The following is a 56,484-nucleotide window of genomic DNA, read 5'->3' on the forward strand; positions in this document are numbered from 1 at the left end:
ATGGCGGCGTCGAGGGCGTCGACGTTCTCGAGCCGCGCACGGTTGGTGCGGAAGCGCGGATCGTCGGCGAGATCGGAGCGCCCGACGGCGCCGAGGAGGCGCTGGACGATGTCGTTCGTTCCCGCCGTGATCGCGACCCAGTGGCCGTCGGCGGCGCGGTAGGTGTTGCGCGGCGCCATCGTGGGAAAGCGATTGCCGCGACGTCCGGGGTCGCCGCCGCTTCGCGCCATCTGGGCGAGGCGCTGGCCGAGTAGACCCAGAAGCGGCGCCGTCATCGCGACGTCGAACCTGGTCGGCCCGCCGCGCTCGCGGGTCGCCAAGCCGACGAGCGCCGCGATGATGCCCTGGAGCACGCCGAGGTAGTCGCCCAGTCCGACGGGAGCGAGGGTCGGGGGCGCATCGGCAGGACCCGTCAAGTGCGCGAGGCCGGTCACCGCCTCGGCGAGCGTTCCCGAGCCGGGGCGGTCGGCCCATGGTCCGCTCGCGCCGTAGGTCGTGAGGTTGACGGCAACCAGTCGCGGGTGGCGCGCGCGCAGCGCATCGGCACCGAGGCTCCAGGCGGCGAGCCGCTCGGCGGAGAGGGCGGAGACGAGCACGTCGGCCCGCGCGAGGAGACGATCCAGCAGCTCGCGTCCCTGCGCGCGGGCGGCGTCGAGCGTGACGCACGACTTGTTGCGGTTCACGAGCTTCCACTGGATCGCGACGCCGCGCGCGTCGGTGAGCTGGCGAAGTGGATCGCCGCGCGGGGGCTCCACCTTCACGACGCGCGCGCCGAGATCGCCGAAGAAGGTCGCGATCTGGGGCGCGGCCCCGAGGGCCGCGACGTCGACGACGACGAGATCGGCGAACGGCGCGGTCATGCGAGCGCGCCGGCGATGGTCGCGACGGCCCGCTCGGCCTCGTCGTCCGTCAGCACGAGCGGCGGCGCCAGGCGCACGACGGTGTCGCGGTGGAGGGTCCAGTTGAGGATGAGGCGCGCCTCGAACGCGCGCCGCGCGAACGCGGCGCAGTGCTCCGGCGTGTCGAACTCGAGCCCGAGGAGCATGCCGAGGCCACGTACCTCGGCGAGGCCGCCGCGACCGGTGAGCGCCCCCATCCGCTGGACGAGCGATGCGCCGAGGCGCGCGGCGCGTCCGGGGAGGTCGTCGCGCAGGAGCACGTCCAGCGCCGCAAGGCCGGCCGCGCACGAGAGCGGGTGGCCGCCGAAGGTCGTCACGTGCGCGAGCGGCGGATCGTGGCTGAGCGTGGCCATGACGTCGGGTGCGCCGACGAACGCTCCGAGCGGAAGGCCGCCGCCCAGCGCCTTCGCGAGCACGAGGATGTCCGGGACGACGCTCCAGTGCTGGTGGGCGAAGAGCCGTCCCGTGCGGCCGAACGCCGTCACCACCTCGTCGAGCACGAGGAGCGCACCCGTCTCGTCGCAGCGCCGGCGAAGCGCGGCGAGATATCCGGGACGCGGGATCCGCACACCGCCCTCGGCCTGCACCGGCTCGACCACGACCGCGGCGACGCGCTCGTCGACGAGGTCGAGCGCCGCCTCGTCGTCGAACGGCAGGAAGGCGACGTCGGGGAGCAGCGGCTCGAAGGGACGGCGGTAGACGGGATTGCCGCCGACCGAGAGCGCGCCCCAGGTGTCGCCGTGGAAGCCGCCCTCGAACGCGACGAAGCGCGTGCGCCCGGTGTGCTTGCGCGCCGTCTTGAGCGCGCCGTCGATCGCCTCCGCGCCGCTCGACGTGAAGTAGGCGACCGAGAGCGGCGCCGGCAGCAGCTCGGCAAGCCGGGCCGCGAGGCGCACCTGCGCCCCCTGCACGAGCTCGCCGTACACCATGACGTGGAGGTGCCGCTCGGCTTGCTCCCGGATCGCGGCCAGCACATCGGGGTGCGCGTGGCCGACGTTCGCCACCCCCATGCCCGCGAGCAGATCCAGGTACGCCCGCCCGTCGGCGTCCCACACCGTCGAGCCCGCCGCGCGCGCCACGACGATCCCCATCGGCGCGTCCGAGGTCTGGCAGACGTGCCGCAGGAACAGCGTTGAGAGATCGGCGCTCACGCTTCCACCTGGATACGGGGTTCGCTCGGGAGGCGAAAGAGCGAGCCCAGGGCCGGGCGCTGGCCGCGCGGCCAGTCGATGCGCGGTCGCTGCATGGCGCCGATCGGACAGAGTCGCGCGACACCCCGGCGCCGCAGCATGTCGGCGTCGAGCACCACGCCGGCGACGCCGACGCACTCGACCGTGGCGGGCGCGATGCGTGTCCCGACCTCGCCGGCCGTCTCGAGCGCGTGGACGAACACCGTGCGCCGTCCCACCTCGGTAGCGGTGCCGCCGACGATGACGGTTCCGCCCGTACTCTCGAGGACCGTCGCGCCCCCGAAGCGTGCCTCCTCGACCGCCAGGCGATGGGCGGCGCGCTCCGCGGTCGTGGCCGGCGGCCGAGGGAGGGAGCGCGCGACATCGTCGAGCGCGGCACGGAGGCGCTCGGCAAGTCCGGCCGCGTCTCCCACCACGAAGACCCTGTGGGGTGAGAGACAGCCGCGCTGCTCGTAGAGGGCGACGTCGGTTGCGAGCCCCGCGACGACGGCGTCGTCGACGTCGCCCAACGCGACGGCGACGCTCGTGCGCCCGCCCTGTGCGACGACCCGCGTGCCAAGACGCCGAGCGAGGGTTCCGACGCTCGCATCGGCACCGCTGGCGACGACCAGGTCGGCCCGGCCGAGGATCGCGTCCTCCACGTCGGTCGCTCCGCCGGGCCAGTACGCCGTCACCACCGTGGCGGCGAGATCGGGATCGACGGCGGCGAGCGCGCGGTGAAAGGCAGGCGCCGAGAGCCGATCCGCGCGCCCCGACTTCACGACGGTCGCGGCACCCGCCAGGCACGAGAGCGCGATGGCCGGGACGGCGAGCCCGGGGACGTTGGACGCCAGGACGTGTGCGACGAGCGCGGGCGGCGTGCCGCTCGCCTCTCGCGCATGCACCTCGCACAGCAGTGCAGCGTCGAGCTGGCTCGCGACGATCGGGAGAACGGCGCGGACCATCCCCGCGCCGAGGTGCGCGGCCTCCGGCAGCTTCGACGACAGCGCCGGATCGCTGCGCCAGCGGGCGCCGGCGGCGGCGAGCGCCGCCGCCGTCTCGCGAACCGAGCGGCCGCACAGGCGCGCCCTCGCCGCGAGCGCGGCATCGATCTCGCGCTGCAGCCCGGCGATCACGACGGCACGAGGTCGGCGAGGAGCAGGCCGCATCCACGCGGCACCGCCCCCGGAACGCGCCCCACGATCTCGATTCCGTCGCCGCCGACCGCTCGGCCGAGGTCCTCGGTGAGCACGACCGACACCGAGCCGGCGTTGGCGAGATCGTGGTGGCAGAGGAGTCCCGTTGCGCCCTCCGGGACGGTCGCGAGCGTGTCCGGATCGAGGACGCGCGTGCGCAGCCACGGCGGCGCGACGAGGCGCCGCGGATCGAGGCTTCGCCCGTCGAAGCGATCGCGGAGCACGCTGTCGTAGCGCTGCGAGCAGAGCTCGGTCATCCCGTATTCGTTCACGCAGTAGTAGGTGGGAATGCCGAGATGCGTCCAGCAGGCGCGCAGAAAGCCGGCGCGCGAGACGGGGCGCGTGAGCCCCTTCTGCCCGCCGGTGTCCACGAGCCGGCTGCCGGGGCCGAGACGGATCGCGCGTCCCGCGTCGAACAGCCGCACGAATCCCGCCGTCGGGCCGGCGAGCAGGACGGCGGCGCCCGTCCGCTCCAGCGTCGCGAGGCGCTCGACCAGACGTTCGACGTCGAGGCCCGCGGCTCCCGCGAACCACTCGACGCCGGCGCCGAACGCCTCCGCCACCCACGCGCACATGTGGACGAGCGAGGAGTCGGGTCGCACGGACGGCGGGGGCAGGAGGAAGAGGCACGGCAGCCGCGCGCCGTCGGGCAGGACGAAACGCTCGAACGCGGGCAGGGCGGACGCACGATAGAGGTCCAGGTGCGGGATCGAGTGGCGACCGCGCATCTCGGGTCCACCCGTCGTGCCGCTCGTGCGGAATACGATCTCCGCCGGCCCGCATGCGAGGTCCGCGCTCCGAAACGCCCGCGCGGGTACCGCGGGCACGTCCGTCCACGCGCCCACCGTCGCCGGCGTGACCCCGCGGCGCTCGCAGTAGGCACGATACGGCAGGTTGCGGTCGAACTGGTGGCGGAAGATGCGCACCGCCCACGCCTCGAAGTCGAGCACCGATTCGTTCGCGGCGCAGGCGCGCAGCGCGGCCGCGAGATCGACCTCGAGAGACACCACGGCGAGCCTAGAAACGCCCCCGCGGGGTGTCAACGTCGCGCATGCGCGATCGGCTTGCCGCCCGGCAGCCGAATGGGTACGCATGCCGTCATGGCCGACAAGTGGGAGCTCTTCGATCAGGGCGTCGATCTGGTCGCAGAGGGCAAGCTCGAGGAGGCGACCAAGCGCTACGAGGAAGCCGTCGCGCTCGATCCCGACTTCGCCGACGGGTGGCAGGGCCTCGCGCTCGTCCTGAACGACCTCGGCCAGCACGCGCGCGCGATCGAAGCCGGCAAGCGACTCTGCGAGCTCACGCCGGACGACGTGCTCGCCCACACGACGCTGTCGCGCCTGTACCAGGCGGCCGGGATGATCGCCGAGGCCGAAGCGGAAGGTGGAAAGGCCCGCATCCTCGACTGGAAGCAGCAGCTGAAAGAGGGGAAGTGAGCGATGGCCGAACGCACCGACGACGAGATGCTCGCGAAGCTGATCGAGCGGAGCCGCCTCCTGATCGCGCTCGACGACGAGATCCCGGTCGAGACGAAGCTCCAGACGCAGCCGCTCCTGAAGCAGCTGGAGCAGCTCCTCGCGGAGGTGGCCGGCGAGCGCGACCTCGGGCGGATCGAATCGACGCACGCCCTCCTGCGCCGCGAGCTCGCGGAGTTCCCGAACATCGACGCCCTCCTCGGCGCCATGGAGAACTTCCTGCCGCGATGAGCGCGCTCGCCCACGTGCGCGTTCTCGATCTGACCCGGTTTCTCGCCGGTCCGTTCTGTACGTCCATCCTCGCCGACATGGGCGCGCAGGTCGTGAAGATCGAGGCGCCGAAGGGCGGCGACGAGGGCCGCTACGGGTATCCGCCGGTCGACGGCGTGCCGGTCTTCTTCCTCGCCCTCAACCGCGGCAAGAAGGGCATCACGCTCGATCTCCGCACGGACGAGGGCCGCGCGATCCTGCGCCGGCTGCTGCCGCACTTCGACGTGCTGGTCGAGAACTTCGCGGGCGGTACGCTCGCGCGCTGGGGGCTCGCGCCCGAGGACCTCTGTCGCGAGCATCCGCGCCTGGTCGTCGCGAGCCTCTCGGGCTTCGGCCAGACAGGCCCATGGCGCGACCGGCCCTCGTACGACATCATCACGCAGGCCTCGAGCGGGTTCATGTCGCTCACCGGGTTCGCGGACAACGGACCTACGCGCGGCGGCGGCTCGCTCGGCGACTACGTACAGGGGCTCTTCGGCGCGATTGCCGTGCTCGGGGCGCTGGTGGCGCGCGACCGCACCGGGCATGGCCAGGCGATCGACGTGTCGAGCCAGGACGCGATGTTCTCGCTGCTCGACTACTGGCCGTCCATCTTCGCCGCCTCGGGCCGTCTGCCGAAGCAGGTGGGAAACCGGCATCTCGCCGCGGTCCCGTACGACTGCTACCGCGCGAAGGACGGCTGGCTCGTGATCGCGATCGCGAGCAACAAGCTCTTCCGGCAGCTCGCGGCGGCGATCGGGCGGCCGGAGCTGGGCGACGATCCGCGATTCCGCGGCGTGACGGCGCGGCTCGAGCACGGCGACGAGATCAACGCGATCGTCGCCGCATGGGTCGGCGAGCGGACCGTGGACGAGGTCGTCGCGACGCTCGGACCGTCGGGCGCGGGGGTCCCGTGCTCACCCGTCTACTCGGTCGACCAGCTCCTCTCGCACCCGCAGCTCCTCGCGCGCGAGATGGTCCAGCGCCTGCCGCACGCGAAGCTCGGCGAGGTCGCGGTGCCCGGCGTGGTCGTCAAGATGTCCGACACGCCGGGCACGATACGCGCGCTCGGCCCCGAGCTCGGCCAACACACCGCCGAGGTGCTGACCGAGCTCCTCGGGCTCACGCCGGACGAGCTCGCGCGGCTCCGCGCCGCGCAGGTCATTTGATCCGAGCCAAGACTCCGTCTTGGCTCGGGTGCGAGCGTGTGGCGTCGGTAGTACGCGCGACCGGCATGTCGCGGCCAGCAAAGCTGGCGCGACAGGCTTGTTACGCCTGCTACGCAGGTCGTCGTGGGCGCGTCCAATCGGCGAGCGGCTCGCAGCGGTCGGAGTCGCACCCAGCACGAGCCCACACGCGAGCTCTACCCGCGCTGCACCTTCGGGCGCGTACCTCGTGTGTCGCGCCAGCTTTGCTGGCCGCGACATGCCGGTCGTGCGTACCGGGGACGCTTCACTCTCGCGTTCGCCCCGGCTCAAGAGGGAGTCTTGAGCCGGTATCCTAGTTCGCCGCCGGGGCGGTCGCGCCGCGCATGGCCTTCTGGATCTCGTCGAGACGACCCTGAACGACGATGAGCTTGCCCTCGCAGTCGATCACCTTTTTGCGCTGCTCGTCGTACTTGCCCTGCAGCTCGGGCATGTTCTTGCGTAGTTGCACGGCGCCGTCGTCGCCGGCTCCCCACAACACCCACCCGGTGAAGGCGCCGAAGATGAAGACGACCAGCAGGACGATGATGCGGCCCATCCACGTCCACACCGCCTCCTGGACGCGCTTCTTCGCTTCGTCATCCGAAATCTCGTTCGGCTCCACGGGGCCCCCTTTCGTTGCGGGCCCCCCATTAGCGCACCTGCCAATAGGGCGTAAAGGGGCGGCGCTCAGCAGATCGGCTGCGCGCGCGTCGTCATCAGGTACTCGCGAACGAGCGCCGGGGAGCGGCGAAGGCCCTCGTCGAAGTTCCGGAAGATGACTTCCCGGACCCACTCGCCGCGCACCCAGGCGTCGAACGACGACTCGTCGCCGAGCCGCACCTCGACGAGCCGCTCGCCGATCGGAGCCCCCGTGATGATGGCGCGCAGGGAGTCACCGGAGTCGACCAGGATCCCGCGTCCGTCCCGCGGGACGGGGAGGGCTGCCTTCACCTTGTCGACCCGCTGTGGTGGGACGCGCTGTCGCTCGAGCAGGTGGAGGACCGCCCAGCCGCCGGGCTCCGGCTGTGCCTCGTCGAACCACTTGAGGTTGAGATCGGTGAGGCGCCGCTGCGCACGATCCTGGTTGAAGCCGGCGGCGGTGTGGAAGAACCGGTTGCCGAACTGCGCCGGCGGCCGGTCGAGTGGCTTGCCGTCCTTGCCCTGGTCGACCCACCAGCGGTTCTCGATGCTCGGCCGATCGCCTTTGCCGCCCACGCCGAAACCCTAGTCGAGCATTGCCGCGGCGACAAGCTTTGCGCTATTGCCGGCCGCCATGAGCGGGTGGCGGCCCTTCGAGGGCGAGTGGGGCGTGATCCTCGGCGCATCGAGCGGCTTCGGCGCCGCGACGGCGCGCGAGCTCGGCCGCCACGGGATGGGGATCGTGGGCGTCCATCTCGATCGCAAGACGACGCTGCCGGCCGCCGAAGCGGTCGCCAGCGACCTGCGCGAGGCCGGTGTCCCTGCGCACTTCTTCAATGTCAACGCCGCCGACGACGAGAAGCGCGTGCAGGTGTGCGAGCGGGCGCGCGAGCTCACGGGCGGACGGCCCCTGCGCATCGTCATGCACTCGCTCGCATTCGGGACCTTGAAGGCGCTCGTCACCGAGATGCCGGGCCAGCAGACGACGAAGGCGCAGCTCGAGATGACGCTCGACGTGATGGCGCACAGCCTGGTCTACTGGGTGCAGGACCTCCACATCCGCGGCCTGGTCGGCGAGGGGACGCGGATCTTTGCCATGACCAGCTCGGGCGGCACGCGCGTCATGCCCTTCTACGGCGCCGTATCGGCGGCCAAGGCCGCGCTCGAATCGCACGTTCGCCAGCTCGCGCTCGAGCTCGGGTCGAAGGGCGTCGCCGTGAACGCGATCCGCGCCGGGGTCACGGACACGCCGGCGTCGCGCAAGATCCCGGTCGCGGACATCCTCTTCTCGGAGGCGCGGCGGCGCAATCCGGGCGGGCGGCTCACCGAGCCCGACGACGTCGCCGGCGCGATCGTCGCGCTGTCGCTGCCCGGGACGCGGTGGATCAGCGGGAACGTGATCGGCGTCGACGGCGGCGAGGACGTGACTGCGTGACGCCGTAGCGGGGCGCCGGCGTCTGCGTCCCATTCGACACGCCGCGCACGAAGCCATGGGCGAAAAGGTCCGCTTTGCGCTCCGCATCGGCCCACAGCACGTAATGCCCCATCTCGTGGTAGACCGTCTGGATCCAGCGTCGCTCGCTGTTGTACTTGCGGCCGCGCTTCCAGTTCTCGGGATGGACGAGCAGGATCTTGCCGTTCTCGAAGGTCCGGCCGCCGCTCTTGCCCCAGTCGAGGTACTCGAACCACTGCACCTCGGGCGTGCGCAGGTGGTAGAAGCGGCTGATCGCCCCGATGGCGCGCCGAAAGCGCGTCAGACCGTACGTGCGGAAGAAGTCGGTGAGCTGGCGGTCGATCGCGCGTCGCTCGCGAACGCCGGGATAGATCATGCGCATGGCGTCTGCCGTGTCCCGCTGCGGCCCCCGAGGTGGATCTCGAGGGCGGGTCATGAACGTTACCGGTGGCCGAAGAGTCCTGTCAACGCGGCGGATGCTTTGCGGCGCACGCCTAGCTCACGCTGAGATCTTGCTAGCAACCTTCCGGCCGGCGAAGGCACCGGCGCCGAGAGCCGGCGCTCGATTTCACCTTCAGGGCGACGCCGGCGAGACCTCGACCCAGCGTTGCGCGCGCGACGCCGTGCGGGCGGCATCGATCACGCGCTGGCACGCGACGCCGTCGTCGAAGGTGGCCGGCGCCGGCGCACCGGCCGGACGCGGACCGCGCTCGATGGCGTCGGCGAACGCCTCCGCCAGGCGAACGAAGCTCGGCAGCTCGCGCGCGGCGAAGGGTCCGGCGCCGGGCGGAATCTCCACCGGCGGCGGCGCGAGGTCGGCATCGATCGCGACGCGCGCGGGCGTCCCGGTCCGTCCCGCGAGCCAGAGATCCCATGCGTCGTCGATCCAGGCCGTGGCATCGGCGCCCGCGACCCGCATCGCGGAGAAGCGCGGGCCCAGCACGGCGGCGCTCTGGTGGAGCACCGCCCGCGCTCCCGATGCCATGCGCAGCAGCAGCGCGAACGTGTCGTCGGCCGAGCCCCGGCCGAGCGTCTCGACGAGCGCCGTCGCCGCCCCGACCTCGCCGAGCCAGACGCGCACGGCGTCGATCAAATGCGAGCCCGACGCGCCGAGCCAGCCGCCGCCCGCGTCGGCGTCGTACCACCAGGCCGGCGGCTCCTTGTAGGGCGCGACGTAGAGGGGGAGCGTGTCGACGCACGTCGCGAGACGGGGCGCACCGAGGTCTCCCCGGGCGATGAGCCGCCCCAGCATCGCGCGGGCGGGATGGAAGCGGAACTCGAAGTCGATCATGCCGACGACACCGGCGGTGCGGACGGCGTCGCGCATGGCCGTGGCCTCGCCCACGTCGCGCGCCATCGGCTTCTCGCACAGGACGTGCCGCCCGGCTCGCGCCGCCGCGATCGCGAACGCGGCGTGGGTGGAAGGTGGCGTCGCGATCGAGACCGCGTCGCAGTCCGCCAGCGCGTCGTCGAGCGACGTGAGCGCGTGCGCGACCCCGACATGCTCGGCCACCGCGCGCGTTCGCACGGCGTCCCGCCCGACGATCGCCGTCACGTCGAATCGGCCGCCGGCGCGAAGACCCGGCACCTGGATGCGCGCGCCGAACCCCGCGCCGACGACGGCGATGCGGAGCGGGCGCGGCACCGGCTAGGGTTTCGCCGACGCGAGCCGATCCAGATGCGCGAGCGTACCGGCGCTGTCGAGGGTGGGGATCGAGACGACCACGCGATCGGCGCCGGCGTCGCGATAGGCCGCCAGGATGTCGCGCGGCGGGAGCATCTCCAGCGCCGCCTCCTCCATGCCGGGTGGCGCGCCCATCATGACCGTGATTGTGATCTTCGAGGGGTCGCGTCCCGCCTCGCGCGCGAGCCGGCCGATCTCCGTGCGCGCCGCCGCCACGTCGCTCGGCGGCACCCCGATCGGCATCCAGCCGTCGCCCCAGGTGGCGACGCGCTTCATCACGCCCGGCCCCATGCCGCCGATGATGACGGGCGGTCCGGGTTTCTGGACCGGCTTCGGACGGCAGACGACGCTCGGGAACTTGACCCACTTGCCGGCGAACGACGCGCCGTCCTCGGCCCACACCTTGCGCATGGCCGCGACGGCCTCGCGCATGAACGCGAAGCGATAGGGAAAGTGCGGGGTGAAGAGGCGCATCTCCTCCTCGAGCCAGCCCGCGCCGATGCCGAACAGGAAGCGCCCGCCCGAGATCCAGTCGACGGTCGCGACCTGGAGCGCGGTCATGAGGGCGTCGCGCTCGGGGACGAGACAGATCCCCGTGCCGATGCGGAGCCGCTTGGTGACGGCCGCGGCGGCGGCGAGGAGCGGGAACGGATCCGGCAGCTCGGTGTACGGACGCGGCAGCTTGCCGTCGGCCGAGAGCGGGTAGCGCGTCTCGTAGGACGCCGGCACGACCGGATGCTCGGGCACCCAGAGCGATTCCATGCCGCGCGCCTCGCAGGCCACCGCGAGATCGGTCACCCGGAGAGCGCGCTCGGTCACGAATTGAAGGATGCCGACGTGCATCGCGTCACTCCTTCGGCATCAGCGACTTCGCCTTCTTGAAGTGCTCGATCGCTTCGTCCTGCATGCCGTTCATGAGCGCCTTGTCCCCCTCCTTGTACTCCTCGCCCGCCTCGCCCAGGTCCTTGCCGTCGGCTTGCGCCTTCTTGATCTTCGGGAGGAGCTCCTTCTTCAGCTCGGTGGCGGTCTGGGCCCACGCGGGAAGGGCGACCCCGAGCGCGGCGACGACGAGTGCGAGGCGGATGGCTGTGCGCATGGCGAGAACCTCCTCCGGCGGCTCTTAGCCAAGCCGGGTCGCGGGACGCAAGAGACTCGCGATCGACCGGCTGGTTCTGGTTCGATATGGGAAGCGGATGCGCTTCGCACTGCTCGCCGTCCTTCTTCTCACGCCGGTCCTCTCGGGGGCCGACGACGCCCTGGCCCCCGGACGCGTGCTCGATCAGACGTCCGCCGCCGCGGCCGAGTCGTTGCTGCCGCCGGAGACGTTCGCGCGCTACAAGGCGGGGGAGTTCCACAACACGATCGGGGCCTGGCCGCAGGGTGCGCCGTGGGAAGAGGCGTTCGCCGCCGCGTCGCAGAAGAACGCCGAGCGTCTCGGCGTGAGCGAACACGGCACGATCGTCGATCGCGCGTCGGGCAAGCCCGCGAGCGGCCTGTACGGCGTGCCGTTCCGCATCGATCCCGCCGATCCGCAGGCGGGCGTGAAGGTGATGTGGAACGCGTACTACGCGCTCTGGCGCATCGGCAGCACGCACGACGCGCTCGGCATGTCGTGGGTGGGGCGCAAGGGGCTGCAGCGCGAGGCCGTCCTCGAGAGCCACATGGCGTTCCTCGAAGGCGTGCCGCCATCGCGCGCGCCCAAGGAGAACCCGCTCGATCTCGCGCAGCAGTCTCGCGCCATCGTGACGTCGCCGGCGGATCTGAACGGAACGGCGTCGCTCTCGTGGCGCTTCCGCGATCCCGACAAGCAGGACCAGTCGTGGACGTACGTGCCCGCGCTCCGGCGCGTGCGCCAGGTGTCGCCGGCCAATCGCTCGGACGGATTCCTCGGCTCCGACCTGTCGCAGGACGACGGCGCCGTGTTCGACGGCAAGCCGGAGGACTTCACCTGGAAGCTCGTCGGCGCGCGCGAGGGGCTGGTGCTCGCCGATCCCGCGAGCCTGGCCGGCAAGGTCGTCCGCAAGGAGCGGCCGGACGGCGGCTTCGACGACGAGTGGCCGCCCGATCAAAAGGTGATCGGCTACCAGGACCCGCAATGGGCGGGGCTTCCGTGGGCGCCCGTCACGCCCGTGCTGGTGAGGCGCAAGCTCTGGGTCATCGAGGCCAAGCCGCACGATCCGTACTACCTGTTCGACCGCATCGAGCTGGCGATCGACCAGGACACGTTCCAGGGCGTCGCCAGCCGCAAGTTCGACGCGCAGGGCACGCTGCTCCGCAGCCTGCAGTTCCTGGTGGGTGCCCCGCAGCCGATCACGACGGGCGGCGAGACGCTGCTGCTGCCGGCCACACAGATGGGCTACCTGCTAGCCGAGAACCTGAAAGCCGACCGCGCAACCGTGGCAGGGACGATGCCGCCCGGCGTCTCGGTGCACTCGCGAAGAGTCCCGATCGACCCCGGAATCTTTGCGCTCGAGCGCCTCGGCGCAGGGAAGTAGTCCCCGACGGGAGGCGCCGGGGGCCAGGCGGAGGCGCCTGCGAAGCGGCGCGACGAAACGTGGGCCCGTGACGTGGCGCGTGTTTTGTCGCGCGGCGGAGCCGAAGCCGAAGCCTGGCCCCCGGCGCCTCCCGTCGGCGCACTCCTGCGGCGGCGAGCCGCTCTAGCGCAGCTTCCAGCGGGGCTTGCGCTTTTCGCGGAAGGCGGCGAGCCCTTCGGCGGCGTCTTCGGTCATGAAGATCTTCGACGAGAGGTCGGATTCGATCTTGTAGTGCTCGGCGAGCGTGGTGCGGAGGCCGAGCTGGACCGAGCGCTTGATCGCCTGGACGGCCAGGGGGCCGCAGGAGCAGATGTCGTCGGCGAGGGCGCGCGCCGTGTCCATCAGCGTGGCCGGCGGGACGACCTGGCTCACGAGGCCGCAGCGGAGGGCCTCGTCGGCCTTCATGAGGCGGCCGGTGATGAGGAGCTCCATCGCGCGGGAGAACGGGATCTGCCGCACGAGGTTCGCGGTCGAGCCGCCGCCGGGAAAGAGGCCCCACTTCGGCTCGAAGATGCCGAAGCTCGCGTTCTCGGACGCGACACGGATGTCGGTGTTCTGCAGCATCTCGAGGCCGCCGGCGGTGCAGAAGCCGTTCACCGCGCCGATGATCGGCTTCCACAGGTCCACGTTGCGCAGCACCGCGAACGTCGTCGCGTTCGGGGGAAGATCCGACGGATCGACGTCCGGGCCCCAGTCGAATTGCACCTCGCCGCGGCGGATCTGCTCGGTCTTGCCGACGGTCTGCGAGATGAACTGCTTCAGGTCGCCGCCCGAGCAGAAGGCTTTGTCGCCGGCGCCCGTGAGGATCGCGACCCAGACGTCGGCGTCGTCGCGCAGCCGCATCCACGCCCGGCACAGGCCGGCCAGGACCGGCATGTTCATCGCGTTGCGCGCCTCGGGACGGTTGATCGTCACCGTCATCACGTGGTCGCGGACGTCGACGAGCAGCTCGTGCGCCACTGAATCAGGCCTCGACGAGGCGGCGGTATCTGCCCTGGAAGAAGAGGAGCGGATCGCCCCCGTTCACCTGGACGTGCTCGACGTGTCCGATGTGGATCACGTGGTCGCCGCTGTCGTGGGTCGCCGTGATGCGACATTCGATCGTCGCGAGCGCCCCGGCGATGAGCGGCGCACCGTGATGTCCCGGCGCCGTGGCGACGCCCGTGAACTTGTCGCCACCCGACTTCGCGAAGCGGTTCGACAGGTCCTCCTGCTCGCGCGTCAGGATGTTCACGGTGAAGACCTTCGAGTCGTAGAAGTGCGCGAAGCTCTCCGCCTTGCGGTCGACGCACACGAGACAGAGGGGGGGATCGAGCGACAGCGACGTGAACGCGTTGGCGGTGAGCCCGTACGGGGTGCCGTCCGCGCCGCGCGTCGTGACGATGGTGACGCCGGTCGCAAAATGGCCCATGACGCGGCGGAGGTCCTTCGGATCGAGCATGGCCCGTCCGCGTACTGTGCGGGCGGGCGTGCTGTCAACGCAGGGGCGCGGTCAGGTGCGCGGCTGCGCGGCGCGCTTGCGGAGCCCGCGCGCCGCCGCCGTGAACGTCTCGCGCGTCGCTTGCGCCAGCGCCGCGAGCGAGAGCCCCTTGCCTTCCTTCACCAGGTAGCTCGAGTGGACGAGGCAGCGCTTGCCGTCGGGCGAACCCTCGAGCTGGTAGTTGCCGTCGTTGTACGTGAGATCGCTCTGCAGCGTGCGAAAATCGACCTTCCTCTTGTCGCGATCGAAGGTCCACTCGACCTTGGCGCTCGACTGGCGGCCGATCACGCGCTGCGCGATCTGCACCGTCTTCGACGTCGGCGACTGCTCGATCAGCGAGACGCTGTCGACGCCCGGAATGAAGTCGGGATAGTGCTCGATGTCGGTGAGCGCGTCGAAGACGGGCTGGCACGGCAGATCGAGCAGCGACCAGTACTCGAGGAGCGCGCCGCCGGCCTGCTCGGTCTGGCTCTCCCGGTAGAGCAGGTTCTCCGGTGCGCTCCAGTCGACGGTGCGGCCGCCACAGCCGCCGAACGCGAACCCCACGAGGACGAACGCCATAGCCGGCATGGACCGCATGGTCCCCCCTCTCGCGAGCGATCGGTCTCTTCGCGACCGCCGCTAGCACCGCGGGCGCGCCGGCGTCAATCGTCAGCGGCGGCGCGGGGGCCCGAGCGTCCACGCGCCGTCGGCTGGATCGCGGTACCAGCCGCCCGCGGCGTGCGTGCCGCCGTCGACGTGCAGCGTGACCCCGGTCACGTAGCGCGCAAGGTCCGACGCGAGGAACACCGCCGCACCGGCGATGTCGTCGGGCTCCGCCGCGCGGCCGAGCGGCACCGTCCAACGAAATCGCTCGCGATCGCCCTCGGGGATCATCGCGCGCAGCCCCTCCGTCATGCACACGTCGGGCGCGATCGCGTTCACGCGGATGCCGTGCGGGCCGAGCTCGACCGCCGTCGTCTGCGTGAAGTTGACGACGCCCGCCTTGGCGGCGGCATAGGGAGCGTAGCCCGGCGCGGCGCGGACGCCCTCGATCGAGACGATGTTGATGATGCTGCCGCCGAGCCCGCCGTCCGCCATGCGGCGCGCGACGGCCTGCGTGCAGGAGAAGACGCTCCGGAGGTTCGCGCGCAGGAGCGCGTCCCATCCCTTCTCCTTGCTCTCGAGAAACGGCGCGGCGAACGTGCCGCCGGCGTTGTTGACCAGCACGTCGAGACGGCCGGTGCGCTCGGCCGTCGTCGCGACGGCCCGCTCGACGGCCTCGCCGTCCCGCACGTCGGTCGGGATCGGGAGCGCCTCGCCACCCGCGGCGCGAATCTCGTCGGCCGTCCGGGCGCAGGTCGCCGGGTCGATCTCGAGCAGCGCCACGCGGGCGCCGAAGCGCGCGAGCGCGAGCGCGATCCCCTTGCCGATGCCGGCGCCGGCGCCGGTCACGATCGCCGTGCGGCAGGTGAGGAGCGCGTCCTGCGGCGTCACGTCGCCGTCACTGGGGCGTATAGCAGACGACCACGCGGTCGCCCGATTTGAACCCGTCGCGGAAGCTCTGCTCGAACCCCTTCCAGCGCTCGGGGTACTTCTTCGCGTAGTCGTCCATGATCCGGGTCTCGAGCGCCGGATCCTTCACGAGCGCGCCGGTCGCCTGGAAGCTCGGACCGTCGGGCTTCCCCACGGCGATGCGGGCCTTCGTGCGCTTCCAGCCGATGCGTCGCACGCGCCACGAGGTCGGGCGGGTGGCGACGTACACCTTGCCGTCCTCGAAGTGGAACCAGATCTCCGCCGGCTTGCTCCACTCTCCGGTCTTGCGCTCGCTCTGCACGTAGACGTACGGCGCCTCGCGCAACGCCTTGTCCAGCTCGGGGGTGAGGGCGGCGGACGCCGCGGTCGCGGCCACCAGCACGAGACCGATCGCGAAGACGGTGGGGCGCCGCATGGGGCGTCCATACTGCCGGCCCCCCGGGGGATCAAGCGCACGGAGTGTACTTGACCGCGAAACGAAACGCGGGCACGTGGGAGCTTCACAACTCACGGGAGGTCCCATGATCCGATCCGCGCGACTCGCGACTGCTGCTTGCGTCCTCGTCCTGGCCGGTGCCCGGCTGGCGGGCGCCGACAGCGGCGAGGACCAGTTGATCAAGTACTACCGCAAGAAGAACAACGTCCCGCCGGCGGCCAAGGTCGCGGTCGAGGGCGTGAAGGACTCCACGAACATCAAGGGCGCCAAGGAAGGGACGCTCGTCATCGGTGAGGGCGCGGCGGCGCAGCGCAGGACGTTCGTCGCGTCGAGCGATCTCAAGTGGGTGGTGTTCGGCGATGTCGTCGACACGAGCGTCGACCCGGCCAAGGCCGTCATGGCGAAGATTTCGGTCAAGGACGAGCCCTTCTCGGGCGCGAAGGACGCGAAGGTCGTCATCGTCGAGTACTCGGACTTCCAGTGCCCGTTCTGCAAGCGCGGGTACGACACCATCGAGCAGCAGGTGCTGAAGGAGTACGGCGGGAAGGTGAAGTTCTACTTCAAGAGCTTCCCGTTGAGCTTCCACCCCTGGGCCGAGCCGGCGGCGATCGCGGCCGAGTGCGCCAAGATGCAGAAGCCGGACGCGTACTGGAAGCTCTATCACTCCTTCTTCGACAACCAGCAGACCGTGAACCCGCAGAACGTGAAGGAGAAGGCACAGGAGTACCTGAAGGACAGTGGGATCGACATGGCGAAGTGGAACGACTGCTACGACAACAAGAAGAGCCTCGACCGCGTGAAGGCGCAGCAGGCCGAGGGCTCGGGCCTCGGCGTCACCGGCACGCCGGCCTTCTTCATCAACGGGCGCATGCTGGTCGGCGCCCAGCCGTACGAGAAGTTCAAGGACGTCATCGACGACGAGCTCGCATCGTCCAAATAGCCGACCCAAGACTGCGTCTTGGGTCGGAGAGAACCGAGAGTGTAGCGTCGGTGGCACGCGCGACCGGTCTGTCGCGGCCAGCAAAGCTGGCGCGACAGGCTGGGTACGCGCGCGGTGCAGGCGTTCGCGACCTGGTCGCGGCCGCGTTGTGACCCTTCGTCGGCTGGTCGCGGCTCCGGGTGCGTTCCTCGTATGTCGCGCCAGCTTTGCTGGCCGCGACATGCCGGTCGCGCGTGCCACGGAGGCGACGCTCTCGCGCGCTCCCCGAGCCAAGACGAAGTCTTGGCTCGGAGTTACGCCGTGCCGACGATGACGTGGTGACGGCTGTCGGCGCGATGCAGCGCCGCGTGCACGCTCGCGAGCTCGGCGCGGGCGAGCGGCTCCGCCGTGAGGCTGGAGAGGCTCGGCAGGCGGATCGGCCAGGTGACGTCGAGCAGCAGGTGCTCGCGATCGCACAGGAAGCGGCCGTAGTGGAGCAGCGCTTCGTCCACCTTGCCCGCGCGCTGGCACGCCTCGGCCAGGACGAGGCGAACGTCGATCCAGTCCGGCCGCAGCGCGAGCGCGGTCCGGCACGCGTTCGCGGCGCCGCTGACGTCGCCGGCCGCGAGCCGGGCACGCGAGAGCGTCTCGATCGCGAGCAGCCCGGTCATGGTCGAGCGGGTGCGCCGGAGCGCCGCTTCGGCGTGGGCGGCCGCGGCGTACGCGTCGCCCTGGGCGAACAGGGTCGCGGCCAGCCGCTGGCGCAGCTCGGCGTCGGAGGGCGCCTCGGCGACGGCGCGCTCGAGGAGGATGCGATTGCGCTCGAGGCGCCTCGTGCGCGACGCCGCCGTCGCATAGCCGTGGTGACGGATCGGGAGCGCGGCGTATTCCGTCGCCGCCGCCGTCACCCGCTCGTGGATCGGACGCTGCCAGCGGTGCCCGGGGGCGCGGCGGAACAGACGCACGGCGAAGTGGATCGACTCGATGTCGCCGGTCGTGCCGATCTCCTCGATGGGCAGGCGCAACGCCGGCGCGCCGGCCTCCGATGCCGTGCTGCGGAGCCCCTCGGCCGCGTCGATCGAGAGCACCTCGTCCGCATCGAGCGACAGGATCCACGTGCCGCGCGCCTCCGCGAGGGCCACGTTTCGCGCGGCTGCGAAGTCGTCCTGCCACGGCGCATGGACGACGCGTGCGCCGTGCGCGAGAGCGATTGCGGGCGTGTCGTCGCTCGATCCGGTATCGACGACGATGACCTCGTCGGCGACCGGTGCGGCGCTCGCGAGACACGCGCCCAGCGCCTGGGCCTCGTCGCGGGCGATCACGCACACGCTGACGCGAACCCCACGGCGCGGGACGGCCCGCGTCATGCCAATGACACCGTGACGACCCTCCGGCACGATCGCCTGGGTTTCCAGCACGACGGTACGGCGGCCCCGCCTTTCCGATGCCATCAAATGCAATGGCCATGCCGGTGAACGTTTGACCCGGTCGGCGAGGCTCGGATAGCGACTCGGCATGCCGCTGCGGGCGGGCTTCGATCCCTCGACCGGGACCTACATCGATGCGCGCGCGACCCGCGGCTTTCCGATGGGCGGCATCGGCGCCGGTGGCTTCACCCTGGCGACGGACGGCGGGTTCGGCGAGTTCCGGTGGAACAACAACTGGATGTGCCCGATCCGGAACGTGCGCGGCGCGTTCCACGCGCTCTTCGTGGCGCAGCAGGATCGCCGCCGGATGGTGATGCTGCGCCGCGCGCGCGAGGACGAGTACGCCGGCGTCGAGCCCGTGCGCTCGACGATCTTCGCGGGCATGCCGCCGGCCTTCGCGCTCGCCTTCGAAGACGAGCTGCCGGTCGAGGTCGCGCTCGAGGGATTCACGCCGCACGTGCCGCACGACGTGCGCGACTCGACCCTTCCGGCGGCCGTCTTCCGCTTCCGGATCGAGAGCCGCTCCGACGCGCCATGCGACGTCGCCGTCCTGTTCGCGCTCGAGAACCTGCTCGGACGCGGCGGCACGGGGCACCTGGGCGTCGAGCTCGGCCCCGCGCAGGAGCTGACCGGCGTGCGCGCCCGCATCGTCTACGACGGCGTCGCGGGCGACTTCCAGGAAGCGGCGGCGGTGGGCGTGCGTCGGGGCGTCCGCTTCCGCACGACGCAGCGGTGGGACGCGCGCGCACACCGCGCCGGCGTCGTCGGCGAATACCTCCTCCTGGCCGAGCCGGCGCCGGGTCTCGAGATCACGGTCTGCGACGGGTTCGATGCCGGCGGCGCGCGGCCGTTCGTGCTCGACGACTTCGCGCGCGACGGTCGCATCGAGTCTCGCCAGTCGGGGCGCCTCGGCGACGACGAGGGCCATCGCCCCGCCGCCGCCGTCGCGGCGCGCACCCGGCTCGCCGGACGCGCCGTCGCGGAGATCGTGTTCGTGCTCGCCTGGTGGACGCCCGATCACGTGACCGAGCCCGCGCTGGCCGTGCGTGGCACCGACGGCCCACACGACGGCACGCGCGTCGGGCACGTCTACGAATGCCACTTCGCGTCCGTCGACGCCGTCGCGGCACACGTCCTCGACCACCGCCGTCAGCTCGAGCACGGTTCGACCGAGGTGACGGCGCTGCTCGAAGCCTCGACGCTCCCGCACTGGCTCGTGCGGGCGCTCGGAAGCTCGATCGACTCGACGCTCTGCAACACGATCGTGCCCGCGAGCGGTCGGATGTACACGCTCGAAGGGCTCGACTGGCACTGGCCGATGGGTGGCCTCACCGGCACCAATGACCAGCGCCTGTCCGCGCACCCGTACACGTCGGTGTTCTTCACCGACCTCGACGTGACCGAGCTCGACGAGTTCCGCCGTCTCGCCGACGCGCGCGGCGCCATCCCGCACGGTAACGGCAACTGCGACCTCGGCCTCGGCACGACCGACGTGCCGTACGGCTGGCCGATGTTCATCAAGGACTTCCTGCCCGCCAAGGAATGGACCGATCTCACGATGTCGTTCGTCCTGCAGGCGGGGAAGCTCTGGCGGACGACGGGGGATCGCGACCTGCTCGACCGCTTCTGGCCTGCGATGGTGCGCGGCATGGAGTACCTCTCCGGGATCGCGCCGCACGGGGTGCCGGAGGGCGGCACGACGTACGACGTGTGGGACTTCCCGGGCACGTTCGTCTACACGGCCACGCTCTACCTGGCGGCGCTGCGCACGATGCAGGATGCCGCCCGGGCGGCCGATCCCTCGCTCGCCGGCCGCTACGAGGAGCGCTACACGGTCGCCGCGCGTCGCACCGACACGCTGTGGGACGCACGCGGCTTCTACCGGAGCTGCGAGACGATCGATTCGATCTTCACGGCCGCCCTCGCGGGCGATTGGGCCGCCCGCTACGCCGGGCTCGATCCCGTCGTCGACCCGTCGCGGGCGGCGAGGCACCTGCGGCATCAGCATCGCGTGCTCGTCGAGGGCGCGGAGCGGGCGTCGGCGCGCCACCCGGCGCTGCCGTGGTCGGAGGCGACGTTCGACGGCGAGAAGCGCACGCACCGCCTCGCGGCGGGGCTCTCCGAGGGCGAGGAGTTCACGTACGTCTGGCAGGTGCTGTCCTACCAGGCGATGGAGCAGGTCTACCTGGGCGAGGTCGCGGCCGGGCTCGAGACGATGCGGCGCTTCTACGAGCGCCTGTGGGACGACGGCCATGCGTGGAGCGGAGGCCTGCGCGGCAACGGCGAGTCCGTCTACATGACGCACCCGGTGATCTGGGCGGTGACGAACGCGCTCACGGGCGCGGCGCTCGACGTGCCGGGTCGGGCGCTCCATCTCTCGCCGCGGACCGGAGGCGAGATCGCACACCTCGTGTGCCCGTTCTTCTTCCCCGCGTTCTGGGCGGTCCTTCACTACCGTCCCGGCGCCGGGCGGATGACGGTGGAGGTCGTGCGCACGTTCGGCGAGCCGGTCGAGATCGATCGCGTCGTCCACCGGCCGCTCGCGGGCCCGGTGCGCGTGCACGAGCTCGGCCGCACACGCATGACGATCGGAACGAGGTTCACGGTCGCAACCGAGGAGGGATCGACATGAAGGAGCTTCGCGACAAGGTGGCGGTCGTGACGGGTGCCGCGAGCGGCATCGGACGCGCGCTCGCGGGGGCGCTCGCCGCCGAGGGCATGCGGGTCGTGCTCGCCGACGTGGAGGCGGGTGCGCTCGACGAGGCGGCGCACGAGATCGCGCGCGCCGGCGCGAAGACGATCGCCGTGCGCACCGACGTCTCGGAGAGCGACGACGTCGAGGCGCTCGCCAAGGCCGCGCAGGCGGCGTTCGGCGGCGTGCACGTCGTCTGCAACAACGCGGGCGTCTCGGTCTCGGGCCTCACGTGGATGCACACGCTCGCCGACTGGCAGTGGGTGCTGGGGGTGAACCTCTGGGGCGTGATCCACGGCGTGCGCACCTTCGTGCCGATCCTGCTCGCACAGGGTGGCGAGGGGCACATCGTCAACACGGCCTCGGTGGCGGGTCTCGTCTGCGCCCCCGGCATGAGCGTCTACAACGTGACCAAGCACGGCGTCGTCGCGCTCTCCGAGACGCTCCATCACGAGCTGCGCTTGATGGGCACGCAGATCGGCGTCTCGGTCCTGTGCCCGGCGTACGTCGACACGCGCATCATGGATTCGGGCCGCAATCGCCCTGCGACCCTCGCCGACACGGCGCAGGAGCTTCCGGGACGGGCCCAGCTCGAGCAGATGGCCCGCGATCTGCTCGCCGCGGGCATGCCGCCCGCGAAGGTCGCCGCGGTCGTCGTGGACGCCATCCGTGCCGACCGCTTCTACGTCCTGTCGCACCCGGAGTGGAAGCAGTTCGTGCGGGCGCGCGTCGACGCCATCCTCGAGGACCGTAACCCGCCGCAGGCGGCGGTCGAAGCCCTCCTGAACAATCCCGGAGCCCCCCGATGACGAAGCTCGTGTTCTGCCTGCGGCGGCTCTCGCACCTCTCGCGCGAGGAGTTCCAGCGCTACTGGTTCGATCGGCACGCACCGCTCGTCCGCTCGCATGCGGCGGCGCTCCGCATCCGGCGCTACGTACAGACGCACACGCTGAGCCATCCGCTGAACGAGGCACTGCAGGCGTCCCGCGGTGGCCCCGAGGCGTTCGACGGCGTGGCCGAGCTGTGGTGGGACGGTCCGGACGACCTCGCGGCCGCCACGGCCACGCCCGAGGGCCGGGCCGCGGGCGCGGCGCTCCTCGAGGACGAGCGGAAGTTCATCGACCTCGAACGCTCGCCGCTCTTCGTCGCGACCGAGCGGCCGATCGTCGCGTGAGCGAGGAGCTCTTCGTCCCCGGACGGCTCTGCCTCGTCGGCGAGCACGCCGACTGGGCGGGCGCACATCGGGCGTCGCGCCCGGAAATCGCGCCGGGGTACTGTCTCGTCGCGGGCACCGATCAAGGTCTGCGCGCGGAGGTGTCGCGGTCGGACGCCGTCGAGATCGAGACGGTCCTGCCGGACGGCGGCGCACGCGGGCCCGAGCGCACGGCGGCACGCGAGGACGCGCTCGGAGCCGTCGCAGCCGCGGGAGGGTTCTTCAGCTACGCGGCGGGCGTCGCAGCCGAGATCGTCGGCCGCTACGGCACGGGCGGCGCGCGCATCCGCATCGTCCACGACGACCTGCCGGTGGGGAAGGGGCTGTCGTCATCGGCCGCGATCTCGGTCCTGGTCGCCCGCGCCTTCGGGCGGCTCTACGACCTCGGGCTGTCGCTCGGCGACGAGATGCGGCTCGCGTACGCCGGCGAGCGGCGCACGGGCTCGCAATGCGGGCTCATGGATCAGGTCTGCGCGTACGGACGGCGGGTCACGTTCCTCACCTTCGACGGGCCCGGCTTCGACGTCGAGCCGCTCGGGGTGGGCGGGCCGCTCCACCTGCTCGTCGTCGATCTCCGGCGCGGCAAGGACACGCGCCGCATCCTCGCCGATCTCAACGCCTGCTTTCCGGACGCGCCGGGAGCGCTCGCCGCCGGAGTGCGCGAAGCGCTCGGACCCCGCAACGCGCCCCTGGTTGCCGAGGCACGCCAGGCGGTCGCGACCGGCGACGCCCGCGCCCTGGGCGACGTGATGACGCGCGCGCAGGCCACCTTCGACGCGCTGGTCGCGCCCGCGTGCACGGAGCTGGCGGCGCCGCGGCTGCACGAGGTGCTCGCCCACCCGGCGGTCCGCGAGCTGGCGTGGGGCGGGAAGGGCGTCGGATCGCAGGGCGACGGCTGCGCACAGCTCGTCGCGCGCGGCGCGGCCGAGCGCGACACGCTCGCGTTGCGGCTTGCACGCGAGCTCGACGTCGGCACGCTGCCGCTGACGCTCGGGGAGGCGCGATGAGCGTCGTCGTTCGCGTCCTCGGTCCGGACGACGTGCCGGCGCTCGAGTCCTTCCTCCTCGAGCATCGCGACAGCTCGCTCTTCCTGCGTTCGAACCTGCGCACCGCAGGCATCGTCGACCGCGGCGAGCCGTACCAGGGAACATATGCCGCGGCGTTCGACGGTGATCGCCTGGTCGGGGTCGCGGCGCACTGCTGGAACGACAGCCTCGTCGTGCAGGCGCCCGCGGCCGTGGCGATCGTGGTCCGCGAGGCGGTGCGCGTGTCGGGACGCCGGATCCGCGGCATCGTCGGCCCGTGGGCGCAGCTCGTGGCGGCGCGGACGGCGCTCGGGCTCGACGGCGCTGCGACACGCATGTGCTCGCACGACGATCTCTTCGCCCTCGAGCTCGCAGCGCTCGTCGTGCCTGCACCGCTCGCCGAAGGCCGCGTGCATTGCCGTGCGACCCGCGCCGACGACCTCGACCTCGTCACCCGATGGCGCGTCGGCTACCGCACGGAGCTGATGGGCGGGGTGGACGGCCCCGAGCTCCGTCGCCTCGCGCGTGACGAGATCGAGCTGCTGCATCGCGCGGGATCGAGCTTCCTGCTCGAGAACGGCGGCGCCCCGGTCGCGTTCTCGGCGTTCAACGCACGCCTACCCGACGTCGTACAGATCGGGGGCGTATGGACGCCGCCCGCGCTGCGCTCGCGCGGCTACGCCCGCGCCGTCGTCGCCGGCTCGCTCGTCGCGGCGCGCGCCGAGGGCGTCACGCGCTCCATCCTCTTCACCGGCGAGGACAACCCGGCGGCGCAGCGTGCGTATGTAGCGCTCGGGTACCGCCGGATCGGGGACTATGGGCTGATCCTCTTCTGAGAGTGCTGTCGGGGACGCGAGGTCGGGGGCGAGGCTTCGGCTCCGCCGCGCGACAAAACACGATGCGTCTCGGCCCGACGCGGCGTCGCGCCGCTTCGCAGGCGCCTCCGCCTCGCCCCCGACCTCGCGCCGCGACGAAACGCGCGCTCGCGCCGGCCGCCCCGCGCTCCACGCCGCGGCGGAGACGCGCTCCGACGGAACTCACGCGGCGACGACGTAGTCGCGCAGCTCCACCCAGCCGATGTGGGCGAGGAAGCCACGGATCTCGGCGCGCGCTTCGGCGCCGGCGACCGAGGCGACGAGGCGCCCGCGCGGAAGGGCGGTCAAGCGCTCCGGCGCGACGACGGGTGCGCCGTCGATGCGGTTGCCGAGGCGTCCGGGATGGACCTCGACGACGTGCGACGGGCGTCTTCCGTGCGCGGCCAGCGCGCGGCGAAGGGCGCGACCGGTGCCGCCGTGGCCCCACAGGACGTACGCGCCGTCGCCGGCCAGAAAGCCGTCGGCGAGGAACGCCGCCTTGCAGGCGACGATGCGCTCCTGCGCGTAGACGGGGCTCGTGCGCGTGAGGCGCGCGGACCCGTCGCGCCAGGCGACGAGACGGCGCGGGACGACGCCGATCTCGTGCCCCGCGGCGAGCAGGCGCAGCACGAGGTCGTAGTCCTCGGGCCAGCCCGCGTCGCGATAGCGGAGTCGCGCCAGCACCTCGCGCCGGATCACGAGGGTCGGATGGCCGACGGGACACTCGACGAACGCCTCCTCGCGCACGCGCCGCGGGCCGTCGACGCTCCGGAGCCATCGCTCGTAGTCGCGCAGACCGTCGGTCATGCCGCGTCGCGGGAAGAAGCGCACGTGACAGCCGACCGCGGCCAGCGCCGGATCGGCGGCGAGGACCGCCGTCTGTGCGGCGAGCCGCCCCCGGCACATGACGTCGTCGGCGTCCATGCGCGCCACCAGCGGAGCGCGGCACGCGTCGAGCCCCGCCTCGAGCGCCGCGACGATGCCGCCGTGCGGAATCGCGACGACCCGGATGCGTGCATCACGCCGCGCGGCCTCCTCGGCGACGGCCCGTGTCGCGTCGCGCGAGCCGTCGTCGACGACGATGCATTCCCAGTCGGTCTCGGTCTGGCGCGCGAGGCTTCGCAGGCACGACGGGAGCGTCGCGGCGGCATCGTACGCGGGGATCAGGACGGAGACGCGGGGCACGCCGGGGTCATAGCGGCTTCCCGCGCCGTTCGCAGCCCGGCAATGGCCTCCGCTATAGTGCGGCGGCCGATGCTGCGGTTCGCTCGCTGGCTCGCCGAGAAGCCGTGGATCACGCTCGCCGTCGCCACCCTGGCGACGGCCGTGCTCGGCTACTACGCGCTGCAGATCCGCATCGAGAGCGCGCTCGACAGCGTGCTGCCCGCCGGGGACGAGTCGGTGACCTACTACCAGCGGGTCCTCGACACGTTCGGCAGTGACGACATCGGCGTCGTCGGCCTGCTCGCCGACGACCTCTTCGCGCCGCAGACGCTCGAGAAACTGAACCGCGTGACGCTCGCCCTCGCGAAGCTGCCGGGCGTCGAGAAGGTGTTCTCGCTCACCAACGCCCCGGACATCGCCGCCGATTTCGTCACGCCCCCGAAGCTGCTCCCGCGCATGCCGCCCGCGCCCGAGGACGTCGCGGCGCTCCACAAGCGGCTACAAGAGGTGCCGTTCTATCGGCGGAACCTGGTGTCCGACGACTACCGCGGCACGGCGATCAACGTCTTCTTCAAGCCCCTCTCGGACAAGGCCTACACCGACCTCAAGCTCGACGAGCAGATCGCGGCGATCCTGGCCGCCGAGCAGAGCGCTTCGGAGCACCTCTACTTCACCGGCGGGTCGCACGTGAAGCAGGCAGCGGTCGACATGGTGCGGGAGGATCTCTTCCGCTTCACACCGATCGCGGTCGCACTGATCATCGTCGTGCTGTGGATCTCCTTTCGCACCAAGCGCGGCGTCATCCTGCCCTTCCTGTCGGTGGTGACCCCGCTCATCTGGACGATCGGGATCATGGTGCTGACCGGGCACGCCATCAACCTCGGGACGTTCGTGCTGCCGCCGCTCCTGTTGGTCGTCGGATGCTCGTACGCCATCCACGTGATGGCGCGCTACTACGAGCAGACCGAGACCCGGACGGACCGCACCGAGGTCGTGGTACGGGCCTTCGAGCGCGTGTGGGTTCCGCTGCTCATCTCGGCGTTCACGACCGCCGTCGGCTTCGGCTCGCTCATGGTGAACCGCATCCCGGCGATCTTCCAGCTGGGCGAGTTCGCCGTCGTGGGCGTGCTGTGCCTCACGGCGAGCACGCTCGTGGCGCTCCCGGCGACGCTGGCCTTGTTGCCGGTCGAGCGCGTGGCTCGCCGCGCCGCGGCCGGCACGCCGCTCCTCAATCGCGTCCTCCAGCGGCTCGCGTGGGCGGCGTCGCATGCGCGCGTCCCGATCATGTTGGGCGCGCTCGCGATCGGCGTCGTCTCGCTGTTCGGACTTCGACGCATCCAGGTCGACGCCGACTTCCTCTACTACTTCACGCCGCGTGCCCCGGTGCGGGTCGACTTCGAGACGATCAACAAGTCGATCGTGGGCTCGAACCTCTTCAGCATCGTCATCGAGGGCGAGAAGGAGACGCTCAAGCGCTACGAGGTCCTGAAGCTCGTCAAGGACCTGCAGGGGTTCGTCGAGAGCCTGCCCGGCGTCACGTCGACCCTCTCGATCATCGACTATCTCGAGCTGCTCGAGAGTGGCCTCAACAAACCGACGGGAGGCGACCTCGAAATCGACGAGCAGGGCAACCTCGTTCCGGCGGCGCCGCCGCGGACGTTCTGGGAAGACCCGAGCAAGCTCGCGAACGTGCTCAAGATGGTCGCGACGAAGTCGGAGACGTTCAAGGGCGCCGTCACGCCCGACTTCTCGGCGGCGAACTTCGTCGTGCGCACGCGCCTCTCGGGCTCGCGGGCGATCGAAGAGACGCTGCAGAGGATCCGCACCTACATCGCGACCCACTTCCCGAAGGATCTCCCGGTGCATCTCACGGGAAACCTCGTGCTCCAGACCGGGACGACGTCGGACATCGTCGCCGGGCAGATCGAAAGCCTCTCGATCGCGCTCGGCGTCATCTTCATAGTGATGTCGGCGATGTTCCTGTCGCTGCGGATCGGGTTCCTGGCCATCATCCCGAACGTCCTGCCCATCGTGATCTTCTTCGGCGTCATGGGCTGGCTCGGCATTCTGCTGAACCTCGGCACGAGCCTCATCGCGGCGATCGCGCTCGGCATCGCCGTCGACTCGACCGTGCACTACATGGCGCGCCTCAACCTCGAGGTGAAGGGCGAGACGGACCAGACGGCGGCGATCACGCGCGCCGTGAAGACGGTCGGCGTGCCGATCTTCTACACGACGGTGGCTCTGTTCTTCGGCTTCCTGACATTCGCCTTCTCGAGCTTCGTGCCGATCCAGAACTTCGGGGTCCTCTCCGCCGTCACGATGGCGACCGCGCTGGTCGCGAACCTGCTTCTGCTGCCGGCCGTCCTCGGGACGACCAAGATCATCACGCTGTGGGACCTGGTCGGCGTGAAGCTCGGCGAGGATCCGGCGAGCACGATTCCGCTCTTCGCGGGCTTGCGTCCCTCGCAGGCGCGCGTCGTCGTGCTCATGGGCGAGGCGAAGAAGTTCCGGCCCGGCGAGACCATCATCCGCGCGGGCGAGATGGGCGACGAGATGTACGTCCTGCTCGACGGGCGCAGCGAGGTGTGGATCGGCGACGGCGAGGGCGAGCGCAAACGCGTCGACGAGCTGCGGCGCGGCGACGTCTTCGGCGAGATGGGGCTCGTGCGGCACGTCGAGCGCTCTGCCGACGTCGTCGCCGCGAGCGACGTCGAGGTGCTGGCGGTCGACCAGCGCTTCCTGGACCGCGTGCAGCGCCGCTACCCGCGCATCGCCTCGAAGGTGTTCCTGAACCTCTCGAAGATCCTCTCCGACAAGCTCGAGCGCACGAACCGCCGCGTCGTGGCGGCGCGGGCATAGCCCCTACAGGCGGAAGTGGTCGCCGAGATCGAGCCCTGGGCGCGACACGATGAGGCGCTCGACGTCCGCCATGTCGAGAGCGACGCGCCGCGGGTCGTTGCTCGAGGCCTGCACCTTGAGGCCGATGACGTCCTCCGCCTGCAGCACCGGGACCGTCTCGGCGCCGAGCACCGTGTGCGCCTCCGCACGAGCGACCATGTGGCATGACGGTGGGCGGCGAGGGCGACGCCGCCGATCAGCGCAAAGGGGATGCGCTCGTCGCGCAATGCCCTCACGACGGCGTCCAGTGTCGCGCGAAGATCCACGGGTCCACGATCGCTCGTAGGCCGTGCCGCCGCGCCGGGCAAACGTGCGCTCGCGCGGCTGGATTTCGCCGGCGGGGCGTGCAACGTTCCGCCCCCTATGAGCGAAGCGCCCAGGCCCCGCGTTCCCATCAAGGAGGGGTATTTCACCATTCCTGCCGACCCGGCGGCGCCGCCGCGGGTGGTCGTGTCGCGCTGCCAGGACTGCGGCGAGCACTTCTTTCCGAAGCGGATGGTGTGCGCGAAGTGCCTCTCGCGGAAGCTCGAGACGACCGAGATCGCGGCGCGCGGCACGCTCTACAGCTACACCTGGGTGCACATGCCGCTCTTCGGCTCGATGCGCGTCGAGCACATGGACGGCTACGGCGTGGGGCAGATCGATCTGCCCGAGGGACCGCGCATGCAGCTTCCGCTCGCCGGCAAGCGCGACGAGTACAAGGTCGGCATGCAGCTCGTGGGCGAGGTCGAGCCGCTCCGCGAGGACGCCGGCCGCGACGTCTGCATCCTCCGCTTCCGGCCTGCCGGAAGCTGATCCAAGGACACCGACGATGAACAAGGTCGCGATTCTGGGCGTGGGTATGATCCGGTTCGGCATGTTTGCGAACCGCAGCGTGCACGAGATGGCGTGCGAGGCTGGCAATGCCGCGCTCGACGACGCCGGGCTCTCGTTCAAGGACATCGACGCGGTCTACGCGGGGCAGATCTTCCATCCGGCCCTGACGGCGACGCGCGCCGTGAAGGAGCTGGGGCTGACCGGCGTGCCCGTCCAGCGCATCGAGAACGCGTCGGCGACCGGCTCGTGCGCGCTCCGCGAGGCGTTCCTCGCCGTCTCGGCCGGGCACTACGACCGCGTGCTCGTGCTCGGCTTCGACAAGATGACGCAGGTGATGGGCTCGGCGCCGAGCCCGCAGGAGATGGAGGAGGCGATCCTCCCGGCCGCCTTCTTCGCGATGTGGGCGACGCGGCGCATGCACGAGCGCGGCACGAAGCCGGAGCACCTGGCGCGCATCGCGGCCAAGAACTGGAACAACGGCGCGCTCAACCCCATGAGCCAGCGGCAGGCGAAGGAGACGGTCACGCCCGAGCAGGTGCTGGCGTCGAAGATGGTCGCCTGGCCGCTCACCGCGATGATGTCGTGTCCGATCGGCGATGGCGCCGCGGCGGCGATCGTGTGTCGCGCCGACCTGGCGAAGAAGTACCAGCCCGGCAAGCCCGTCGTCCGCATCGCCGCGTCGCACCTCGGCTCGGAGAAGTACGAGCGCGGCCATCTCTTCATGGGACCCGTCGTCGGACCCGCCCAGATGAGCCGCGACTGCGCGAAGCACCTCTGGGAGCAGACCGGCATGGGGCCGAACGACATCGACCTCGTGCAGGTGCACGACGCGTTCGCGATCGAGGAGCTCGAGTACTACGAGCTGCTGGGCTTCTGTAGGGAGGGCGAGGCCGAGAAGTGCATCGAGGAGGGACGCTTCGCGCCCGGCGGCAAGACGCCCTTCTCGACCGACGGCGGCCTCATCGCGCGCGGGCATCCCGGGGGCCCCACCGGCCTCGCGCAGATCTGGGAGACGGTGCACCAGCTCCGCGGCACGGCCGGGAAGCGCCAGGTGCCGAACGCACGCGCGGGTCTCTGCCACATGATGGGCGGCGGCAGCGTGTGCGCCGCGCACATCCTCGTCAAGGAATAGCGCACGACGTCGCGGTCGATCGGCATCGACTTCGGCACCACGAACAGCGCGGTCGCGGTCGCCGCGCCGGGCCGCGCGCCACAGCTCGCCGCCTTCGCCGACGGCGCCGACCGCACGACGACGTTCCGCTCGCTGCTGTACGTGGATCCGGAGGCGCCCGGGGCGAACGGCATGCCGCCGCGCGTGTCGGCGGGTCCGGCCGCGATCCACGACTACCTCGTGACCGGACAGCGCGGCCGGCTGATCCAGTCGATCAAGGCGCATCTCGGGAGCCGGCTCTTCACGTCCACGAACCTCTTCGGCGTCCAGTACCACCTGGAGGACCTGGTGGGGCTCCTGGTGCTCCGGCTGCGGGCGGCGGCCGAGTCGGACCTCGGCGACCTCGGACGCGCCGCCGTGTGCGGGCGGCCGGCCCGCTTTTCCGGTGCCGAGTCGCCCGAGGACGACGCGTTCGCCGAAGGGCGCCTGCGCGCCGCGCTCGCGACCGCGGGCTTCGACGAGGTCGTGTTCGAGTACGAGCCGGTGGCGGCGGCGCTCGGCTATCGCGAGCGCCTCGATCACGAGGAGCTGGTGCTGATCGCCGACTTCGGCGGCGGCACGAGCGACTTCTCGCTCGTGCGCCTGTCGCCGACCGACGCGGAGATCGTCGGCGTCGACGGCGTCGCGGTCGCGGGCGACGCGTTCGACGGGCGGCTGATCCGCCATCTCGCCGCGCCCGGTCTCGGGCTCGGCTCGGAGTATCGGACCGCGTTCGGGCGCATCCTGCCGGTGCCGCTGTGGCTCTACGAGAAGGTCGAGCGCTGGGATCAGCTCTCGTTCCTGCGCAGCCGCGAGACGACCGAGCTGCTCGAGCGCCTCCACCACGAGGCGCTCGAGCCGGAGAAGGTGGCCGCGCTCCAGCACCTGATCGAGGGCGAGCTCGGGTTCCAGCTCCATGCGGCCGTCGAGCACACCAAGCACGCGCTGTCGCACGACGAGGTCACGGCCTTCGCGTTTCGCGATCCACCGATCGACCTCGGCTCGCGCGTCGCGCGTGCGGCGATGGACGAATGGATCCGCAACGAGCTCGCAGCGATAGCGCGGACGGTGGACGGGCTCGTCGCGCGCATCGGCGTCGCGCCTGCCGACGTCGACACCGTGTTCCTCACCGGCGGCTCGGCGTTCGTTCCCGCCGTGCGGCGCCTGTTCGCCGATCGCTTCGGCGCCGACCGCCTGCGCGGCGGCGAGGAGCTGACGACGGTCGCGACGGGGCTCGCGCTGCGCGCGCGCGGCTAGGCTAGACCGACCCAAGATACGTCTTGGGCCGGCGTCCTAGTTCGGCGGGCCCGGCAGCGCCTGCAGCGTGAAGCCGGGGGGCACCGTCAGGACCTCGGCCGGCGGGCTTCCTTCCTTCACCTCGACCACCTCGTTCGACACGAGGAAGGTCTGGCCGCCGGCCTTGGTCTCGATGCGGGTGCGGAGCGGGAACCCCGGGAGCTGCGCCATCGCCGCGCCGAGCTGGCGGCCCGGGCCGCGCGACGCCCCGGCCGACTGCTCGATGCTCTGCCAGCGCTGGAACTCCGGCGGCTTCGGGATGGCCTGGGTCGTCCACACCGAGCCGTCGTAGGGGCCGCCCTTGAGGCTGTACTCCGACGCTTCGTAGCCGGCGATCTTGGCCGTCTTGCCGGTGGGCTTCACGGCGACCGGCGGCCCTTCCTCGAAGAGACCGCCCATCATCTTCCTCGCCTCGGGCGGCAGCTTGTCGACCTCCTTGCGGAGCGCGTCCATCTGCGCGGCGAGGTCGTCGAAGGTGACGACGTGGTAGGTGCGCTTGGTCTTGTCGGCCGCGGTGATCGTCTGGGTGTTGAGATCGACGATCGTCCGCGCCGTCGGCGAGTCGTTCACGACCTTGCTGCCCGCGAAGTACACCGTCTCGTCGCGGGGCTTCGTTCCCGGCACACCCGTCTCCGAGCGCTGCAGGACCACCAGGTCCTTGGCGAGACCGGGCGTGGCGAGCGTGAGGGCGACCAGCGCGAGAGCGATCCGCATGGGACCGTGTACGGAACGACGGCCGGCGGCGCAAGGCGCGCTCAGGATCGATCGACGAGCTCGGGATGGAACTCGGGATGGCGGTCGAGCCACGCGGCCGCGCCCTGCATGGACTCTTCGTTCTTCTTGTTGATGAAGCGATAGATCCGTCCTTCGAACCAGCGCAGGACGGGCGTCTTCATGTGGAAGCGCTCGCGAAAGCGCAGCCGCGTGCGGTTGGGTCCCACCGGCTCGAGCACGACCGAGCCTTCGAGCCCCGAGCTCAGCATCATGTAGTCGTAGCCTTTGCCCGGCCTGACGTTCTTCACGAGCTCGAAGGATTGGCCCCGCCGCCCGAGTGGTAGCGGGTACACCACCCGGCGCAGGAGCCCGTTCCCGCCGCCGTCGCCCGGGTAGACGATCTCGACGTCGAGCACGGCGGGCGCGAACTCCTTCCACAGATCGTAGCGCTGGAAGAGCGACCACAGGCGCGGCGCCGAATGCGGCAGCTCGACGGTGTACTCGTGCTCGCGCATGACGTTCTACAGATGCACGCACACGGGGGGTGGCTGTCAACGATTGCGGCCGAGCCGCCGCCGCGACTCAGACGCCGAGGGCCCCCAGGAGCTCCTCGGTCAAGTAGTAGAGGACGACGCCCGCGAAGACGCTGAGCGCGATCCGCGTGCCGCCCTCCTTGTTCACCTCGGGGACGAGGTCGGACGCGGCGACGTAGAGCGTCACGCCGGCCGAGATCGCGAGCGCCCAGCCGACGAGACCCGGGAGCGCCACCATGACGAGCCCGCCGACGATGCTGGCGGCGCCGACGATCGCCGCGGCGCCGAGCGCCTGCTGGCGCGTGCCGTGCGCGGCGAGGACGACCGAGGCGATCGCGAACCCCTCGGGCGCCTTGTGCAGGACGATCGCCGTGAACAGGAGGAACCCGAGCGCCGGATCGACGATGAAGCCCGACCCGATCGTGACGCCGTCGAAGAAGCTGTGCACCGCGAGCCCGACCAGCGCCGAGACCGACGCCGCGCGGTCCCTGTGGTGCTCGTGGTGGGTCTCCTCGCCGAAGTGGAAGTGGGGCGCGACCGTGTGCTCGAAGAGATGGACCACGAGATAGCCGGCCAGCATGAGGACCGGCGCGTGCGGGACGAGGCGCGTGCTCTCGGGGATCAGCTTCAGCAGCACCGCGGCCAGCATGAAGCCCGCGCCGAGCGCGACGAAGTAGCGCAGGAGCCGGACGTCCCACTCGCGCCGCGCGACGAACATGCCGCCGAGGACGTTGGCGGCCGCCGCCACGCCGATGCAGGCGAGCGAGAGCAGGACGGGCCCCTCCAGCACGGGGGCGGTCTGTAGCCTATCGACTGTGGCCAGTCACGCGCCGCGACCGGCGAGCCGTCCGCGCAACGCGAGCAGCCGCGGCGTGAGCCCGTGGAACGCGCCGGGGACGAGGCGCTTCAGCCGCCACATCCAGCGCCCGTCGCCGTGCGGCAGGATGTAGAGGCGGTTGCGCGCGACGCCCTCGAGGGCGATCCGCGCGACGTCGTCGGCCTGCAGCTTCGCCCTGGACATGAGGCCGCGCACGAGGTCCAGGAGCTCGGGGTCGCCGCTCAGGCGCGCCGCGTCGGCGATGCGGGTCTGGAAGAACGTGGGGCACAGCACGCTCACGCCGATGCCCTCGCCGGCGAGCTCGGCGTGCAGCGTCTCGGAGAGCGCCACCACGCCCGCTTTCGTGACGTTGTACGGGCTCATGCTGGGCGCGGCGAGGAGTCCGGCCGCCGATGCGACGTTCAGGATGTGGCCGCGTCCCTGACGGCGCAGGCGCGGCGTGAAGACGTGGCAGCCGTAGATCGGCCCCCAGAGGTTGATGCCGACCGTCCACTCCCAGTCGCCGATCGGGATCTCGCCGAGACGCCCGCCGACCGCGACGCCGGCGTTGTTGACGACGAGATCGACCCCGCCCAGCAGGCGGTCGGTCTCCGCCGCGAGCCGCTCGACGTCGGCGAGCCGCGCGACGTCGCAGCGGACGGCGTGGATCTCGGCGCCGCCGAGCGCGGTCGCGGTCGCGCGGGCCGCGTCGAGGTCGACGTCGCTCGCGACGACGCGGCCGCCGCGGCGCACGATCTCGCGACAGAGCGCGCGCCCGAGCCCGCCGCCGGCGCCCGTCACGACGGCGCGCGGATTCGCTGCGAGCCCCATGGCGAGGGCCGTCTAGGATTTTCGCGCCGGGGCTGTCAACGCGCGCTACGCGGCCGGAACGGCCATGCCGCGCTGGACCGCCGGGCGGGCGGCCACGCGATCGAGCCAGCGCTGCACGTTGCCGAGCTGCGTGATCTTCTCCGGCATCATGTTCGCGAACGGCTGCCAGGCCGCGACGATCCAGGGATACGTCGCGATGTCGGCGATCGAGTACTCGCCCGCGAGATGGTCGCGTCCTTCGAGCGCCGTCTGCAGCACGTCGATGATGCGGACCGACTCGCCGACGAAGCGCTGGATCGCGTAGGGAATCTTCTCGGGCGCCTGGTTCACGAAATGGCCGACCTGGCCGATCATCGGTCCCACCTGGCTCATCTGGAACATGAGCCACTGCATGGTCGCGGCGTGCGCCCGGACCTCGGTCGGCAGGAAGCGCTTCGTCTTCTCGGCGAGGTACACGAGGATGGCCCCGGACTCGAAGATCGTGAGCGGACCGCCCGGCGCGTCGTGGTCGACGATGGCGGGGATCTTGCCGTTCGGGTTGAGCGCCAGGAACTCGGGGCGCTGCTGCTCGAGCGCGCCCAGGTTCACCGGGACGACCTTGTAGGGCAGTCCCGTCTCCTCGAGCATGATCGAGATCTTGCGGCCGTTGGGCGTGGTCCAGGTGTAGAGATCGATCATCGCGCGTACCCTCCGCCTGCGAACCTACGAGACGCGCAGGCTCACGCAACGGGGGCGCTTGACCGCCCGGGTCGGCTCCCGGCATTGGCGGACGCCATGGTACGCCTCGCGCGCGCGGGCCGGTCGTGAAGGATCGCCCGCCCTGGCACCTCTGGCTCGCGCCGGTGATCGTCGCCGCGCTGCGCGCCCTGCCGTTCCTCGCCACCCGCGTGACGGCGCCCGAGCCGGGCTTCAGCATCGCACCGATCGGCTACAACCCGAAGGACTGGCTCGCGTACGTGGCGCTCATCCGCGAGGCGGCGGCCACCGGCCACGTCGCGCTCGCGAATCCGTTCACCACCATGCCGCAGGACGGGCGCTACGTGCTCCTGTTCCAGGACGCGCTCGGCCTGGTCGTGCGCTGGACGGGGCTCGATCCGTTCGTGGTGCTCGAGCTGTCACGCATTCCGCTGCTCGCGCTCATGTTCGCGGCGCTCTGGCGAGTGACGGGCGTCGTGCTCGCCGATCGGCGCCAGCGCGTCCTCGCGTGCTGGCTGGTCGCGCTCTCGGGCGGCTTCGAAGCGGTCGTCTACGCCGCCTTTGCGGCCATCCCGGCGCAGATCCAGACTTTCGTGAACCAGGACCTCTGGCACCTCCAGGGCTGGAACACGTTCGCCGCGACCTACAACCCGCTCTGGGTCGCGGCGCTCGCGCTCACCTTCTGGACGCTCGTGCCGCTCCTGCGGTCGGCAGGGCCCGCGGGCACGCGCGACGTCGTGACGCTCGCGGCCGGGTTCACCGCGCTCTTCTGGACCCATCCGTACTCCGCCATCGTCGTGCTCGCCGTCGCCGCGACGCGTCCGGTCCTCGGCTGGATGCTCGACGTCCCCGGCGGGCTGGCCGGGGCGGGACGGATCGCGCTCGCGCTCGCTCCCGTCCTGGTGGCGAACGGTGCGGTCGCGGCGTGGCAGAGCGCCGACGCCGTCTACAGCGCGACCTCGGGCAATGCGCTGGGTCCGCAGGCGTTGTCGCCGTTCTGGTACCCGGTGACGCTCGGCGCGGTCGGCTTCTTCGCGGCGCGGGGGTGGTCGCAGATGGTGACCGACCATCATCCGGCGCGGCTGGCGCTCGGGGCGTGGACGCTCGCGATCGTGTTCCTGCACAGCTCGAGCGTGCTGAACGGATACCACTTCGTCTTCCAGCTCTATCCACCCGTGTGCCTCGCCGCGGCGCCTGCGCTGCTGCGCACGGCAGACCGCCAGCGCGCGCTGCCCTGGGGCGCCGTCCGCGTCCTCGCGCTGGCCGTTCTCCTCTTCCAGTCCGCGATCACGCTCACCTCGAGGTGCGTCGGCGCGATCGCGACCCACCGGGTTCGCACCGACGGCATGCAGGCGATCGCGCTCCTGCACGACCGCCCGCTCGGCAACGTGCTGGCGCCCCCGGACCTCGCGAACTACGTTCCGGCGTACACGCCCCATCGCGTGTACGTGGGGCACTGGTTCATGACGCCCGGATACGCCGAGAAGACGCGGCAGGCGATCGCGGCGCTCTCGGGTCAGCTCTCGCCCGACGCCCTCGCGGCGCTCGTCGACGCCGAGCGGATCCGCTACCTGGTGACGACGGCCACGATCGCGCCGTCGCTCGCTCAGCAGCTCGGCGGGCGGGTCGAGGCGACGCTTCCCGCGGGTCAGTACGCGGTCGTCGCGCTCCGCGGCGGCTGACGCTCGGGCGCCCAGCGGGACTTCAAGCGCAGGATCGGCGCCTCGAAGAAGAACCACGACGCCGACGCCACCGCGAAGAGCGCCGCCTGCTGGGCGACGAACGAGCCGATCACCCGCCGGCCGCCGGGGAGGAGGAGCACGAGGCGGCTGTGATCGACCGCGCTGTAGACGATCGGGTGCCAGAGGTAGAGGCCGTAGCTGATCCGCCCGACGTAGCGCAGGACGCGACCGCGCAGCACGCGCGCGAGCGGCGCATCGCGCGATCCTCCCTCGAGCGCCAGCGCGAGGAGCCCCGCGAAGCCGAGCGCGACCACGCTGTAGACGAGGACGTCGCCCTTCACGAGGCGTGCCCCGGGCCACTCCATCGGGAGCGCCGCCACCAGCGCCGCGACGCCGCACGCGACGAGCCCCCAGCGCCGGAGCGCCGCGAACGAGAATCCGTCCTGCCGCACCCACCACGCGACGAGGGCGCCGAAGGCGAGGCCGTCCAGCCGGCACCAGGTCGTCATGTAGACGGGCGCGGTGAGGCCCGTCGCGAGGAACGTGATCCAGCGTGCGATCGGGCTCGCGACGATGATGCCACCGAGCACCCGGCCGAGGGCCGCCACCGGCACGGTACGCACGAGCAGCGGCCACACGAGATAGAACTGCTCCTCGATCGCGAGCGACCACGTGACGATCAGCGGATCGAAGAAGAGCTCGCGGATCACGAAGTTCTGCACGAAGAGCGCGTGGTAGGGCCAGTAGCCGCGCCGGGCGGGATCGAGCGTCAGCCACACGCTCCAGTGGGGAATCGCCACGTAGGCGATCGCGAGGATCGTGTAGTAGAGCGGCCAGATGCGCAGGATGCGCCGGATGTAGAACGCGCGGAAGTAGCGCGGGTCCTCGCGGGTGTCGAGCAGGATGCCCGTGATGAGGAATCCCGAGAGCACGAAGAAGAGGTCGACGCCCATCCAGCCGTGGAGCGTCAACGATTGGATGGTCCGGCCGAACCCGCCGCACGAGTGCATGGCGAGCACGAGCAGGATCGCGATCGCGCGGAGGCCATCCAGCTCCGCGATGTGCTTCGGAAGAGGGGCGCGCCCCATCGGGGCTGCCTGCTCGCACGAACCGGGGGCCGGTGTCGAGGCGCGCGCGTTGACCCTGCACGGACCACGCGCTACGGCACGAGCACGCCCGCGGTATCGGCACGAGGCGGGCGGGGAGGAGAGGCATGGCGGTCGCACCAGGCGCGAGCTGGCTCGTCGCTCCGGTCGGGACACACCCGCAGTTCACGGGCGCCGACTTCACCGACACCGACCTGCTCTACGCGAAGACGGCCGAGGACTTCGTGCGCGGCGAGGTGCTCCCGCAGCTCGACGAGATCGAGGCGAAGAAGGAAGGCCTCATGCCCGCGCTGCTCAAGCGCGCCGGCGAGCTCGGCCTCCTCATGGTGGACATCCCCGAGGCCTACGGCGGCCTCGGCCTGCACAAGACCACCTCGATGCTCGTGTCCGAGCGCGGCGCGCTCTGCGCGTCGTTCAGCGTCTCGTGGGGCGCGCACACCGGCATCGGTACGCTGCCGATCGTGTACTACGGCAGCGAGGCGCAGAAGCAGCACTACCTGCCGAAGCTCGCGACGGGTGAGTGGCTCGCCGCCTACGCTCTCACCGAGCCGGGATCGGGCAGCGACGCGCTCGCGGCCAAGACGCGCGCCGATCGGGGCGCCGACGGCTCCTATCGCCTGAGCGGAACGAAGCAGTTCATCACCAACGCCGGATTTGCCGACGTCTTCACGGTCTTCGCGAAGGTCGACGGCGAGCACTTCACCGCCTTCATCATCGAGCGCTCGGCGTCCGGGGTCTCGACCGGGCCGGAGGAGAAGAAGCTCGGCATCCGTGGCTCGTCGACGCGCCAGCTCATCCTGGAGGACGTGCGCGTCCCGGCGGACGCCGTCCTCGGCGAAATCGGCCAGGGCCACAAGATCGCGTTCAACATCCTCAACATCGGGCGCTTCAAGCTCGGTGCCGGGTCGGTCGGCGCCGCCAAGGAGTGTCTCCAGGTGGCGCTCGAGTACGCCCGCGATCGCAAGCAGTTCGGCCGCCCGATCGCGAGCTTCGGCATGATCCAACGCAAGCTCGCCGACATGGCGACGCGCATCTACGTCGCCGACAGCATGAGCTACCGGACGGCCGGCCTGATGGACGCCGCCGCCGACGCGATCGACCCGGGCGCGCCCGACGCCGTGAAGCGGCTCGTGAAGGAGTCGATCGAGGAGTTCACGATCGAGGCGTCGATCCTGAAGGTGTTCGGCACCGAGACGCTGGATGCCGTCGCCGATGAATCGCTGCAGGTGCTGGGCGGCTACGGCTTCACCGCCGAGTATCCGGTCGAGCGCCACTACCGCGACTCGCGCATCAACCGGATCTTCGAGGGGACGAACGAGATCAACCGGCTCATCATTCCGGCGACGCTGGTGAAGCGGATCGGGCAGGGTGGCATCGCGTACTTCGACTTCCTGAAACAGGTGGAGCGCGAGATCGCCGACCGCGCCGCATGGCCGCCGGCCGTCACCGGGCCACTCGAGCGCGAGCACCGCGCCGCGGAGGTCGCCAAGCGCGTGGTCGCCTACACGACGCGCGTGCTGGTCGAGAAGGATCTGGCGTCGCTCAAGGAGAAGCAGCAGCACCTCGAGATCCTCGCCAACATGATCATCGACGTCTACGCGATCGACAGCGTCGTCAACCGCACCCGGCTGCTCTCGGGGCACGGCTCGTCCGACGACGACGCGCTCCGGCTCGCCATGACCAAGGTCTTCGTCGCCTCGGCGAACGAGCGTGTGATCGACGGCGCCCGCCGGCTGCTCGCCAACGAGTTCGAGGGGGAGGAGCTGGGCAAGCACCTCCGCCTCGAAGCCATCATCCCGCGCATCCCGATGCGCACGATCGCGGTGAAGACGCGGCTCGCCGAAGCGCTGGTGGCACGGGGGTTGGGCCCGGTGTTCCTGCGTTGAGGACGGGCACGTCGGCACCGCAAGACGCCGGGGCGGCCACGATGCGGACCAGCGCGAGCACCTTGGCGACGTACTCGCGCGAGCGCCGCGGGAGGCCCCCGCGCTCGGTCAGCTCCCAGAGCGTCGCGCCGGGACGCCGGGCGAGCGCGCGATCGACGCGCCCCTCGCCCGCGTTGTAGGCCGCGATCGCGAGCGGCCAGTCGTCGTAGCGCTCGTGGAGGAAGACGAGGTAGCGCGCCGCCGCTTGCGTCGAGCGCTCGAGGTGCATCCGCTCGTCGCGTCCCCGCGTCACCTCGAGCCCGAAGCGACGCGCCGTCGCGGGCCGGAGCTGCCAGATGCCGAGCTCGCCGTGGCTGCCCCGTGCGTCGGCGTGGAAGCGGCTCTCGACCGCGGGCACGGCGATCAGGGCGCGCGGCAGGCCGTGCGCGGTGAGCACGGCCTCCAGGCGCGGGAGCTGCGCGCGGCTCCGCGTGAGCCCGTATGCCGCCGCCGCCCGCTTCGCCGATTTGCCGCACAGCCGGCGCGTCCACTCGAGCGTCCGCGGATTGGCGAGCGCGCTCGCGGGCATCCCGGTGCCGAACGTGTCGTCGTTGCGCGCCGCCGGTGGCGCCGGGACGGGCACCTCGCGGAAGAGCCCGCAGCCCGTCACCGCGACGAGCGCGCCGACTACCCACCACCGCGCCATGCCGGCAGGTGGAGCAAGATTCCCGCCGCCTCCGCGGCGCCTGCCGTGCCGGGTGCAGGTTCACGCCCGATTTGCCACGCCCGGCGGTGGCGGTGCGCCATGCGCCGCGGCGCGGTCGGGTGCGTCGGCCGTGTCGGAGCGCGTGCGCCGTGCAGCGCCGGCGCCACCCGGGTGGCGCCGGGTGTGCGATCCTGCGCACCAAGAGTGCGCGCGCAGGGCGGCGAGGACGGGGCTTCAGCTCTTCGGCGCGAGCGTGGCGAGCGTGGCGCGCAGCTCGGCGACGAGCGTGCCGACGCTGCCCGCGCAGCTCTCGCTGGTGCGGCCGAGCGAGGCCGTGCGCGTCGCGCGCTTCAGCACCGCGGCGAGCTTCTTGTCGGCCCGCTTCAGCAGGCGCTTCACCTGCGCGGGCTTGGTCTTCGTGCGCGCGGTCTGGACGAGCGTCTGGACCTTCCCGAGCCCGAGGCGGAGCGCGTTGTCGAGCGTCGGATCCATGGTGTCGCCGGCGCACGGCGGGTCGGCGAGGGCCTTCGCGACCTGGCAGTCGGCGTGATCGAAGCCGTCCAGGTTCGCGCAGCCGTCGTCGGCGAGCGTCGTCGTGGTGGTCGTCGACGAGCCGTCCGGCAGCGTCGACGTGGTCGTGGTGGTCGTGGTCGCGGGCGCCACGACGCGGATGTCGGCGCACGAGTAGTAGCCGCCGCCGCCATTGCGCTGGAAGAGCTGGAGCACGCACGGGTCGCACCCGACGGCCGGCATCTGCACGGTCACCATGTGCGAGGCGCCGTTCGACTGCGCCGCGATGTTGTCCATGAGGACGTTTCCGAAGGTCGTGTTGTCGCTCGACAGGGCGAGCCGGAAGGTGCCGTGGCTCTGAACCTCGCTGAAGCTCACCTGGACCATCTGGCCCGTCGTGTACGTCTGGACCGGCATCCCGACGTTGGGGCCCGCGCCGCACGGCGCCGTCGTGCTGATGGTCTGCGACCGCGGCGACGGCGTGACCAGGAGCGAATGCGCGCCCGCGGCGAGCGGACGCAGAGCCAACGACGCGAGGACCACCCAGCCAGCGACAACCTGCCTCATGTTGCCAGGGTGTGGGGCCGCCGAGCGAGTCACAAACATCGTACGGTGCCATGGCATCCACCACAGCGTGCCGACGCGTGCGTGATCAGCCGCCGCTCGCCGCGAGGGTCGGGTCGAGCACGAAGCCGGACCCGAGGTCGCCCGCACGGCGCAGGCGGAGGGCCGGGTTCGGGAATGGCGTGCAGGGCAGGGGTGCGTCCCAGCACGACTGCGCGACCTCGGGCACGTTGACGACGAGGCCCGACGCGAGAGTGACCGGATGCACGCGCGGGGCCGCGGCTTCCTCGAAGTCGTGCAGGTCGCGCCACAGCGGGCGCCCGTGCGCGACCGGCAGCCACGCGAGCGCGAGGGCGCCCACCGCGGCGAGCGCGCAGAACGCTCGTCCCAGGTCGTGGCGGCGGCCGCGCGCGACCAGCACCACGGCCTCGGCGGCGAGGATCCAGATCGACGCGCCGACGTAGCGCGCGAGCCGCCCTGCGATGAAGCAGTACAGCGCGGAGACGATCGGCGGGACGACGATCAGCGCGGAGAGGTACGGAGCAGGTCGCACGCTGCGACGAGCGGTCGCCAACCGCACGACCAGGGCGACGGCGAGCGCCACTGCTGCGATCGTCGCCGGCACGACGACGTCGCGCTCGCGCCAACCGAAACGCTCGAGCACGACCAGGAACCACGCCGGCTGCCGGAACGGCGCCGACCAGGGCACCTCGAACATGTAGGGCCCGAGCACCTCGGCCGCGGCGGCCGGCGGGAGCCGCCAGGGGACGTCGACGCCGCCGACGAGGCTCGGGAACGCCGGATATCCCGTGAGGACGACGCCGCGGATCGTCCACGGCACGAGACCCAGGAGCGCGATCCCGAAACCCGCCGCGACGACCCGCGCGACGGCGCGCAGCGGCGGGCGATCGTGCACGAGCGCGAACAGAACGCCGACCACGACGCTCGCCACCGCGAGGCCCGCGAAGCTGAGCTTCACCGTGATCCCGGCCGCCGCGAGGGCGACGAGCGCGAGGAGCCGCCCGGCACTCGTGGCGCCGCGTGCCCACGCCGCGCCGGCGCCGGCCGACGGCGATCGCGTGAGCAGCGCCACCACCTCGCCCGAGAGCACGATACCGAGACCGAAGACCGCCGCGTCCGGGGACGGACTGGTGAGATTGATGCCCAGCGCGAGGTCGGCGACGGCCGGGATCAGCAATGCGTAGAAGAGATCCACGGGCGCGACGTCCCGCCGTCCCAGGACGCGGGCGGCGCCGAGCAGCGCGCGCCCGAAGAGGATCAGCACGAGGATGCCGTTCGCAACGTGGTGCGAGCGATGCGCGAGCGGGCCCCACTCGAGCATGGCGGTGTAGAGGAACGACGACTGGTTGTCGCCGAGCGCGAAGAAGAGGTTTCCGAGCCCGGGAACGATCGGACGCTCGACGAGCCAGCGGATGGTCGGGACGTGGTAGAGCCCGCTGTCGCCGTGCTGCGGACCGCCCTGGGCGAGGTTCGAGAGCCACCACGTGACGGCGAGACCCAGGGCGACGGCGGCGACGGCTCGGAGCGGCCGGCGTGCGAGGTCGCGCAGCGGGCGCCGGGCGCATGCCGCGAATCCGGCGACGCCGAGCGCGGCGACGACGAGGGGCGCACGGGGTTGGACCGGCGCGGCGAGCTGCCACAGCTCCAGGACGAAGACCGCGGCGGCCCAGCCGAGCCAGAAGGCGAGCAGCAGGCGATCGGCGCCCTCGTCCGGCACGCGGAGGATCCGTGCCACGGCGAGGCCCATACCACCGAAGACGACTGCCAGGACCATCCAGGCGGCGGCGATCACGATCTGTGCGGCGCTGACGATCGCTCCCCCGTTCGGGGGGCTCGCAAGCCCGGCCATCGCCACGGGAGGCGTGTAGCGGGGGACGCCCCGACTTACCATCGACGGACCTTTGCGATACGCCCGGGACGGGATATCGATTTCCCCCCGAGGGAGGACCGACATGTCCGTTCGTTCGAGGCGGCGTCTCGTCGCCGTAGTGGCACCCGTCTGCGCGCTGTTGCTCGCCCGTGCGGCGTCGGCCCAGGTGCCGACGCCGACCGTCGAGGGTCCGATCACGTCGCCGGGAGCGATCTTTCTGCAGGCGACGAGCTTCGATCCGGCGCAGGTCGGCTACGTGCAGGAGGAGTACTTCATCTCGGGGACTGCGAGCGCCTTCACGAACGTCGGCCCGCTCGGGCTCGACGGCAAGTGGACCGTGACGCCCGGTGCGACCGCGCCGTACAAGACGCGTGTCGTCGTCTTCCGCCCGATCGACCGCAAGAAGTTCAACGGCACCGTAATCGTCGAGTGGCTCAACGTGAGCGGCGGCGTCGATGCCTCGCCCGACTGGACGCAAGGGCACACGGCGCTCATCCGGGACGGATTCGCCTGGGTCGGCGTGTCGGCGCAATACGTGGGCGTCGAGGGCGGCCCGGGTCTCGTCAACGTGATCAGCCTTCCCCTCAAGACGGCGAACCCGGCGCGCTACGGGACGCTGAGCCATCCCGGCGACAGCTTCTCGTACGACATCTTTTCCCAGGCGGGATCGCTGGCGCGCCCCGCCGCGAACCAGCGGATTCTCGGCGATCTCAAGGTGAAGCGCGTGATCGCCGCGGGGGAGTCGCAGTCGGCTTTTCGGATGGTGAACTACATCGATGCGATCCATCCGATCGCCCACCTCTTCGATGGCTACTTCGTCCACAGCCGCTTCGCCTTCGGTGCACCTCTCTCCGAAGCGCCCCAGCCGGCGATCAACCCGCCGGGCGCCGCGCAGATCCGGAGCGATCTCGACGTTCCGGTGCTCACGCTCGAGACGGAGAGCGACCTCACCTTCCCCGTCGTCGGCTATTTCGCGGCGCGGCAGGAGGACAGCGAGGGATTCCGACTCTGGGAGGTCGCGGGCACGTCGCACGCCGACTGGTACCTGACCAACGGAACGGCCGACATTGGCAAGACGCCGGATTTCGCCGGCATCGGGCTCACGTCGTCCCCGGTGCCAGGGATCGTCGACTGCCCTTCAGCGATCAACTCCGGCCCGCAGCACTTCGTCGTGAGCGCCGCGATGGTCGCCCTCGATCGCTGGGTGCGGACGGGCAAGCCGCCGAAGTCGGCGCCGCGCCTCGAGGTTGCCGCCGGTCCGCCGCCGGCGATCACGAGGGACGCGAACGGCAACGCGCTCGGCGGCATTCGCACGCCACAGGTCGACGTGCCGATCGCGGCGTTCACGGGCAACCAGGGTGGATCGCTCCTCTGCCAGCTCTTCGGTACGACCACGCCCTTCGACGACGCGAAGCTGGCCGCGCTGTATCCGACCCACAAGGCGTTCATCGCCGCGTACAACAAGGCGATCAAACGGTCGGCCAAGAACGGGTGGATCCTCAAGCCCGATGCGAAGCTCATGAAGAAGTGGGCGGCCGGGTCGGGCATCGGCGGCTGAGCACGTTGCCTCGATCGGGGGCACGGCTGCCTTCGATCGCGGCAGTAGTTGGAGCACGACCCCCGGTAGCTCGATAGTTGGAGGCGGCATACGCCTTGCTCGGTAGGGGTGCGGCCCTTCGCGTGGCCGCCGCATGGAACGCCGAGCCGATACCCGCTGCTCCCTCGCCTCGATCGCCCTGGCGATCGGCGTCACGCTCGCCGCGGCGGGTCCCGCGGGCGCCGTCGGCTACGCGTCGTTCCTCCGCCGCGAGGTCGGGATGCGCGCGGCCGAGGCGATCCCCGCGCCGTCGCGGCGCCGGAGCGCCGCACCGCGGTCCACGCACCAGCGCGGCGACGAGAACTCGCGGGCCACGAATCCCGGTCACGGTCCGATGGGCGGCAACGCCCTCCTCGCCCAGCAGCACGACGGGCGAAGCCGGCGGCGGATGTCCGACTCGCGTCTCACGTCCGACCCGCGCCGGTCGCGTCCCTACCGCGCCGGGCGGATGCCGGAGACGGCGGGCGAGCGGCTCGTCGCTGGCTCGGGCGCCGTCTTCCACGACGCGCACGCACCGCCGGCCCTCGCGACCTTCGGGTCCGACGCCGCCGGCCACCGCGCCTAGACGCTCCATCGAGCGGTCTCGCCGGCCCACCCGTGCCGAACGCGCTCGCGCGCTCGGTCGCTCGGCGACACCCCTTCTCGACAGAGGAGATCCCTCGATGACGTCCACGCTCCCATTGCTCTCGAACCGCGTCCGGCTGGCAGCCGCCGCGGGACTCACGCTGCTCTCCATCGCCATCGCGCACGCCGAAGAGGCGGCCGCGCCGGTCATCGACTCGGGCGACACCGCCTGGGTCCTCACCGCCTCGGCGCTCGTCCTCATGATGACGCTGCCGGGCCTCGCGCTCTTCTACGGCGGGCTCGTGCGCGCCAAGAACGTCTTGAACGTCCTCATGCAGTGCGTGCTCTCCGCCGGCATCGTCGGGGTGCTGTGGATCCTGGTCGGCTACAGCCTCGCCTTCGGCACCGGCAACGCGTGGATCGGCGACTTCTCGAAGCTCGGCCTCTCGGGCGTCACGCTCGAGTCGGTGACGGCGAACTTCGCGTCGCCGCCGCGCAACATCCCCGAGTACGTGTTCATCATGTTCCAGGCGATGTTCGCGATCATCACGCCCGCGCTCATCCTGGGTGCCATTGCCGAGCGCATGCGGTTCGACGTCTGGTGCGCGTTCATCGCCGTCTGGTTCCTCGTCGTCTACTGCCCGATCGCGCACATGGTCTGGGCGTCCGAGGGGTGGATCTTCAAGGCGAGCGCGATCGATTTCGCCGGTGGGCTGGTCGTCCACATGTCGAGCGGCTTCTCGGCGATCGTCGCCGCCGTCATGCTCGGCAAGCGCCGGGGGCTCGGGCGCGACCCGATGGCGCCGCACAGCTTGCCCCTGTGCCTCGTCGGCGCCGGGCTCCTGTGGACCGGCTGGTTCGGCTTCAACGCCGGCAGCGCGCTCAGCGCGAGCCCGCTCGCGGCGCTGGCGTTCCTCAACACGAGCACCGCGGCGTCCATGGCCGTGGTCACCTGGGCGGTGATCGAATGGGCCCACCGCGGCAAGCCGACCGCGCTCGGCGGCGCCACGGCGGCGGTCGCCGGCCTGGTCGCGATCACGCCTGCGTGCGGCAACGTGGCCCCGGCGGGCGCGCTCGCGATCGGCGTCGGCGTGTCCGTCATCTCGTACGCCGCGTGCACGTTCTTGAAGCCGGCCTTCGGCTACGACGACTCCCTCGACGTCTTCGGCGTGCGCGCGCTCGGCGGCGCCTGGGGCGCCCTCGCCTCGGGCATCTTCGCCGTGACGCTCGGGTCGGGGATCGAGAGCAATGCGCAGCAGATCGTGGTGCAGCTGAAGGGCATCGTCTTCGTCGCGCTCTTCGCGCCGCTCGCGACGGCCGTCATCCTCGGCGTCCTGCAGGTCGCGTTCGGATCGCTGCGGGTCTCCGACGAGGCCGAGATGGAAGGTCTCGACCTCTCCGAGCACAGCGAGAGCGCGTACGGCCTTTCTTCGGGCAGTGTGGTGGGCCTCGAGCCCATCGGCGAGGCGCACGCGATGACCATGGTCGCGCACGAGAAGCGACCCGCGTAAGCGAGTCGCCACCCCCTTCGCTCACGCCGGGGCGGACGCTTCCGCGAAGCGTCCGTCCTCCTTCGGCGTGAGCTCGCGACGCAGTCGCAACGCCACGAGCGACGCCCCGAGCGGACCCAGGACGAGCGACGCGACCCACACGCCCGCCCAGCCGCCGCCGGCGCCGAGGAGGAGCCCCGTGAGCGTCGAGCCGATCGCAGCCCCTGCGCCCCAGCTCATGCTCGCGGTCGCGTTGTAGCGCCCGCGGATGTGCTCGGGCGCGATGTCGTTGACGAAGCTCGGCGCGACGGGCGACCAGGCCGTCTCGCCGATGCCGAAGACGGTGGTCGCGAGGACCAGCAGCACGACGGCCGCCGGCGTCCCGGGCACGAGGCCGGCCGAGCCGAAGAGCGCCCAGGCCGCCGCCCAGGTGACGCCGACCAGGGCGAACATGCGCGTCCGGGAGCGACCCTCGATGAGCCGCAGGACGACGAGCTGCCCGACGACGATGGTCAGCGTGTTGGCCGCGAACTCCCACGCGACGACGCGCACGTCGTGTCCGGCGTACTGCGTCGTCCACGCCGCGAGCCCGATCTCCACCTGCCCGTAGCCGAAGGTCATGAGGACGAGGCTCATCAAGAGGAAGAGGCGCGCCTTGCGGTCGCGCAGGACGTCGGCGAACGAGCCCTCGCGCCCGGCGTGCTCGGCGGCCACGTCGACGGCGCGCAAGCGTCCCGCGTGGCGCAGCACCACGAGGAACGCCCCCGCGAACAGAAAGGGCGCCATCCCCGAGATGCGATAGAGCCGTTCGAAGGTCTCCGGCCGCTCGCGATCGGCGACGTATCCGGCAACGAGGCCGCCGAGACCGATGCCGAGGTTCAACAACATGAACTGCAGCGCGAAGACGCGCTGCCGTCGCTCCTCGGGCACGAGGCGCGCCACGGTGGTGCCGAGCGCGGGAAAGATCACGGCGCGTACGACCGGCAGGAGGCCGGCCACGAGGAAGGCCTGCCAGACCTGGGTCACGTCGGCCCAGAGCGCGATGCCGATGCCTTCGAGGCCGAGACCGGCGGCCGCCGACACCACTGGCCCGACGCGATCGATGATGCGACCTGCGAGCGGGGCGGCGAGGAGCCCGGCGATCGCGCTCGAGGCGATGATGAAGCCCGCGGTCTCGGTGGCGAAGCCGCGGACGTCGTGGAGGTAGACGACCAGGAGCGGCAGCACGAGCCCCGTTCCGATCGCGGCGACGAAGTTGCCGGCCAGCACCCACACGACCGCCGTCCGATGACGGCCGGGCGGCATCGCCGCGTCAGCCAACGGGCTCGCCGCTTCGCAGGACCTGGAACTGCCGATCCGGCGCGTTCGCGGGCTCGCTCGTGCCGTCGTCGCGGACGATGCGCGCACCGTCGGGCGCGAACTGCACGATGTACGCCTTGCGGACGTGCGGCGTTAGATTCGGCCCGGTCGTGTGCGGCGTCAGCGACGAGAAGACGACGATGCTGCCGGCGCGCGCCGGTACGGGCGTCGCGCCGGGCGGGTCGTGGAGGCACTCCCAGCCGAGGTCGGTCATCCAGTGCCGCAGCGTCCCGCCGCGGTGCAGGCCGGGCGCGACCCAGGGACAGCCGTTCTCGACCGTCGCGTCGGTGAGCGCAATCCAGCAGGTGAGATACTGCTGCGGCTCGACGTACGTGTAGCCGTTGTCCTGGTGCCACGGGAAGCGCCGTGACTTCTCGGGCTTCTTGTAGACCGCCTGGTCCCAGTAGAGGCGCACGTCGGGGCCCACGAGGTCGTGCGCGAGGTCCCGGAAGACGGGCCCCGCGCAGAAGGCGCGCAGGAGCGCCGAGTGCACGACGAGGTGGACGCTGAACGTGATCGCCTCGGCGTCCGCGATGAAGAGCCGTCCGTCGGGACGGCCGCGCAGGAACTCCGTCACGCGGGCCTCGAACGGGTCGATCTCCGCCACGACGGCGGCGAGCGTCGCCGCGTCGAACGCGTCCTCGAGCACGAAGAACCCGTCCTCGTCCCAGGCGCGCGCCTGCGCGGCCGTCACGCGTCGATACGGCCCGCCACGCGATCGCCAGGTGAACCGGGTGTTCAGCGCGTGACGCTCGGGCGGCGTGCCCATGGGGTCCGCTCCCAGCTACAGCTCGGGGCTCGACGGCGCGTCGCCGCACGCAAGGACGCCGCGCACCGTCGACTCATGGGCCATCGGGCGACGCTACGGCGGCGACGGGCAGGGGTCAACCGCGCGAAGAACGAGGCGATCCGGCCCGATCCGGTCGCCTCCCGGGGCTCCGATCCGCTCGCACCGGCGCCGTCGGCCGTGCCGCGACGCAATTCGTGCCGGACGCCGGCACGTCGTGCCGTCGATCGTAACGCCTCAGGAAGTGTCCGTCCCTTTGGCGGCGACGGAGCGAATGGGAGGTGCCGATGACCTTCTTCGATTCCAGGGTCCGACGTCGCGTCGGGAATACGGCGGTCCTCGGCCTCGTCTGCGCGCTTTCCCTCGACGTCGCCGGCGCGGCGTCGACGCCGCACGGGCCGTGTGCGGCCGCCAAGCTGAAGGCGGCCGCCAAGAAAACGGCGGCGAAGCTCAAGTGCTATTCGGGTGCCATCAAGCGCGCCCGCGCGGTCGACCTCGGCTGCCTGCTCGAGGCCGAGCAGAAGTTCGGGGCCGCCGTCGCGAAGGCCGAGGCGAAGGGCGGGTGCATCGCGACCGGCGACGCGGACGCTGTCGAGGGCGACGTCGACGTCGGCGTCGGAACGGTCGTGGCCGACGAGCCCGGCGGCCCGGGCGGCGACTGGGTGGCGTTGGTCGGACGCGCCTGGTCGATGCCGGCGGGGAGGGAAGCTTACCGATGCCGGCGCATCCGGATCGGATCGGACATGTACATCAGGGCCTTCCGCCCGGTGTCGCCGCCCGGCGTGTTTGCGATGTTCGTCACCGTATCGCCGTCCACGTCCTCGCCGCTCGGCGACTACGACTGCAATGCAGGGTCGCTCGATCAACGGCTCATCTACGCGTCGGGCATAGGAACGGGCGACTTCGAGTTCCCGCTCGACGTCGGCGTGCAGCTCCACGCCGGCGACTACGTGAACCTGAACCTGTTCCTCGCCAACGCCGACCCCGATCCAGCCGACGGGATCGCGGGCGTCCTCGCGCGCACGGGATCGGCAGCGACCGTGCACCAGGACGCGACGATGCTGCTCGCCGGGACGTTCAACATCGGCATTCCCAGTGACGGCCAGCCGCATACGGCCGGCGGAGGGTGCGTCTGGGAACACGAGAGCCAGCTCGTCGGGGTCTGGCCGCATCTGCATTCCCGCGGCACGCACGTGGAGATGACGATCACGCATGGCGCGTCACCGACCACCGTGCTCGACCAGCCGTACGTGCTCGACCAGCAACCCATCATCCCGACGTCGTTCGCGCTCCATACGAGCGACTCCGTTCAGACGACGTGCACGTACGTCAACGACACCGGACACACCATCTTCTTCGGGGAGTCCTCTGGGGCGGAGCAGTGCTTCGTCGGGATGTACGTGTGGCCTTCGGACGGCCTCTCGATGTTCGACTGCGCATCAAACTGAGGGACGCCATGACGAGAGCACTTCGCGTAGCAGGCCCGGTCCTCTTCGTTCTCCTCGCGACACGTGCGGCCATCCCGGCCACGCCCGCCGACACGTGCGCGGCCGCCAAGCTCACAGCCGCCGGCAAGAAGGTCGTCGCCAAGCTCGCCTGCTGGGGCAAGGCCGTCAAGAGCGGCCTCGTGGCCGACGACGCCTGTCTCGCGAAAGCCGAGCAGAAGTTCACGACGGCGTTCGCTGCGGCCGAGGCGAAGGGCGGCTGCCGCACGATCGGCGACGCGACGCAGGTCGAAGGTCACGTCGACGACCTGGTCGCCATGCTCGTCGCCGACGAGCCCGGGGATTGCGGCGAGACCGGCGATGCGTGCGACCCGGCGGCGTGCTGTCCCGAGCTCGTGTGCGACACGTCGGCGGGGCCGCCGACCTGTCAGACCTCGACCACGACGACGACGGTCACCACGACGACCCTGGTGCCCTGCGCGCTCTCTCTATCGTGCGGAGGAAGCTGTCCGTCCGGCCTGCACTGCATCGCCCAGGGGGCGTTTCCGCCGTTCACCTGCACTTGCGCTCCCGATCCCAAGTAGCCGCGAGGGCCGGTGCTACGGACACGAGGTCGTAGCGCGTTCGCGGCTACAGCTCGGGGCTCGACGGCAGCGACGTCTCGCCCATGAGGTACGCGTCGACGCCGCGCGCGCATTCGCGCCCTTCCCAGATCGCCCACACGACGAGCGACTGGCCGCGGCGCGCGTCGCCGCAGGCGAACACGCCCGGCACCGTCGACTGGTAGTCGGGGCCCGCCTTCACGTTGCCGCGCTCGGTCAGCTCGCAGCCGAGCTGCGCGATCGCCGTGTCGGTCTCGGGGCCGAGGAAGCCCAGGGCCAGCAGCACGAGCTCGCACGGCAGCTCGAACTCGCTGCCGGGAATCTCCTTCATGACCGGACGGCCGTTCTCCTGCGCCCAGTCGAGCCGCACGCCGCGCAGCGCCCGCACGCGGCCCTGCGCATCGGCGAGGAAGGCCTTGGTGTTGATGCTGAAGTCGCGCATCACGCCTTCCTCGTGCGAGCTCGAGGTGCGCAGGATCATCGGCCAGTTGGGCCACACGTGGGGCGGGCGGTCCTTCGGCGGCTCGGGCAGGAGCTCGAACTGGTGCACCGAGACGGCGCCGTGGCGGTTCGAGGTGCCGAGGCAGTCCGAGCCGGTGTCGCCGCCGCCGAGGATGACGACGCGCTTGCCGGTCGCCAGGATCTGCCCGGTGATCTCGTCGCCCGCGACGACCTTGTTCTGCTGCGGCAGGAACTCCATCGCGAAGTGGATGCCCGCGAGCTCGCGGCCGGGCACGGGCAGGTCGCGGGGCTTGGTGGCGCCCCCCGAGAGCACGACGGCGTCGAACTGGCGCCGGAGCTCGTCGGCCGCGACCGTCACGCCGACGTGCACGCCGGTGCGGAAGGTCACCCCCTCGGCCGCCATCTGCTCCATGCGGCGGTCGATCAGGTGCTTCTCCATCTTGAAGTCCGGGATGCCGTAGCGGAGCAGCCCGCCGATGCGGCTCTCGCGCTCGAAGAGCGTGACGTCGTGTCCCGCGCGCGCGAGCTGCTGCGCGCAGGCCATTCCGGCCGGGCCCGATCCGACGACGGCGACCTTCTTCCCGGTCTTCCGCTCGGGGAGCTGCGGCGTCACCCAGCCCTCCTTGAAGGCGTAGTCGATGATGCTCTTCTCGATCAGCTTGATCGTGACCGGGTCGTTGTTGATGTTGAGGACACACGCCTCCTCGCAGGGCGCGGGGCAGATACGCCCGGTGAACTCGGGGAAGTTGTTCGTCGAGTGCAGGCGATCGATCGCGTCCTTCCAGCGGTTGCGGTACACGAGATCGTTCCAGTCCGGGATGATGTTCCCGAGCGGGCAACCCTTGTGGCAGAACGGAATGCCGCAATCCATGCAGCGCGCGCCCTGGATGCGCAGCTCCTCCTCGGGCATCTTCTGCTCGAACTCGTGCCAGTGCTTGAGCCGCTGCGGCACCGCCTCCTTGTGCGGCGTCTCGCGCTCGTACTCGAGAAAGCCCGTGATCTTACCCATGGAGCCTTGCCATCCTAGATCGCGGCGACGCGCGCCGCATCGGTGTCGAGGTGCTGCCGTGCGAGCACGGCCTTGTAGTCGGTCGGCATGACCTTCACGAACCGCGTGCGCACGCGGTCCCACTCGCCCAGGATGCGCGCCGCGACGGCGGACCCGGTGAGCGCGCCGTGGCGCTCCACCAGCTCCCGCAGCGTCCGCTCGTCCTGCGCGGTCAGCGGGTCGAGCCCGACCATGCCCTTGTTGCAGTGGCCTTCGAAGGTGCCGTCCTCGTCGAGGACGTAGGCGACGCCGCCCGACATGCCGGCCGCGAAGTTGCGCCCGGTCTTGCCGAGCACGACGACCGTGCCCTTCGTCATGTACTCGCAGCCGTGGTCGCCGACGCCCTCGACGACGGCCGTCGCGCCGCTGTTGCGGACGCAGAAGCGCTCGCCCGCCTGGCCGCGCAGGAAGACCTCGCCGCCCGTCGCGCCGTACAGCGACACGTTGCCGACGATGATGTTGTCCTCGGCGACGAAGCTCGCCCGCTTGGGCGGGTACACGACGACGCGCCCGGCCGAGATGCCCTTCGCGAAGTAGTCGTTCGCGTCGCCTTCGAGCTCGACCGCGATGCCCGGCGCGAGCCAGGCGCAGAAGCTCTGGCCGGCCGAGCCCGTGAACTTCAGCCGGATGGTGTCGGGCGGCAGGCCCTCGGCGCCGTGGCGGCGCGAGACCTCCGCCGACAGCATCGTGCAGGCCGTTCGGTTTCGGTTCGTGATCGGCAGGTCCAGTGTCACCTTCTCGCGTCGCTCGAGCGCCGGCGCCGCCCTGGCGATGAGCGTGCGATCGAGCGCCTTCTCCAGGCCGTGGTCCTGCGTCGTGACGCACCGGATCGCGACCTCGGGCGGCACGTCCGGCTTGTGGAGGATCGCGGAGAGGTCGACGCCCCGCGCCTTCCAGTGCTCGGAGACGTCGCGCACGTCGAGCGCGTCGACGCGGCCGACCATGTCCGCGACGGTGCGGAACCCGAGCTCGGCCATCACCTCGCGCAGCTCCTCGGCGAGGAACATCATGTAGTTGACGACGTGCTCGGGCTTGCCTTCGAACTTCTTGCGCAGCCGCGGGTCCTGCGTCGCGATGCCCACGGGGCAGGTGTTGAGATGGCAGACGCGCATCATGATGCAGCCCGTCGCGACGAGGGCCGACGACGCGAAGCCGTACTCCTCGGCGCCGAGCAGCGCCGCGATCGCGACGTCGCGCCCGGTCTTCAGCTGGCCGTCGGTCTCGACCCGGATGCGGCCGCGGAGGTCGTTGGCCACCAGGATCTGCTGCGTCTCGGCGAGGCCGAGCTCCCACGGGATGCCGGCGTGCTTGATCGAGGTCAGCGGTGACGCGCCCGTGCCGCCGGAGTCGCCGCTGATCAGGACGACGTCGGCCTTCGCCTTCGACACGCCGGCCGCGACCGTCCCGACGCCGACCTCGGCCACCAGCTTCACGCTGATGCGCGCGCGGTCGTTCGAGTTCTTGAGGTCGTGGATGAGCTGCGCGAGGTCCTCGATCGAGTAGATGTCGTGGTGCGGCGGCGGCGAGATCAGGCCGACGCCGGGCGTCGAGTAGCGGATCCTGGCGATGTACTCGTCGACCTTGTGGCCGGGGAGCTGGCCGCCCTCGCCGGGCTTCGCACCCTGCGCCATCTTGATCTGCAGCTCGTCGGCGTTGACGAGGTAGTAGCTGGTGACGCCGAACCGTCCCGACGCCACCTGCTTGATGGCGCTACGGCGCAAGTCGCCGTTCGGATCGCGCTGGTAGCGGACGGAGTCCTCGCCGCCTTCGCCGGTGTTCGACTTGCCGCCGATCCGGTTCATGGCGATGGCGAGGTTCTCGTGCGCCTCGCGCGAGATCGAGCCGAGCGACATGGCGCCCGTCTTGAAGCGCTTGACGATCTCGGACGCCGGCTCGACGTCGTCGATGGGGATCGGCGTGCCCGGCTTGAAGCGCAGGAGCCCGCGAATGGTGCACAGGCGCCGGCTCTCGTCGTTCGCCGTCGCCGTGTACTCCTTGAAGAGGCGGTAGTCGCCCTTGCGCACCGCGTGCTGGAGCTTCGCCACGGTGTTGGGATTGTACATGTGGTGCTCGCCGCGGCGGCGCCACTGGTACTGGCCGCCGACGTCGAGCTCGCCGTCGAGCGCGGGCGAGACCTGGAACGCGTAGTCGTGGCGGCGCTGGGCCTCCTCGGCGATGACGTCGAGGCCGATGCCCTCGATGCGCGACGCGGTCCAGGTGAAGTAGCGGTCGATCACCCGGCGGGAGAGACCGATCGCCTCGAAGATCTGCGCGCCACGGTAGCTGTGCAGCGTCGAGATCCCCATCTTGGTCATGACCTTCAGGACGCCCTTGTCGATCGCCTTGCGATAGTTCTTGAGCGCCGTCTCCTGGTCGACGTCGCGGATGACGCCTTCCATCTCCATGTCGCGCAGGGTCTCGTAGGCGAGATACGGGTTCACCGCGCCCGCGCCGTAGGCGAGGAGCAGGCTGAAGTGCTGCACCTCGCGCGGCTCGCCCGACTCGAGCACGATGCCGACGCGCATGCGCGTGCCTTCGCGGATGAGATGGTGGTGCACGGCGCCGACGGCCAGCAGCGACGGGATCGGCACCTTGCGCTCGGAGACGCCGCGATCGGAGAGGACGAGGATCGTGTAGCCCTGTGTCACGGCGTCGGAGGCGCGCTCGCACAGCTCGTCGAGGGCGGCCCCGAGCCCCTCGCCGCCGAGCTTCGCGGGAAACAGGATCGGCAGGGTGATGGCGCGCAGCGATCCCTCGTCGAGCGCCTTCACCTGCGCCAGCTGCTCGTCGCTGAGGATGGGGCTCTTCAGCTGGAGCTGCGCCGCGTGCTCGGGCGTCTCCTCGAAGAGGTTCTGCTGCGGCCCGATCGTCGTCTGCACCGACATGACGAGCTCCTCGCGGATCGGGTCGATCGGCGGGTTCGTCACCTGCGCGAAGAGCTGCTTGAAGTAGTTGAACAGGAGCTGCGGGCGGTCCGACAGGACGGCGAGCGGTGTGTCGGTACCCATGGAGCCCACCGCCTCCTGGCCGTTCAGGGCCATCGGCGTCATGAGGATGCGCAGATCCTCGATCGTGTAGCCGAACGCCTGCTGGCGGGTGAGGAGCGTGTCGGGCGAATGGGCCGGCGCGAGGACCTCGGCCTCGGGCAGGTCGTCCAGGTGCTTCAGGTTGAGGTCGAGCCACTGGCGGTACGGCTTGCGTACCGCCATGGACTCCTTGATCTCCTCGTCGCCGACGATCCGTCCCTGCTCGGTGTCGACCAGGAACATGCGACCGGGCTGCAGGCGATCCTTGTGCTCGACGTTCTCGGGCGCGATGTCGAGCACGCCGACCTCGGACGCCATCACGACGAAGCCGTCCTTGGTGACGACGTAGCGCGACGGCCGCAGGCCGTTGCGGTCGAGGACCGCACCCACGACCCGACCGTCGGTGAAGGCGATCGAGGCCGGGCCGTCCCACGGCTCCATCAGGCACGCGTGGTACTCGTAGAACGCGCGCTTGCTCGGGCCCATGCTCTCGTGGCCCTGCCACGCCTCGGGGATCATCATCATGACCGCGTGCGGCAGCGAGCGCCCGGTGTGGACGAGGAGCTCGAGCGCGTTGTCGAAGTTTCCCGAGTCGCTGGTCGCGGGATCGCAGATCGGGAAGAGCTTCATGACGTCGTCGAAGTCGGGGGAGGCGAACATCGCCTGGCGCGCGTGCATCCAGTTGACGTTGCCGCGCAGCGTGTTGATCTCACCGTTGTGCGCGATGAACCGGTAGGGATGCGCGCGGTCCCACGACGGGAACGTGTTGGTCGAGAAGCGCTGGTGGACGAGCGCGATCGCCGACACGAACAGGGG

Annotated in this window: 53 protein-coding genes (1 of these 53 only partly in view); 22 read left to right on the forward strand and 31 right to left on the reverse strand. The window is 71.1% G+C overall.

All coding sequences use genetic code 11. The features are described from left to right. The 4 genes from VMS22_02225 to VMS22_02240 form a co-directional block, all read right to left on the reverse strand. Positions 1-860 (reverse strand): CoA transferase (locus VMS22_02225; GenBank protein HXJ32828.1); only part of this gene is annotated, 860 nt, incomplete at its 3' end. Next, positions 857-2,050 carry an aspartate aminotransferase family protein gene (locus tag VMS22_02230; protein ID HXJ32829.1) on the reverse strand — a complete coding sequence of 398 codons (1,194 nt, stop codon included), beginning with the start codon at positions 2,048-2,050 and terminating at the stop codon, positions 857-859. The genes VMS22_02225 and VMS22_02230, both read right to left, overlap by 4 nt. Continuing rightward, entirely contained in the window at positions 2,047-3,204 is a 1,158-nt protein-coding gene (locus VMS22_02235) for an acyl-CoA reductase (protein ID HXJ32830.1), read from the reverse strand. The genes VMS22_02230 and VMS22_02235 overlap by 4 nt, the downstream gene beginning before the upstream one ends. Next, positions 3,201-4,271 carry a long-chain fatty acid--CoA ligase gene (locus VMS22_02240; GenBank protein ID HXJ32831.1) on the reverse strand — a complete coding sequence of 357 codons (1,071 nt, stop codon included), beginning with the start codon at positions 4,269-4,271 and terminating at the stop codon, positions 3,201-3,203. Before VMS22_02240 ends, VMS22_02235 begins: the two co-directional genes overlap by 4 nt. A 93-nt stretch (positions 4,272-4,364) precedes the next feature. On the opposite strand from VMS22_02240, the gene VMS22_02245 reads away from it, so the two are divergent. Genes VMS22_02245 through VMS22_02255 form a run of 3 tightly spaced genes read left to right on the forward strand, consistent with a single transcriptional unit; the run spans position 4,365 to position 6,157 of the window. Next, positions 4,365-4,700 carry a tetratricopeptide repeat protein gene (locus VMS22_02245; GenBank protein HXJ32832.1) on the forward strand — a complete coding sequence of 112 codons (336 nt, stop codon included), beginning with the start codon at positions 4,365-4,367 and terminating at the stop codon, positions 4,698-4,700. Positions 4,701-4,703: 3 nt separating this feature from the next. Continuing rightward, the gene (locus VMS22_02250) at positions 4,704-4,970 is read left to right on the forward strand and encodes a hypothetical protein (GenBank protein ID HXJ32833.1); all 267 of its coding nucleotides are present in this window, start codon (positions 4,704-4,706) and stop codon (positions 4,968-4,970) included. Continuing rightward, positions 4,967-6,157 carry a CoA transferase gene (locus tag VMS22_02255; GenBank protein ID HXJ32834.1) on the forward strand — a complete coding sequence of 397 codons (1,191 nt, stop codon included), beginning with the start codon at positions 4,967-4,969 and terminating at the stop codon, positions 6,155-6,157. The genes VMS22_02250 and VMS22_02255 overlap by 4 nt, the downstream gene beginning before the upstream one ends. A gap of 331 nt (positions 6,158-6,488) precedes the next feature. Here the strand turns inward: VMS22_02255 and VMS22_02260 are convergent, their stop codons facing one another. Together VMS22_02260 and VMS22_02265 are read right to left on the reverse strand one after the other, a co-directional pair. Beyond that, positions 6,489-6,797, reverse strand: coding sequence for a hypothetical protein (locus VMS22_02260; protein ID HXJ32835.1), 309 nt, complete (start codon positions 6,795-6,797; stop codon positions 6,489-6,491). Positions 6,798-6,862: 65 nt separating this feature from the next. Next, positions 6,863-7,390, reverse strand: coding sequence for a hypothetical protein (locus VMS22_02265; GenBank protein HXJ32836.1), 528 nt, complete (start codon positions 7,388-7,390; stop codon positions 6,863-6,865). A gap of 58 nt (positions 7,391-7,448) precedes the next feature. Here VMS22_02265 and VMS22_02270 point away from each other — a divergent pair, with 58 nt between their 5' ends. Further along, positions 7,449-8,249, forward strand: a complete 801-nt coding sequence (locus VMS22_02270; protein ID HXJ32837.1) for an SDR family oxidoreductase — start codon at positions 7,449-7,451, stop codon at positions 8,247-8,249. Here VMS22_02270 and VMS22_02275 read toward each other — a convergent pair. The 4 genes from VMS22_02275 to VMS22_02290 all read right to left on the reverse strand — a co-directional run bounded on the left by VMS22_02275 (position 8,200) and on the right by VMS22_02290 (position 11,047). Beyond that, complete coding sequence (locus VMS22_02275) at positions 8,200-8,649, reverse strand: hypothetical protein (protein HXJ32838.1); 450 nt, start codon at positions 8,647-8,649, stop codon at positions 8,200-8,202. The genes VMS22_02270 and VMS22_02275 overlap by 50 nt on opposite strands. Before the next feature lie 192 nt (positions 8,650-8,841). Continuing rightward, on the reverse strand, positions 8,842-9,912 hold the full coding sequence (locus tag VMS22_02280) for a Gfo/Idh/MocA family oxidoreductase (protein ID HXJ32839.1): 1,071 nt from the start codon (positions 9,910-9,912) through the stop codon (positions 8,842-8,844). A 3-nt stretch (positions 9,913-9,915) separates the two neighbouring features. Beyond that, on the reverse strand, positions 9,916-10,794 hold the full coding sequence (locus tag VMS22_02285; GenBank protein HXJ32840.1) for an LLM class F420-dependent oxidoreductase: 879 nt from the start codon (positions 10,792-10,794) through the stop codon (positions 9,916-9,918). A 4-nt stretch (positions 10,795-10,798) separates the two neighbouring features. After that, entirely contained in the window at positions 10,799-11,047 is a 249-nt protein-coding gene (locus VMS22_02290; protein ID HXJ32841.1) for a hypothetical protein, read from the reverse strand. A gap of 97 nt (positions 11,048-11,144) precedes the next feature. Between VMS22_02290 and VMS22_02295 the strand changes: the two genes are divergently transcribed. Continuing rightward, positions 11,145-12,446: a DUF1329 domain-containing protein gene (locus VMS22_02295; GenBank protein HXJ32842.1), complete on the forward strand. Its 1,302-nt coding sequence runs from the start codon at positions 11,145-11,147 to the stop codon at positions 12,444-12,446. Positions 12,447-12,608: 162 nt separating this feature from the next. Here the strand turns inward: VMS22_02295 and VMS22_02300 are convergent, their stop codons facing one another. From VMS22_02300 to VMS22_02320, 5 genes are all read right to left on the reverse strand, one after another. Beyond that, positions 12,609-13,445, reverse strand: a complete 837-nt coding sequence (locus VMS22_02300) for an enoyl-CoA hydratase-related protein (protein HXJ32843.1) — start codon at positions 13,443-13,445, stop codon at positions 12,609-12,611. Positions 13,446-13,449: 4 nt separating this feature from the next. Further along, entirely contained in the window at positions 13,450-13,926 is a 477-nt protein-coding gene (locus VMS22_02305) for a flavin reductase family protein (protein HXJ32844.1), read from the reverse strand. 51 nt (positions 13,927-13,977) lie between these two features. Continuing rightward, entirely contained in the window at positions 13,978-14,535 is a 558-nt protein-coding gene (locus VMS22_02310) for an SRPBCC family protein (protein ID HXJ32845.1), read from the reverse strand. Between the two features lie 81 nt (positions 14,536-14,616). Beyond that, on the reverse strand, positions 14,617-15,441 hold the full coding sequence (locus VMS22_02315) for a glucose 1-dehydrogenase (GenBank protein HXJ32846.1): 825 nt from the start codon (positions 15,439-15,441) through the stop codon (positions 14,617-14,619). A gap of 7 nt (positions 15,442-15,448) precedes the next feature. Further along, positions 15,449-15,895 carry a hypothetical protein gene (locus VMS22_02320; GenBank protein HXJ32847.1) on the reverse strand — a complete coding sequence of 149 codons (447 nt, stop codon included), beginning with the start codon at positions 15,893-15,895 and terminating at the stop codon, positions 15,449-15,451. A 106-nt stretch (positions 15,896-16,001) separates the two neighbouring features. Here VMS22_02320 and VMS22_02325 point away from each other — a divergent pair, with 106 nt between their 5' ends. Next, entirely contained in the window at positions 16,002-16,856 is an 855-nt protein-coding gene (locus tag VMS22_02325) for a thioredoxin domain-containing protein (protein ID HXJ32848.1), read from the forward strand. A 293-nt stretch (positions 16,857-17,149) separates the two neighbouring features. Here VMS22_02325 and VMS22_02330 read toward each other — a convergent pair whose 3' ends face one another. Further along, positions 17,150-18,202 (reverse strand): glycosyltransferase, encoded by a 1,053-nt coding sequence (locus tag VMS22_02330; protein ID HXJ32849.1) that lies wholly within the window; start codon positions 18,200-18,202, stop codon positions 17,150-17,152. Between the two features lie 148 nt (positions 18,203-18,350). Here VMS22_02330 and VMS22_02335 point away from each other — a divergent pair, with 148 nt between their 5' ends. Genes VMS22_02335 through VMS22_02355 form a run of 5 tightly spaced genes read left to right on the forward strand, consistent with a single transcriptional unit; the run spans position 18,351 to position 24,028 of the window. After that, positions 18,351-20,894: a GH116 family glycosyl-hydrolase gene (locus VMS22_02335; GenBank protein ID HXJ32850.1), complete on the forward strand. Its 2,544-nt coding sequence runs from the start codon at positions 18,351-18,353 to the stop codon at positions 20,892-20,894. Beyond that, the gene (locus tag VMS22_02340; protein HXJ32851.1) at positions 20,891-21,763 is read left to right on the forward strand and encodes an SDR family NAD(P)-dependent oxidoreductase; all 873 of its coding nucleotides are present in this window, start codon (positions 20,891-20,893) and stop codon (positions 21,761-21,763) included. Before VMS22_02335 ends, VMS22_02340 begins: the two co-directional genes overlap by 4 nt. Next, the gene (locus VMS22_02345; protein HXJ32852.1) at positions 21,760-22,128 is read left to right on the forward strand and encodes an EthD domain-containing protein; all 369 of its coding nucleotides are present in this window, start codon (positions 21,760-21,762) and stop codon (positions 22,126-22,128) included. The genes VMS22_02340 and VMS22_02345 overlap by 4 nt, the downstream gene beginning before the upstream one ends. Beyond that, positions 22,125-23,174 carry a GHMP kinase gene (locus VMS22_02350; protein ID HXJ32853.1) on the forward strand — a complete coding sequence of 350 codons (1,050 nt, stop codon included), beginning with the start codon at positions 22,125-22,127 and terminating at the stop codon, positions 23,172-23,174. The genes VMS22_02345 and VMS22_02350 overlap by 4 nt, the downstream gene beginning before the upstream one ends. Then, on the forward strand, positions 23,171-24,028 hold the full coding sequence (locus tag VMS22_02355; protein HXJ32854.1) for a GNAT family N-acetyltransferase: 858 nt from the start codon (positions 23,171-23,173) through the stop codon (positions 24,026-24,028). Before VMS22_02350 ends, VMS22_02355 begins: the two co-directional genes overlap by 4 nt. Before the next feature lie 201 nt (positions 24,029-24,229). Here the strand turns inward: VMS22_02355 and VMS22_02360 are convergent, their stop codons facing one another. Further along, entirely contained in the window at positions 24,230-25,231 is a 1,002-nt protein-coding gene (locus tag VMS22_02360) for a glycosyltransferase family 2 protein (GenBank protein ID HXJ32855.1), read from the reverse strand. Between the two features lie 69 nt (positions 25,232-25,300). On the opposite strand from VMS22_02360, the gene VMS22_02365 reads away from it, so the two are divergent. Beyond that, positions 25,301-28,072, forward strand: coding sequence for an MMPL family transporter (locus VMS22_02365; GenBank protein ID HXJ32856.1), 2,772 nt, complete (start codon positions 25,301-25,303; stop codon positions 28,070-28,072). A gap of 3 nt (positions 28,073-28,075) precedes the next feature. Here VMS22_02365 and VMS22_02370 read toward each other — a convergent pair whose 3' ends face one another. Next, the gene (locus VMS22_02370) at positions 28,076-28,270 is read right to left on the reverse strand and encodes a hypothetical protein (protein ID HXJ32857.1); all 195 of its coding nucleotides are present in this window, start codon (positions 28,268-28,270) and stop codon (positions 28,076-28,078) included. Positions 28,271-28,474: 204 nt separating this feature from the next. Between VMS22_02370 and VMS22_02375 the strand changes: the two genes are divergently transcribed. The 3 genes from VMS22_02375 to VMS22_02385 all read left to right on the forward strand — a co-directional run bounded on the left by VMS22_02375 (position 28,475) and on the right by VMS22_02385 (position 31,334). After that, on the forward strand, positions 28,475-28,906 hold the full coding sequence (locus tag VMS22_02375; protein ID HXJ32858.1) for a zinc ribbon domain-containing protein: 432 nt from the start codon (positions 28,475-28,477) through the stop codon (positions 28,904-28,906). Positions 28,907-28,922: 16 nt separating this feature from the next. Beyond that, a complete protein-coding gene (locus VMS22_02380) occupies positions 28,923-30,059 on the forward strand; it encodes a thiolase family protein (protein ID HXJ32859.1) in 1,137 nt (378 codons plus the stop codon). A gap of 141 nt (positions 30,060-30,200) precedes the next feature. Beyond that, on the forward strand, positions 30,201-31,334 hold the full coding sequence (locus VMS22_02385; protein ID HXJ32860.1) for an Hsp70 family protein: 1,134 nt from the start codon (positions 30,201-30,203) through the stop codon (positions 31,332-31,334). 36 nt (positions 31,335-31,370) lie between these two features. On the opposite strand, the gene VMS22_02390 is transcribed toward VMS22_02385, so the two are convergent. The 5 genes from VMS22_02390 to VMS22_02410 form a co-directional block, all read right to left on the reverse strand. Further along, positions 31,371-32,087 carry a DUF4412 domain-containing protein gene (locus tag VMS22_02390; GenBank protein HXJ32861.1) on the reverse strand — a complete coding sequence of 239 codons (717 nt, stop codon included), beginning with the start codon at positions 32,085-32,087 and terminating at the stop codon, positions 31,371-31,373. A 41-nt stretch (positions 32,088-32,128) separates the two neighbouring features. Then, on the reverse strand, positions 32,129-32,602 hold the full coding sequence (locus VMS22_02395) for an SRPBCC family protein (protein ID HXJ32862.1): 474 nt from the start codon (positions 32,600-32,602) through the stop codon (positions 32,129-32,131). Positions 32,603-32,669: 67 nt separating this feature from the next. Then, complete coding sequence (locus tag VMS22_02400) at positions 32,670-33,410, reverse strand: ZIP family metal transporter (GenBank protein HXJ32863.1); 741 nt, start codon at positions 33,408-33,410, stop codon at positions 32,670-32,672. A gap of 33 nt (positions 33,411-33,443) precedes the next feature. After that, on the reverse strand, positions 33,444-34,268 hold the full coding sequence (locus tag VMS22_02405; GenBank protein ID HXJ32864.1) for an SDR family NAD(P)-dependent oxidoreductase: 825 nt from the start codon (positions 34,266-34,268) through the stop codon (positions 33,444-33,446). A gap of 45 nt (positions 34,269-34,313) precedes the next feature. Then, entirely contained in the window at positions 34,314-34,946 is a 633-nt protein-coding gene (locus tag VMS22_02410) for a glutathione S-transferase N-terminal domain-containing protein (GenBank protein HXJ32865.1), read from the reverse strand. Positions 34,947-35,071: 125 nt separating this feature from the next. On the opposite strand from VMS22_02410, the gene VMS22_02415 reads away from it, so the two are divergent. Further along, positions 35,072-36,646: a hypothetical protein gene (locus tag VMS22_02415; GenBank protein HXJ32866.1), complete on the forward strand. Its 1,575-nt coding sequence runs from the start codon at positions 35,072-35,074 to the stop codon at positions 36,644-36,646. Here the strand turns inward: VMS22_02415 and VMS22_02420 are convergent. Further along, the gene (locus VMS22_02420) at positions 36,613-37,734 is read right to left on the reverse strand and encodes an acyltransferase (protein HXJ32867.1); all 1,122 of its coding nucleotides are present in this window, start codon (positions 37,732-37,734) and stop codon (positions 36,613-36,615) included. The two genes, VMS22_02415 and VMS22_02420, sit on opposite strands and share 34 nt — an antisense overlap. 125 nt (positions 37,735-37,859) lie before the next feature. On the opposite strand from VMS22_02420, the gene VMS22_02425 reads away from it, so the two are divergent. Next, a complete protein-coding gene (locus VMS22_02425; GenBank protein ID HXJ32868.1) occupies positions 37,860-39,638 on the forward strand; it encodes an acyl-CoA dehydrogenase family protein in 1,779 nt (592 codons plus the stop codon). Here the strand turns inward: VMS22_02425 and VMS22_02430 are convergent. The 3 genes from VMS22_02430 to VMS22_02440 all read right to left on the reverse strand — a co-directional run bounded on the left by VMS22_02430 (position 39,544) and on the right by VMS22_02440 (position 43,273). After that, entirely contained in the window at positions 39,544-40,323 is a 780-nt protein-coding gene (locus tag VMS22_02430; protein HXJ32869.1) for a lytic transglycosylase domain-containing protein, read from the reverse strand. The genes VMS22_02425 and VMS22_02430 overlap by 95 nt on opposite strands. Before the next feature lie 234 nt (positions 40,324-40,557). Beyond that, entirely contained in the window at positions 40,558-41,400 is an 843-nt protein-coding gene (locus VMS22_02435) for a DUF6595 domain-containing protein (protein ID HXJ32870.1), read from the reverse strand. A gap of 85 nt (positions 41,401-41,485) precedes the next feature. Next, a complete protein-coding gene (locus VMS22_02440) occupies positions 41,486-43,273 on the reverse strand; it encodes a hypothetical protein (GenBank protein HXJ32871.1) in 1,788 nt (595 codons plus the stop codon). Positions 43,274-43,370: 97 nt separating this feature from the next. Here VMS22_02440 and VMS22_02445 point away from each other — a divergent pair, with 97 nt between their 5' ends. The 3 genes from VMS22_02445 (at position 43,371) to VMS22_02455 (ending at position 46,960) form a co-directional block, all read left to right on the forward strand. Further along, on the forward strand, positions 43,371-44,846 hold the full coding sequence (locus tag VMS22_02445) for an alpha/beta hydrolase domain-containing protein (protein HXJ32872.1): 1,476 nt from the start codon (positions 43,371-43,373) through the stop codon (positions 44,844-44,846). 133 nt (positions 44,847-44,979) lie between these two features. Beyond that, positions 44,980-45,450, forward strand: a complete 471-nt coding sequence (locus VMS22_02450; protein HXJ32873.1) for a hypothetical protein — start codon at positions 44,980-44,982, stop codon at positions 45,448-45,450. 97 nt (positions 45,451-45,547) lie between these two features. Next, complete coding sequence (locus tag VMS22_02455) at positions 45,548-46,960, forward strand: ammonium transporter (GenBank protein HXJ32874.1); 1,413 nt, start codon at positions 45,548-45,550, stop codon at positions 46,958-46,960. Between the two features lie 21 nt (positions 46,961-46,981). Here VMS22_02455 and VMS22_02460 read toward each other — a convergent pair whose 3' ends face one another. Beyond that, positions 46,982-48,244, reverse strand: a complete 1,263-nt coding sequence (locus tag VMS22_02460) for an MFS transporter (protein ID HXJ32875.1) — start codon at positions 48,242-48,244, stop codon at positions 46,982-46,984. Between the two features lie 7 nt (positions 48,245-48,251). Next, complete coding sequence (locus VMS22_02465) at positions 48,252-49,067, reverse strand: phytanoyl-CoA dioxygenase family protein (protein ID HXJ32876.1); 816 nt, start codon at positions 49,065-49,067, stop codon at positions 48,252-48,254. 305 nt (positions 49,068-49,372) lie between these two features. Here VMS22_02465 and VMS22_02470 point away from each other — a divergent pair, with 305 nt between their 5' ends. Both VMS22_02470 and VMS22_02475 read left to right on the forward strand, forming a co-directional pair. Next, positions 49,373-50,533, forward strand: coding sequence for a hypothetical protein (locus VMS22_02470; protein ID HXJ32877.1), 1,161 nt, complete (start codon positions 49,373-49,375; stop codon positions 50,531-50,533). Positions 50,534-50,541: 8 nt separating this feature from the next. Further along, on the forward strand, positions 50,542-51,114 hold the full coding sequence (locus VMS22_02475; GenBank protein ID HXJ32878.1) for a hypothetical protein: 573 nt from the start codon (positions 50,542-50,544) through the stop codon (positions 51,112-51,114). Between the two features lie 46 nt (positions 51,115-51,160). Here VMS22_02475 and VMS22_02480 read toward each other — a convergent pair whose 3' ends face one another. Together VMS22_02480 and gltB are read right to left on the reverse strand one after the other, a co-directional pair. Beyond that, a complete protein-coding gene (locus VMS22_02480) occupies positions 51,161-52,603 on the reverse strand; it encodes a glutamate synthase subunit beta (GenBank protein ID HXJ32879.1) in 1,443 nt (480 codons plus the stop codon). Positions 52,604-52,617: 14 nt separating this feature from the next. After that, positions 52,618-56,484, reverse strand: the 3' portion of a protein-coding gene (gene gltB, locus VMS22_02485; protein ID HXJ32880.1) for a glutamate synthase large subunit. It continues 657 nt past the right edge of the window; only the last 3,867 of its 4,524 coding nucleotides appear in the window; its start codon lies beyond the right edge, outside the window — the gene reads right to left on this strand; it ends in the stop codon at positions 52,618-52,620.

It is taken from the genome of Candidatus Eisenbacteria bacterium (genome assembly GCA_035577985.1).
GTDB lineage: Bacteria > Desulfobacterota > Binatia > DP-6 > DP-6 > DATJZY01.

Bases quoted from the DNA above. Each gene is read 5' to 3' on its own strand.
- VMS22_02275 (HXJ32838.1), bottom strand. From the start codon at position 8,649: ATGCGCATGATCTATCCCGGCGTTCGCGAGCGACGCGCGATCGACCGC.
- VMS22_02455 (HXJ32874.1), top strand. From the start codon at position 45,548: ATGACGTCCACGCTCCCATTGCTCTCGAACCGCGTCCGGCTGGCAGCC.
- VMS22_02345 (HXJ32852.1), top strand. From the start codon at position 21,760: ATGACGAAGCTCGTGTTCTGCCTGCGGCGGCTCTCGCACCTCTCGCGC.
- VMS22_02425 (HXJ32868.1), top strand. From the start codon at position 37,860: ATGGCGGTCGCACCAGGCGCGAGCTGGCTCGTCGCTCCGGTCGGGACA.
- VMS22_02405 (HXJ32864.1), bottom strand. From the start codon at position 34,268: ATGGGGCTCGCAGCGAATCCGCGCGCCGTCGTGACGGGCGCCGGCGGC.
- VMS22_02380 (HXJ32859.1), top strand. From the start codon at position 28,923: ATGAACAAGGTCGCGATTCTGGGCGTGGGTATGATCCGGTTCGGCATG.
- VMS22_02330 (HXJ32849.1), bottom strand. From the start codon at position 18,202: ATGACGCGGGCCGTCCCGCGCCGTGGGGTTCGCGTCAGCGTGTGCGTG.
- VMS22_02320 (HXJ32847.1), bottom strand. From the start codon at position 15,895: ATGCGGCGCCCCACCGTCTTCGCGATCGGTCTCGTGCTGGTGGCCGCG.
- VMS22_02465 (HXJ32876.1), bottom strand. From the start codon at position 49,067: ATGGGCACGCCGCCCGAGCGTCACGCGCTGAACACCCGGTTCACCTGG.
- VMS22_02445 (HXJ32872.1), top strand. From the start codon at position 43,371: ATGTCCGTTCGTTCGAGGCGGCGTCTCGTCGCCGTAGTGGCACCCGTC.
- VMS22_02470 (HXJ32877.1), top strand. From the start codon at position 49,373: ATGACCTTCTTCGATTCCAGGGTCCGACGTCGCGTCGGGAATACGGCG.
- VMS22_02285 (HXJ32840.1), bottom strand. From the start codon at position 10,794: ATGCACGTCGGCATCCTTCAATTCGTGACCGAGCGCGCTCTCCGGGTG.
- VMS22_02255 (HXJ32834.1), top strand. From the start codon at position 4,967: ATGAGCGCGCTCGCCCACGTGCGCGTTCTCGATCTGACCCGGTTTCTC.
- VMS22_02420 (HXJ32867.1), bottom strand. From the start codon at position 37,734: ATGGGGCGCGCCCCTCTTCCGAAGCACATCGCGGAGCTGGATGGCCTC.
- VMS22_02375 (HXJ32858.1), top strand. From the start codon at position 28,475: ATGAGCGAAGCGCCCAGGCCCCGCGTTCCCATCAAGGAGGGGTATTTC.
- VMS22_02325 (HXJ32848.1), top strand. From the start codon at position 16,002: ATGATCCGATCCGCGCGACTCGCGACTGCTGCTTGCGTCCTCGTCCTG.
- VMS22_02340 (HXJ32851.1), top strand. From the start codon at position 20,891: ATGAAGGAGCTTCGCGACAAGGTGGCGGTCGTGACGGGTGCCGCGAGC.
- VMS22_02290 (HXJ32841.1), bottom strand. From the start codon at position 11,047: ATGCGCACAGCCATCCGCCTCGCACTCGTCGTCGCCGCGCTCGGGGTC.
- VMS22_02250 (HXJ32833.1), top strand. From the start codon at position 4,704: ATGGCCGAACGCACCGACGACGAGATGCTCGCGAAGCTGATCGAGCGG.
- VMS22_02450 (HXJ32873.1), top strand. From the start codon at position 44,980: ATGGAACGCCGAGCCGATACCCGCTGCTCCCTCGCCTCGATCGCCCTG.
- VMS22_02270 (HXJ32837.1), top strand. From the start codon at position 7,449: ATGAGCGGGTGGCGGCCCTTCGAGGGCGAGTGGGGCGTGATCCTCGGC.
- VMS22_02335 (HXJ32850.1), top strand. From the start codon at position 18,351: ATGCCGCTGCGGGCGGGCTTCGATCCCTCGACCGGGACCTACATCGAT.
- VMS22_02370 (HXJ32857.1), bottom strand. From the start codon at position 28,270: ATGGTCGCTCGTGCGGAGGCGCACACGGTGCTCGGCGCCGAGACGGTC.
- VMS22_02435 (HXJ32870.1), bottom strand. From the start codon at position 41,400: ATGAGGCAGGTTGTCGCTGGCTGGGTGGTCCTCGCGTCGTTGGCTCTG.
- VMS22_02460 (HXJ32875.1), bottom strand. From the start codon at position 48,244: ATGCCGCCCGGCCGTCATCGGACGGCGGTCGTGTGGGTGCTGGCCGGC.
- VMS22_02305 (HXJ32844.1), bottom strand. From the start codon at position 13,926: ATGCTCGATCCGAAGGACCTCCGCCGCGTCATGGGCCATTTTGCGACC.
- VMS22_02245 (HXJ32832.1), top strand. From the start codon at position 4,365: ATGGCCGACAAGTGGGAGCTCTTCGATCAGGGCGTCGATCTGGTCGCA.
- VMS22_02310 (HXJ32845.1), bottom strand. From the start codon at position 14,535: ATGCCGGCTATGGCGTTCGTCCTCGTGGGGTTCGCGTTCGGCGGCTGT.
- VMS22_02475 (HXJ32878.1), top strand. From the start codon at position 50,542: ATGACGAGAGCACTTCGCGTAGCAGGCCCGGTCCTCTTCGTTCTCCTC.
- VMS22_02355 (HXJ32854.1), top strand. From the start codon at position 23,171: ATGAGCGTCGTCGTTCGCGTCCTCGGTCCGGACGACGTGCCGGCGCTC.
- VMS22_02365 (HXJ32856.1), top strand. From the start codon at position 25,301: ATGCTGCGGTTCGCTCGCTGGCTCGCCGAGAAGCCGTGGATCACGCTC.
- VMS22_02410 (HXJ32865.1), bottom strand. From the start codon at position 34,946: ATGATCGATCTCTACACCTGGACCACGCCCAACGGCCGCAAGATCTCG.
- VMS22_02430 (HXJ32869.1), bottom strand. From the start codon at position 40,323: ATGGCGCGGTGGTGGGTAGTCGGCGCGCTCGTCGCGGTGACGGGCTGC.
- VMS22_02480 (HXJ32879.1), bottom strand. From the start codon at position 52,603: ATGGGTAAGATCACGGGCTTTCTCGAGTACGAGCGCGAGACGCCGCAC.
- VMS22_02395 (HXJ32862.1), bottom strand. From the start codon at position 32,602: ATGCGCGAGCACGAGTACACCGTCGAGCTGCCGCATTCGGCGCCGCGC.
- VMS22_02295 (HXJ32842.1), top strand. From the start codon at position 11,145: ATGCGCTTCGCACTGCTCGCCGTCCTTCTTCTCACGCCGGTCCTCTCG.
- VMS22_02390 (HXJ32861.1), bottom strand. From the start codon at position 32,087: ATGCGGATCGCTCTCGCGCTGGTCGCCCTCACGCTCGCCACGCCCGGT.